This window comes from Streptomyces sp. NPDC054796 (genome assembly GCF_053611545.1).
The window spans coordinates 1-40,653 of sequence record NZ_JBSHAO010000070.1 but is presented as its reverse complement, the minus strand read 5'-3'; the positions used below and the strand labels follow the sequence as shown (position 1 = coordinate 40,653).

Here is a 40,653-nt window from a genome sequence, read left to right as displayed (position 1 = left end):
TTGCCCGGGCTGTGCGCCTGGCCCGACCCGCCCCCCAGGACCAGGGGGTCCCTGTCGCAACTGCTGCCATTGGCGCTGCGGCGCGCGAGGGGGCGGGGCGGGGCGCCGAGCCCCCGGCCCCTCCCCTTTCACCGTCGACGACCCAGGCAGGAGGCGCGGCGCGGTCAGGGCTTGCGGGCCACTCCGCCGAACTCCCACCACTCGTCGGTGAGCTGCCGCGCGGCCAGCTCGGAGTCGGCGCGCCAGTAGTTGATCTCGCCGAGTCCGGGCTCCAGCACCTCCAGACCGTCGAAGTACCGCTCGACCTCGTGCGCCTGACGCACCCTGCCCCAGTTCCCGTGGGTGGTCTCGTCCATGAACTTGGTGACGAAGTCGCGGGTCGCCTTGTCCTCGCTGACGAGCTGGTTGATCACCAGGAAGCTGCCGGAGGGGACCCGCTCGGCCACGCGGCGCACCAGCTCAGCGGGGCCGGGGTCCGGGATGCAGTGCATCACCGAGACGAAGAGGACGGCGACGGGCTCGTCGAAGTCGATGAGCCTGCGCACCTCGGGGTGGCCGAAGATCTCGTCGGTCTCGCGCATGTCCGCCTGGATGACGGCGGTGTTGTCGTTCTCCTGGAGGAGCGCGCGGCCGTGTGCCAGGACGATGGGGTCGTTGTCCACGTAGACCACGCGCGCGTCCGGGTCGACGCGCTGGGCGACCTGGTGGACGTTGTCCTGGGTCGGCAGCCCTGACCCGTGGTCCAGGAACTGCCGCACGCCGTACTCCCGCGCCAGCACGCGCACGACGCGCTGGAGGAAGCGGCGGTTGTTGATGGCCAGCGGCCGTGTGCTGGGCACGACCTTGTCCAGCTCCGCGACGGCCGCGCGGTCGACCTCGTAGTTGTCCTTGCCGCCGAGGTAGTAGTCGTACATCCGGGCCACGCTCGGGATGTTGACATCCACCCCGAGCCCCGCCGCGACCTCGTCTTCCCGCATGCGCGCCTCACCACATTCGCTGCGTGTACGTCTCGTCGCGCCGAAGCATCCCACGCACCGTGCCCGTGTGACCACGCCAAGTGCGTTGTTGGTGAGGGTGGGACGGGAAATAACGGGGCGGAGCCTCCGGCGCGCGCCGGGGGGCGTACCGCCTGCCCTCGGGAAGGGGCGTGCCGCACCTCGCGTCGCGCCTACACGCCTACAGCGCGAAGAGGCTCAGCTCGGCCCACACGACGCGGCCGAGGTGCGGGCCGCCGCCCAGGACGCCCCACTTCTCGGCGACGGCGCTGACGAGCTGGAGCCCGCGCCCGTTCACGTCTTCCGCTGCGGCCTCGCGGGGTGCGACGTGGCCGCCGCCCTCGTCGCGGACCTCTATGCGCAGCCGCTCCTGGCAGACCTGGAGGTGGCAGCGGACCCGGCCGCTGTCGGTGTGCAGGACGGCGTTGGTGAAGAACTCGGAGATGACGAGCTGGGCCATGTCCCCCAGGTCTTCGGGGAGCCCCCAGTGGCGGAGCTGTCCGCAGACCTTCTCGCGGGCCTGTGCGACCGCGGAGGCGTGCGCCGGCAGATCGAAGCCTTCGCGACGCACGCCGCCCTCGTCGCCGACCGGAGCGGTGTCGGACAGCGGCGCGGTGGGGCGATGGAGAGCCACGGGCATTCGCCTTCCATCTACCTGTCGAGGGCGGGGACGGTGCGCGGGGGAACGGGCACGCGCGGCCTCATGAGCTGAGTCACAAGGCTCACTATGCTCGCCGCAGGTCACAGATGGCAAGGGTAGATCTGCAATTTGCAGAATCAGATTGGCACTGTGGCCGAAGCACTCCGAACATGGCACACTGCTGAGCGCGACAAACCACAGTTGAGGAGGCATCCGTGGCGGAAGGCGGCAGGTCCGCGCCGACCGTGGGGCAGATAGTCCTCGGGCTGCGCCTCCGGGACCTTCGGGAGAAGGCCGGATGCTCCTTCAACGACGCTGCGAAAGCGCTCAGTGTCAACACGACCACCGTCCGTCGCATGGAGAAGGCCGAGGTCGGCCTCAAGCCCCCGTACGTGGAGAAGCTCCTCAAGACGTACGCGGTCCCCGAGCCCGAGATCGCGGGCTTCCTCGCCCTCGTGGACGAGGCCAACAGGCCCGGCTGGTGGCACCGCTTCCGTGACGTGCTGCCGCCCTGGTTCAGCCTCTACGTCAGCCTGGAGGGCGAGGCCAGCCTGATACGGGCCTACGAGCCGCACTGCGTCCCCGGACTGCTCCAGACAGAGGACTACGCGCGGGCGCTCCTGCGCACCGGCTTCCCCACCGCGAGCGACCGCGAGCTGGACCGCCGCGTCGCCCTGCGCATGGAGCGGCAGGAGCTGCTGCGCGGGCCCGGCGCGCCGCGCCTGTGGGCCGTCCTGGACGAGCAGGTGCTGCGGCGCCACGTCGGGGAGCCCGCCGTGATGCGCGGGCAGATCGACCGGCTCATCGAGGCCGTCGCGCTGCCGCACGTCACCTTGCAGATCCTCCCGTTCACGGCGGGGGCGCACCCCGGCATGTTCGGGCCCTTCCAGCTCTTCCGGTTCGACATTCCCGAGATCCCGGACATCGTCTATTCGGAGAGCCTGACGGGCGCCGCCTATCTCGACGAGCGCCCCGACACGGCCGCCTATCTGGAGGTCCTGGACCGCATGGGTGCGCAAGCCGCACCGGCACAACGCACCGAGGCCCTCCTCGGTGAGATCCGCGAGGAGTTCTGAGCACATGGGTCACATCTACAACGGCATGCCCGCCACGGACCTGGGCACCGAGGGCTGGCACAAGCCCTGGAGCGGCCCCAACGGCGGGAGCTGCGTCGAGGCGATGCGCCTCAGCGACGGCCGGGTGGCCCTGCGCCAGTCCACGGACCCGGACGGGCCCGCGCTGATCTACGACCCCGCCGAGATCGAGACCTTCATCCTCGGCACCAAGCGCGGAGAGGCCGACTTCCTCCTCGCCTGACCCCCACGATCCGCTCAGCGGCCCCGCATCCCACAGGGGCGCGGGGCCGCCGGAATTTGGGCGGGAGGAGCGGGACGACGCGATCTCAGTCGGGAAAAATCACCGAAATCGCGCATTGACAGGATCTTGCTGTGCTGCGACTTTCCAGGCACGGAAGCTCTGAGAAGTTCTCCTGGCCGGCCAGGTGCCCGGCGGCGCGTTCTGTCCGTGCCGTCACCGAATCACGCATTCAGGTGAGCGGAGGACCCTCCATCATGTCGTCAGCCATCGAAGATCCCACAGCAGGCGCCAGCGACATATCCGAAGCACCCGTGACCTCCGGCGAGCCCGGCGGCATCCTCCCCGAGCAGGTCAGGACGGCGGAGACCGGCGAGAGCGGTCACGGCGCCCGCAGGGGCGAGGAGTCCACCGAGGCGGGCACCGCGCGGGACGGCGCCCTCACCGGCTCGCCCGACATCGAGCGCGGGCACTTCCCCGGCGCCGCCGAGTCGGCCGCGGCCTACCACCTGAACCGGGGCCGGTACCGCAGCGGAGGCGGCGGCTATCAGCTGGAGCTGCGCGTCGACGTCGACGGCCGGCGCCCGCTCGGCAAGGTCAGCGGCGACTTCTTCAGCGTGAGCGGCAGCACCACCAGCTACTACGGCTCGTTCGTGGTCCAGACGGTCGCCGTCAGCACCACGGCCACGCAGACCACCCTCCGGGGCACGGGCACCTTCACCTGGTCGGCCAGCTATCCGATCGTCGAGGTCGTCATCCCGCGCCGTGCCACGACCCAGCCCCACGCCTCTGCGACGGTGACGTTCTACCGCTCGGCGACCCAGAAGGGCGCGAGCTACGTCTGCCCGTTCACCTCCTCGTACTTCCGCACGGTGACGTGGGAGCAGGACTCGGTGACGGGCAAGGTCCCGTTCGTCTCGTACAACACCGGCTCGCTGCCGCAGCCTCCCGGCAGCGCGGCACGGGTGCTGACCGTGCCGAGCGCCTACGCCGAGTGCGGGCTCGAACTGCTGGTGTCCGGCGCGACCAACGTGCTGGCCGACAACGCCAACGGCTGGACGGACAGCGAGCTGCACGGCGCCATGCAGACCAACTTCAGCCTGTGGCGCAACATCCCGCAGTGGAAGGTCTGGCTCCTGGTCGCCAGCAAGTACGAGGGTCTTGCCGGGGTGCGGGGCATCATGTTCGACTCGGCCGACTCCTACCAGCGGCAGGGCTGCGCCGTCTTCTACGACCTGATCAGCGGCGCTGATGCCACACGTCAGCGCGCGGCGCTGCGCACATACGTGCACGAGCTGGGGCACGCCTTCAACCTGCTGCACTCCTGGCAGAAGAACCTGGCCACTCCCCCGTCGTCGCTCGGCCCCAACCAGGGCTTCGGCGACCTCTCGTGGATGAACTACCCGCAGAACTACAACCCGGGCGGCGGCGGTGCCTCGGGCGAGACGGCCTACTGGGCGAACTTCCCGTTCCAGTTCACCAACAACGAGCTGCTGCACCTGCGGCACGGCTACTACAAGAACGTCATCATGGGCGCGAGCGCCTTCGGCACCGGAGCCGCCGAGATCGAGCCGCAGGCGTTCGACGAGCCGATCGAGGACCGCTCCGGGCTGCGTCTCGAACTGCGCGGCAAGCGGGCCTACGAGTTCGGCGAGCCGCCCGTCGTCGAACTGAAGCTGGAGACCACGGACCTGCGCGGCACGGAGACGCACGGCTACCTCCACCCGAACAACGACCTGGTCAGCATCGCGATCCGGCAGCCCTCGGGGCGCGTGGTCCTGTTCCGTCCGCTGGTGCGGCGGTGCGTGGACGAGGAGCGGACGGTCCGGCTGCACTCGGGCAGGCCCGCGGTCTACAGCAGCGCGTACATCGGCTACGGGAAGGAAGGCCACTACTTCCAGCAGCCCGGCGTCTACGAACTGCGTGCCATGTACCTCGCCTCGGACGGCTCCCGCGTGGTCTCGCCCGTGCTGCGCACCACGGTCAGGCATCCGATGAGCCGCACGGACGAGCAGGTGGCCGAGCTGATGCTGGGCGAGGACCAGGGCAAGCTGTTCGCGCTGCTGGGCTCGGACTCGCCCTCCTTGAAGGCGGGCAACGAGGCGCTCCAGCAGGTCATCGACCAGCACGGCAAGCACCCGCTCGCGGTGTTCCCTCGCATGGTCAGGGGCCTGAACGCGGAGCACGAGTTCAAGAGCCTGGCCCCGCGCAAGGAGGGCCTCACGGTGCGTCCCGCTGACACCAAGGAGAGCATCCAGCAGCTCCAGCCGGTGGTCGAGGCGTCGCTCCAGGGGACGGGCGTCGACAACGTCACGCTCAACATGGTGATGCGCAGGCTCGCGCGCGCCGAGGCCAAGCAGGGCGACCTGGAGCAGGCCACCTCGGTCCTGGACCGGATGACCGAGCACTTCGCCGGGCAGCATCTGAGCCAACCGGTCGTGGACACCATCCGCGACCAGGCGGAGGAGACGAAGGCGCACCTGGTCGCCGAGTACGGCAGGTGAGCAGGCCGGAAGTTGCCGAGTGAACCAGTCAGCACCCGGACCGGCGCATGACCGCTCCCGGGCGGTGGCGCCCGGAACGACCGAGCCGGAACGACCGAGAGGCGGCGGGGACGTGTTGGAGATCGCGCTGCACGGCCCCGCCCGTCCGCACCCCGTGGGCCGGCAGGTCCCCGTCACGGTGACGGTACGCAACACCTCGCGGGACGTGGTGTGGGCCGCCGGGGTGCTGGACGGTTCCGAGGACGGGGTGCGCTATCCGCGCTACCTGCCCTCGGTGCTGCGGGACGGACGGCCCGTCGCCGGTCCCCCGGCGCCCGAGGACCCGCTGGTCGGCCCGCTGCGCCCGGGGGACTTCCGGCGGCTGGCGCCGGGCGAGTCGTTCGACCCGACGGGGCACGGCTTCCTGCCCCTGACGACGTTCACCACGTACGCGCCCGACCTGCCGGGGCGCTATCTGTACGGGCTGAGCCTGTCCACCGAGAGCGACGCGCCCGAGCAGTGGCTCGGCCGCTTCGGGCAGGGCGAGGAGCGGGCCGCCGTGCTGGAGCTGGTCAAGCGCGTGCCGAGGCTGACGGTGACATCAGTGCCGCTGGAGGTCGTCGTCGAGTAGCGGCACCGAGTGGGCGACGGGCGGACGGGGGCCGCCCACCGCCCGCCTCACTCCTCGGCGCTGTCCCGCAGCTCCCTGCGCAGCACCTTCCCGAGCAGGTTGCGCGGCAGCGGCGTCGTCCTGAACTCGACGATCCTGGGCACCTTGTAGGCCGTGAGGTGCCGCGCGGCGTGTGCCCGCAGCGCCGTGGCGGTCAGCGAGCGGCCCTCGCGCACGACGACGCACGCCTTGACGGTCTCCCCCCGGTACGGGTCGGGCGCCGCGACCACGGCCGCCTCGGCGACTGCGGGGTGTGCCATCAGCACGTCCTCGACCTCGGAGGGGAAGACCGAGAAGCCGCTGGCGTTGATGACGTCGCGCTTGCGGTCGATGACGGTGACATAGCCGTCCGGGCTCATCACGGCGATGTCGCCCGTGAGCAGCCAGCCGTCGCGCAGCACCCGGGCCGTGTCCTCGGGGTCCCGCCAGTAGCCGCCGAAGACCTGCGGGCCTCGCACCACCAGCTCCCCCGCCTCCCCGTACCCCAGCACACGGGTGTCGTCGCCCTCGTCGACGACGCGCACCTCGGTGCCGGGCAGCGGGACGCCGACGGTGCCGGGGCGGGCGTTGGCGTTGAGCGGGTTGGCGAGCACGACGGGCGCCGCCTCGGTCAGCCCGTACCCCTCGACGAGGTCGCAGCCCGTGGCCGCGCGGAAGCGGTCGACGGTCTCGGGCGGCAGCCGCATCGCCCCTGACAGGCAGCTCCGCAGGGTGCCCAGCGCCTCCAGCTCCTCCGGGGACCTGGCGAGCAACTGGTCGTAGAGGGGCGGGACTCCGGGCATCATCGTCGGCTTCCAGCGGCGTGCGGCGCGCAGCAGCAGCCCGGCGTCGAAGAGGGGCAACAGCACCAGCCGCGCGCCCGCGAGCAGGCCGACGTTGAGGCCGAGGGTGAGCCCGTAGATGTGGAAGAGCGGCAGCACGCTGATGCCGGTCTCGCGGCCGTCGCGCGCCGCCGGGTACCAGCTTCTGAGCTGGTACGCGTTGGCCACGAGGTTGCGGTGGCTGAGCATCGCGCCCTTGGGGGTGCCGGTGGTGCCCCCGGTGTACTGGAGCACGGCGGTGCTGCCGGGGCGCACGGGCGGATAAGGGGCCTTGCGCGGCGGGTGCGAGGAGAGCAGTTCGCCGTACGTCATCGCGCGGGCCGCTCCCTCCCCCTCCCCCACCTCCGGCAGCCCCGGGTCCACCCGTGCCCGCGTCTCCCGCGCCCTGGCCAGCGGCAGGCGCAGCAACAGCCGCAGCCACCACGGGAGTTCGCGGAACAGCGAGGCGGTGACCACGTGGCGCAGCGCGGTCCCGGCCCGTACGGCGTCGACGGCCGGGAAGGCGCCGTCGTGCACGACGGCGGCGACGGCGCCGGAGTCGGCGAGCTGGTGGCGCAGTTCGCTCCGCGTGTAGAGCGGGTTGACGGGCACGGCCACCGCGCCGATCCGCAGCGTGCCGTAGAACGCCACCACGAACTGGGGGCAGTTGGGCAGCACCAGCGCCACCCGGTCGCCGTGCCGCACCCCGAGCCCCTGGAGCCCGGCGGCGCAGCGGTCGACGGCCCTGCGCAGCGCGCGGTAGCGGGTCCTGCGGCCGAAGAAGACGAGGGCTGTGCGGCGGGGCAGGCGCGCGGCGCTCCCGTCGAGCAGCGTGGTGAGGGGCTCGTCGGGCACGGCCACGTCCCGCGGGACCCCCGGCGCGTAGAAGCGGTGCCAGGGGCGCTCGCGTTCCGGTGCCGGGGTCCCTGTCCGTGTCCGTGTCCGCACAGTCCGCTCGCCTCCGCAGGTCTCGGCTCCTGCTTCGTACGGTGGAGGACCGCGGGCGCCTCGTCTTGTCCCCACAGAACAGGCGGACTGTACGACGGTGACAAGGGGCAGTAACTTAACTCGTCGGTAATGAAGGGGAAACCCCTCGCCCCCGGCGGTATGTTCCCGGCAGCAGCAGACCTCCCCCGTACCGGAAGGAGCGTCAACACCGGTGAGCAGAAGCCACGTTCCCCACGATCCGTTCGGTGACTTCCCCCCCGAGCTCCCCGACCAGCTCAGGCCGTACCTCGGCGCGCTCATCGACGATGTCGTCGAGGAGATCCAGCAGGGCATCCCGGAGTACGCGCGGCCTGACGACGACATGTACACCCGCACCATCCGCACGGGCGCCGAGCAGGCGCTGATGCTTCTCCTGGACCGCATGGCCAAGCCTCAGGGCGGCTGGGAGACCGTCGCGGCGACGTACCACCACATCGGCCGGGGCGAGGCGAACGAGGGCCGCAGCCTGGACTCCTTCCAGCAGGCGATGCGGATGGGAGCGCGGGTCGCCTGGCGCCGCATCAGCGTGCTCTGCGACGAGGACGTGCTGCCGCGCACCGTGCTCGTCTCGCTGGGCGAGGCGATGCTCGTGCACCTCGACGAGATCATCGAGGCGACCGCGGCAGGCTACGCGGAGGCGCGGCTGCGCTCGGCCGGTGAGCTCCAGCGCAGGCGCGACCGGCTGCTCGACCTCCTGGTGGCCGACCCGCCCGCCTCCTGCGAGGCGATCTCGGACCTCGCGCGCGCCGCGCAGTGGACGGTGCCCAGGCGGCTGGCCGTCGTGCTGGTGGACAGCCGCGAGGGCGAGGACGGCGGGGAGCCCGAGCGGCCGATCACCCCGCCCGAGGTGCTGGTGCGCACGGACCGGCGCCCGGTGTGCATGGTCGTGCCCGACCCGGACGGCCCTGGCCGCGCCCGTACCGTCTCGCTGGCGCTCCGGGGCCAGCGCGCGGTGATCGGGCCGACGGTCGGGGTGGCCGACGGCAGCCGCTCGGCGCGGCTCGCCGCCGAGGCGCTGGACCTGGCACAGCGGGGGATCATCCCGCGTCAGGACGTGATCCGCTGCGAGGACCACCTCTCGACGCTGCTGCTGTTCCGCGACGAGACCCTGCTCGCCGTGCTGGCCGACCAGCACATGGGCCCGCTGGAACAGGTGCGGGCGCCGCACCGGCACCGGCTCGCGGAGACGTTACTGGCCTGGCTGCGGTGCGGGCACAACACGATCGAGGTGGCGAAGCGGCTGGCGATCCACCCGCAGACCGTCAGATACCGGCTGCGGCAGCTCGACGACCTGCTCGGCGACCGGCTCCAGGACCCGGAGACCCTGTTCGAGATGGAGCTGGTGCTGCGCGCCCAGCAGCTCCGCCTGGCAGCGGCCGGGCACGATCCTGGCGGCGCGGAGCGCGGCGGAAGCTGGCCGCCGCAGGGGCGCGGGCTGGGCGGCGGGGGTGGCGTCGGCGGCGCGTACCACGCGTCCTCGGCCAGTGCGACGGGGCCATGGGGGGCGACGGGGGCCTGACCAGGGCGCGGTGGCGATGGCCGGGCGGGGCCGGGTGTGCGACCGGGCGGGCGCGGGTGCGCGGCGCGGTGCCGGGCGAGCCGTGGCGCGCGGGGAACGGGCCCGCGCGCCGTTCCACCGTTGACAGGCACGGCGGGCGCGACCCAGGATAAGCAAGCGCTTAGACGTGCACGCGGAGCCCTCGCGCGCCCGCACGCCGCAGCGCGCCCAGCGCCCGCCGCCGCCGAACGGGATCGGAAAACCGCCATGGCCACACCCTCGCTCCTCCTCTCCCGCCGGGATCTCGACTTCCTGCTGTACGACTGGCTGGACACCGAGCACCTGGTGCGGCGCCCCCGCTACGCCGAGCACTCCCGCGAGACCTTCGACGCGGTGCTCGACCTCGGCGAACAGCTCGCCACCCACCACTTCGCGCCGCACAACAAGAAGAACGACCAGGAGGAGCCCCGCTTCGACGGGGAGCGGGTGCACACCATCCCCGAGGTCAAGGAGGCGCTCGAAGCCTTCGCCAAGTCCGACCTCCTCTCCGCGCCCATGGACGAGGAGTTCGGCGGCGCGCAACTGCCCCAGGTGGTGGCGACGGCCTGCTTCAGCTTCTTCCAGGCGGCCAACGTCGGCACCTCCGCCTACCCCTTCCTCACCCTCGGCAACGCCAGGCTGCTGTGCGCCCACGGCTCCCGCGAGCAGGTGGACACCTTCGTACGGCCCATGCTCGCCGGGCGGTTCTTCGGGACGATGTGCCTGTCAGAGCCGCAGGCGGGCTCCTCGCTCGCCGACGTGGCGACGAAGGCGGAGGCCAGGGACGACGGCACGTACCGGCTCACCGGCAGCAAGATGTGGATCTCGGGCGGCGACCACGAACTGGCCGAGAACATCGTCCACCTCGTCCTCGCCCGCATCCCCGGCGGACCGCCCGGGGTGAAGGGCCTGTCCCTGTTCATCGTGCCCAAGTACCTGGTGCACGCCGACGGCTCGCTCGGCGAGCGCAACGACGTCGTACCGGCCGGGCTCAACCACAAGATGGGCTACCGCGGCACGACGAACGCGCTGCTCAACTTCGGCGAGGGGCAGCACCGTCCGGGCGGCGAGGCGGGCGCGGTCGGCTACCTCGTCGGAGAGCCGCACCGCGGGCTGGCCTACATGTTCCACATGATGAACGGCGCCCGCATCGGCGTCGGCGCGGGCGCGATGGCCCTCGGCTACACCGGCTACCTCAAGTCACTCGACTACGCGCGCGAGCGCCCCCAGGGCCGCCCCCTCGCCGCGAAGGACCCGTCGGCGCCGCAGGTCCCCATCGTCGAGCACACCGACGTGCGGCGGATGCTGCTCGCGCAGAAGTCCTACGTGGAGGGCGCGCTGGCCCTGCTCCTTTACTGCTCCCGGCTCGTCGACGAGCAGCAGACAGCCGAGTCCGAGGAGGCGCGCGCCCGCGCCGGGCTGCTGCTCGACGTGCTGACCCCGATCGCCAAGAGCTGGCCCTCGCAGTGGTGCCTGGAGGCCAACAGCCTCGCCATCCAGGTGCACGGCGGCTACGGCTACACCCGCGAGTACGACGTCGAGCAGCACTACCGCGACAACCGGCTCAACCCCATCCACGAGGGCACCCACGGCATCCAGGCCCTCGACCTGCTCGGGCGCAAGGCCGTCATGAACGGCGGAGCCGGGCTGGCGGCGCTCGGCGAGGCCATCGGGGAGACCCTGGAGCGCGCCCGCGAGGCGGGCGGCGAGGCCGCCGTGCTGGGGGACGCGCTGCGCGCCGCCTGGGAGCGGGCGACCACGGTCACGGCGGAGCTGTGGGCCACCGGCGACCCGAAGACGGCGCTCGCCAACGCCTCGGTCTATCTGGAGGCGGTCGGCCACACCGTCGTCGCGTGGATCTGGCTCGGCCAGCTCCTGGCCACGGATGACGGGGACGACGCCTTCCACCAGGGCAAGCGGCAGGCGGCACGCTACTTCTTCCGGCACGAACTGCCCAGGACGGGTCCGCAGTTCGACCTCCTCGCCAGTCTGGACCGGACCACCCTGGAGACCGACCCGGCCTGGCTGTGAGGGCCGACGGGCGCCGCGTCGGGCGGGCCCGTCACGTGTACGGTCCGCCGCGCGCCGCCGGGAGGGGAACGGCGCGCGGCGGAGACCGGTCCGGGACCGGGACCGGAGCCCGGGGTCACCCCCGGCCCGTGTCCTTCCCCGTGTCCTCCTGGGCCCCTCCGCAGCCGAGGCGGTCGCCGGTGACGGGGGCGCCCTCGACGCTGCTGCGGTCGAAGACGACCGGGGCGACCTCGGCGCCCTCCGTGCCCACGCGCACGGTCGGCTCGGGCGCGTGTCCCCGCTCGGCGTGGAGGACGGCGCCGGGCAGCGCGGCGGCCAGGGCCTGGGCGTCGCGCTCCCGGTGGGGTTCATGGACGATCCGCGTCGGGCCGCGCGTACCGGAGCCCTCCCCTTGACCGCCCTGGCCGTCTTGGCCGCCCTGGCCGCCCTGGCCGCCTTGGACGCCGAGCACGCGGAAGCCGTTGTCGCGCAGGCCCCGAGCCACGCGCGCCGCCGCGTCGCCGTCGCCCTCGACCCGCACCCGGACCTTCCCCGGCTCCACCGCGATGGGGCGCACCCCGTCCTTCGGCGAGGTCAGCGGGTTGCCGGTCAGCGGACGGTCGGCGCGCAGGTCGGCGAAGAGTGCCCTGGCGCGCGGCCCGTCCCACAGCAGCGTGGAGCCCCACACGGGCACCCGGTGGTCGAACTCCGACATGGGCACGGTCGCGAACTCGGTGCGCCGCGCGGTGAGTCCGCGCAACTGCCGGCCCAGTGCCATCAGCTTCGCCGCCGTCAGGCCCTCGTCGGCGCGCACGGAGCGGCGCAGTGCGAGCGCGGTGCGCGCGAGGGCCGCCGGGTCGTCCGCCGTCGCGCGTGTCAGCGCCGTCAGCATCCGCCCCAGCAGGTGCTGCTGACGGCGCACCCTGCCCAGGTCGCCGGGCGGGGAGACGTGGCGGGCGCGGACGTAGCGCAGGGCCTGGCGCCCGTCGAGCCAGTGGGAGCCCGCCGCCAGCTTGAGCCCCGCGTTCTTGTCCCGCATCGGCTTGTCCGCGCACACCCCGGCGCCGCCGAGGTCGTCGACGGCCTCCACGAAACCGGCGAAGTCGGTGAGCGCCCAGTGGTCGACGCGTACCCCCGTGGCCCGCTCGACGGTGCGCGCCACGAGGCGGGGGCCGCCGTGCGCGAAGGCGCTGTTGATCTTGCCGGGGTGGCGGGTGGCGGCGGGCCGTCCGTCCGTCTCGCGCGCCTTCTCCCCGCCGTAAGCGCCTGCGGCGCCGGCGAGCAGCGCGGTGTCGTCGTGCCGCGCGAAGCCCACGTACGAGTCGCGCGGGATGCTCACCACGCGCACATGCCGACGGTCCTCGGAGATGTGCATCAGCATCATCACATCGGTGCAGTCGCACTCCTTCCCGTTGACGTGCAGCGCGTCCTTGGTGTCCGGGGAGAGGCCGCGGCGCCGGTCGATGCCCATGAGGAGGACATTCAGCCCGGGTCCTCGCGCGGGCCTGGACTCCTCGCCGGGCGCCGCCGCGGACGCGGCAGCGGCAGAGGCGGGGGCCCCGGCGCGGGAGGGGTCCACGCCGGGGCCCGTACCGCCCGCGTCCGTCGCCGCGCCGCACGTGAGCGCCGCGCAGAGTGCCGCCGCGAGGACGAACCGGCGGGGACGCGCGGCGCGGGCGCCGGTGAGGGGGACGCGCGGGTGGACGCGGGAGAGGGGGGTCACGGGCAAGAGCACCTCCGCGGAACGGTCGTGCCGCATGCTAGGCACGCCCGCGCTCCCGGCCGCGGTTCATCGGGGCCCCTGGCCCGCCCGGCTCACCCGGGCAGGTCAACGGCCGATCGGTCATTCGTATTCTTCACGCGGGCAGGCGCATCCCGCGCGACGCGGTCACCCGCGCGGTCACCCGTACCGTCACTCGTACTCCTCGCGCCGCTCCAGCGGCCGGGTGGCGGGCCCCTGGATGACCTCGCCCTCGATGCCGAAGCGCGACCCGTGGCAGGGGCACTCCCACGCGCACTCGGCGTCGTTGAAGCGCACCAGACAGCCCAGGTGGGTGCAGCGCGGCGACAGCGCGCGCACCTCGCCCTCCGGGGTGCGGTGCACGGCGCAGCGCCGCCCCTGGATGCGCACGATGGCGCCGGTGCCGGGCGCGATGTCCTCGACGGAGTCGACGTAGGAAGAGCGCAGCCGGTCGCCCACGAAGCGCCGCGCGACGGCCGACTGCATGCGCAGCATCGCGGGCGCCTCGCGCGGCCTGAGCCTGCACGGGTCGTACAGCCGCGCCCACGGCGGGGGCTCGTCCCCGGTGATGAGCGCGGTCAGCAGTTGGCCCGACAGCACGCCGCCGGCCATGCCCCAGCCGCCGAACCCGGCGGCGACCCAGGCGTGCTGGGAGGCGGGGTGGAAGCCGCCGATGTAGGGCACGCGGTCGGCCGTCTCGTTGTCCTGCGTCGCCCAGCGGTGCATGAGGCGCGCCTCGGGGAAGCGCTCGTACGTCCAGGCGGCGAGCCGTTCGTAGCCCGCGCTCACCGAGCCGATGCCGGGCATGCCGGGGGCGAACTTCTCGCCGGTGACGATGAGCAGCCGGTGCCCGTCGCGGAACGGGTAGGGCGCGGTGCGCACCGAGCGGGTGCCGCGCTCGGGCGTCAGATAGCAGCCGCCGGGGTCCCGCTCCTCGGGGAGCATCGCGGAGACGACCAGTTCGCGGCGCGGGGCCAGCCGGGAGAACATCAGCGCGCGGTCGAAGACGGGGTAGTGGGTGGCGACGACGACATCGCGGGCGACCACCTCGGCGCCGTTCTCCGCCGTGACCCGGCAGGGTGTGCCCTCGTCGAGCCCGGTGACGCGGGTACGCTCGTGGATGCGCCCGCCGCGGCGCACCAGGTCCTCGGCGAGCGCCAGCAGGTACTTGCGGGGGTGGAACTGGGCCTGGTCCGCCACGCGCACGGCGGCGTGTACGGGGAACGGCAGCCCCGTGTCGGTCACATAGGTGGCGGGCAGCCCGGCCTCGGCCGCCGCCTCGGCCTCGGCGCGGATCTCGTCCTCGTGGTACGGGGAGTCGACGTAGGTGTAGGCGGGGACGCGCTCCAGCTCGCACTCGACGCCCAACTCCCGCGCCACGTCCGCCAGATGCTCGACGGCCTGCTGCTGCGAGCGCGCGTACAGCTCCGCGCCCTCCTCGCCCTTGGTGGCGCGCAGGTGGGCGTAGATCAGGCCGTGCAGCGCGGAGACCTTGGCCGTGGTGTGGCCCGTGACCCCGGCGGCCACGCGGTCGGACTCCAGGACGATCACGCGCTGCCCCGCCCTCGTCAGCTCCCACGCGACCGAGAGCCCCGCGATCCCGCCGCCGACGACGACGGTGTCGGCCTCGGTCACGCTGTCCGGGGCGAGCGGCGGGTGGGGTGCGCCCGCGGCGGAGAGCATCCAGTACGACTCGTAGCCGACGGGCAGCGTCGTCATGGCCGCGCTCCCTTCTGGGCCGCTCTGTCGACCACTCGTGAACCGTTCTGTTGTTCGTATCCACTCTGTGGTTCCCGTTTATCCGCGAGTCATCCACAAAGAAGGGCACCGTGTCACCTCGCACTTACACGCCCGACGGGCCGCGCCCCGGCCCTTTCCGGCAGGTCGGCGCCCCAACAGGCCCGCACATACCGGTTCTTCCGCGTTCCGGAAACCCTCGTTTCCGCCCCCGTTCCGCTGCCGCGGCGCTACGGTGTGTGCCCGCGGGGAACAGTCGGTTGCTGCACACCGGGAGGGATCCGCGATGGGCGAGGGAACAGAGCTGATGGCGCCTGCCCTGCATCTGGACGGGCTGCTGACGCGCGCCCTGAATCCGTTCGACGTCTCCGACAGCGCGCTGGCGCGGCTCGGGGACGCGGTCCTGTGCCAGGTCGAGCTGAACGGCTGGCGCCACCGCAACACCCCGCCGCCGACGCTGCGTTGCAGCAGCTTCCGGCACATCTTCCTGCTCTCCGACGGCAGCAGCGAGCTGCTGTGGGAGCTGCGGTACGACAGCGAGGACGGCGACGGGCGGCGGCTGTACGAGGTCTACGAGACCGAGGAGTCGCTGCGGCTGGCCGAGCGCCGCGTCCACCGGCTGATGGGCGACGGCTTCCCGGGCGCGGGCGGCGGGCACGCGGCCGGGGACGGCGAGGACTTCACGGACGACGGCGATGTCCCGGGCGGCCACCACGACCGCCACGGCCGCCACGGCCACGAGGGTCATGAGGGTCATGAGGGTCATGAGGCATACGAAGCGCACGAGGCGCACGAGGGCCGGGACGCGTGGGACGACGGCGATGAGGAGCCGGGCGCCCGCCACCGTTCCGGCGGCGGTCCGGGCCGCGTCTCGTTCGACTTCCTGACCGGGACCGCGCGGGGCCCGCACCGCCGCCGCGCCTACGGCGAGGGCGACTCCCCCGAACACGCCCGCCGCCTCCTGCGCCGCGCGGAGAACGCGGACCGGCCGGGCGACGAAGTGCTGCGGCTGCTCGCCACGGCCAGGGGCCACGAGATCCTGCACGTGCCCCAGCCGCACGCACCGGCACACGCCTGGCACGTGTGGTGCTCCGTGTACGAGCACGCCTTCCTCCTCGCCGACGGCAGCGAGATCAGCCTGTACGAGCTGGAGCACAACATGTCGGGCTCCGGACACCTGGTGTGCGAGGTCTATCTGGAGGAGTCCGTGGCCGGTCAGGCGGCGCACCGGCGGGCACGCGACCGCGGCTTCGAGCTTTGACGGGCGCGCCGCGCCCCGCCGCCGAAGCCCCGCACGCCAACGCCGCGAACGCCAAAGCCCCGCACGTTATCGTCGTCCTCACCGACCAGCAGCGCTGGGACACCACGGGCGTGCACGGCAACCCCGCCGACGTCACCCCGGAGTTCGACCGCATGGCCCGCGCGGGCACCCACGTCGAGCACGCCATCACGCCGCAGCCGGTGTGCGCGCCCGCGCGGGCCGCGCTCCAGACGGGGCGCTGGCCGACAGCCACGGGCGTCTTCCGCAACGGGCTCGCGCCGGACCGCGAACTGCCCACGCTGGCCTCGTCGTTCGCCGCCGCCGGATACACCACCGGCTACCTCGGCAAGTGGCATCTGGCCGCCGAGGCGGGCGGCGACGGGCCCGTACCCGCCGCGTACCGCATGGGGTACACGCACTGGCTCGCCAGCGAGCTGCTGGAGTTCACCTCGGACGCGTACCGCACGGTGCTCCACGACGAGGACGGCGCGCCCGTCCGGCTGCCCGGCTACCGCTCCGACGCGCTCTTCGACGCCGCCATCCGCTTCGTCGCCGACCACGGCGAGGACGAGCGGCCCTTCCTGCTGTTCGTCTCCCTCCTCGAACCGCACCACCAGAACGCCACCGGCGACCACCCGGCACCCGAGGGCTACGCCGAGCGCTACGCGGGCACCTGGCTGCCGCCCGACCTGGCCGCGCTCGCGCACGGCGCGTCGGACGGCGGCCCGCACCGCCACCTCGGCGGCTACCTCGGCCAGGTCAAACGGCTCGACGAGGGCCTCGGGCGGCTGCGGGACGCGCTGCGCAGCATGGGCCTGGAGGACCGCACGGTGCTCGCGTGGACCTCGGACCACGGCTCGCACTTCCGGACCCGCAACGACGAGTTCAAACGCTCGGCGCACGAGGCGTCCGTCCGCGTGCCCCTCGCGCTGACAGGGCCCGGCTTCACGGGCGGCGGGCGGATACGGCGCCCGGTGAGCACCCTCGACCTCGTGCCGACGCTGATGGAGGCAGCAGGGGTGCCGGTGCCCGCGAGCGTGCAGGGGCGCTCGCTGCTGCCGCTGGTCGGGGGCGGCGACGATCCGGGGCGCCCCGAGGAGGTGTTCATCCAGATCAGCGAGTCCCACGTGGGCCGCGCCGTGCGCACCGCCCGCTGGAAGTACGCGGTACGCGCCCCGGAAGCCGACCCCTGGAACGAGCCGGGCGCCGACCGCTACACGGAGTCCGAGCTGTACGACCTGGACGCCGACCCGTACGAGCTGACGAACCTCGCGGGCCGCACCTCGCACCGGCAGATCGCCGAAGCGCTGCGCGAGGCGCTGCTGCGCCGCATGGAGCACGCCGGGGAGAAGCGGCCCGTCGTCGAGCCCGCGCCGGAGCGCGCCGGCGCCGCGCGTGGCACCGACCCCGAGGTACGCGCACTGCCGTGGGAGGGCGTGCGGTTCGGGCACCACGGGCGCACCACGTAACCCGCCAGGGGGCGCGTCACGGAGTGGGAGTGCGGGACTCCGGTACCCCGCTGTGAGCCCTTGTGACCTTCTTCGGGGCGCCTCTATCGTGGGCGCGCCCGGCACGCCCATCACTGCGCGCCACTTGACCGGAGGTTCCGGCTATGACCGCTCGGGGACGCCACCGCCGCCACAGGCCCAGCTCCGTCACACGCGCCTCGATGAGGGTCACCGCGGGGGGCGCGGGCCTCGCCATCCCCCTTGTGGGGGCCCACTTCGCGCAGGCCGCGCCCGTCGAGACGTGGGACAAGGTGGCGGCCTGCGAGAGCGGCAACAAGTGGGACATCAACACGGGCAACGGCTACTACGGCGGGCTCCAGTTCTCGCAGAGCACGTGGCGCGCGTACGGCGGCACGGCCTACGCGGCGCGCGCCGACCTCGCCACGAAGAGCGAGCAGATAGCCGTCGCCGAGAAGGTGTTAGAAGGCCAGGGCCCCGGCGCCTGGCCCACCTGCGGCCCCCGGGCCGGGCTCAGCCGCGACAGCGCCGAGCCGGGCGGCGAGCCGAAGGGCGGGAAGGCCGCGTCCGAGTCGAAGTCCAAGCCCGAGTCCAAGCCGGAGCCGGACTCCGCTTCGAAGTCCGCGAAGGCCAGGGCCCAGGAGGAGAAGGCCGAGGAGCGGGCCCGTACGGACGAGAAGGCACGCGCGGAACGGGCCAGGCAGGCGAAGGCGGACCGCGCGAAGCAGCCGACGACGTACGAGGTCGTCAGCGGCGACAGCCTCTCCGGCATCGCGGAGGCCCGCTCGGTGGAGGGCGGCTGGCAGGGGCTCTACGAGCGCAACCGCTCGACCGTCGGCGACGACCCCGATCTGATCCTCCCCGGCCAGGACCTGCGCCTGACCGGCGCGGCGGAGAAGGCCCCGAAGGCGTCGGGGTCCTCCTCGGGCCCGGCCAAGAAGCCGGAGAAGGCCGAGAAGTCCGGGAAGGCCGACAAAGCCGAGAAGGCGGCGAAGCCGAAGAGCGAGCCCAAGAGCGCTTCCAAGTCCGCTTCCAAGGCGCAGGACAGGAAGGCGGGTTCGTCCTCTTCCGCGACGGCGCCGGTCAGCGGGGTCTCCCCGAGCACGCCGTACCGCGCCTCGGGCAGTAGCTGGTCGTCCGGCTACCACACGGGCGTCGACTTCCCCGTCCCCACCGGCACGACGGTGAAGGCCGTCACCAGCGGCAAGGTCGTCTCCGCCGGGTGGGCCGACTCGTACGGCTACCAGGTGGTGCTGCGCCACGCCGACGGCAAGTACAGCCAGTACGCGCACCTGTCGGCGATCTCCGTACGCGCGGGCCAGTCCGTCGACACAGGGCAGCGCGTCGGGCGCTCGGGCTCGACGGGGAACTCCACGGGCCCGCACCTGCATTTCGAGGTGCGTACGGGCCCCGGCTACGGCACCGACATCGACCCCCTCGCGTATCTGCGGGGCAAGGGCGTCAAGATCTGACGCGGTCTCCCCCGGCGCCGTCCGCTTCGTCCGCTTCCCCGTTCCGCCGCTCGCGTCGGCGCCGCACCAGGACGACCACGAGGTCCACGAGCGCGAACAGCGCGAGCGCGGCGGAGATCAGCGTCAGGGTGCGCAGCGAGCCGCTGGAGGGCACGTCGTGCGGGCCGCTGTGCGCCGTCCAGTACCAGAACACCGCCGTGCCCGCGAGGAAGACCGGCGTGAACAGCGACGCCAGCAGCAGGCGCAGCCGCAGCGCGCTGCGCGCGGTCACGGGCTCGGTGCCGCTGCGCCGTGCGGCGCGGCCCTGTGCGCGGCCCGGATCGGGACGAGGACCGGTCATGCCGTCCGCCTCCTCTCCTCGCTCCCCCGCTGCTGCCGGGCCCGCTGCCGTCAGGCCCCTCTCCCTCCAGTGTCGCTCGCCCGCGCGGCGTGCGGGGCGTGCGGGCTGTGCGGGGTGTGCGCGGCGGCGGACAGCGCGGCGTGCTCGACCGTACGGTCGCACCAGCGCTCCAGCAGGGTCCGGTCGTGCCCGACGGCGAGCAGCGCGGCACCGCTCTCCCTCCGGTACTCCTCGACGACCGCGACCAGCGCCGCCGTCGTCGAGGCGTCGAGCATGGCGGTCATCTCGTCGCAGACCAGCAGCCGTGGCCGCAGCACGAGGGCGCGGGCGAGGCAGGCGCGCTGGAGCTGTCCGTCGCTGACCTCGTGCGGGCGCCGGGACAGCAGGTCGCCGCCGAGCCCCACGGACTCGGCCAGCCCGCCGACGCGCGAGGGCGTCCCGGCGGAGGGGGCGCCCGTGGCGCGCAGCGGCTCGGCGATCAGGTCGGCGAGGGTGAGGCGTGGGTCGGCCGCCATGCGGGGCTGCTGGAAGACGACGCCGACGGCGGTGCGCTGGGCGCGCGGCGCCCGGTGCCGCCAGCCCCTGGCGGGCTCGCCGCCGAGGCGTACGGTGCCCGCGTAGGGGCGGTGGAGCAGCGCCGCGACCCTCGCGAGCGTGGACTTGCCGCACCCGCTGGGCCCGAGAAGGCCCACGGAGCCCCCGTCGGGGACGGTCAGGGAGACCTCGCGCAGCACGGGGGCGCGGCGGTCGTATCCGGCGGTGATGTCGCGCAGTTCAAGCATGGGTGGCGTCCACATCGGCTTCGTGCGGGGCGGTGTCCCAACGAGCGGTCTCGTGCGGGGCGGTCTCGTGAAGGACGGCCTCCGACGCGGAACCGGGACCGGAGCCGGGACCGGAGCCCGGCGCCGTGTCCACGTCCAGCGCATGGTGGCAGGCCACGCCCCCGGTGAGCGCGGGGACGGCGGCGCAGACGTCCGAGGCCCGCGCGCAGCGGGGCGCGAAGGCGCAGCCTGCGGGGAGGTCGCCGAGTTCGGGCGGCATGCCGGGGATCGGCCGGAAGGCGCGCTGGGGCAGCGCGTCGAGCAGGCCCCGCGCGTACGGGTGCCGTGGTCCGGGCGCCCCGAAGAAGGGCCGCGCCTCCCCGAGTTCGACGACGCGGCCCGCGTACATCACGGCGACCCGGTCGGCGATGCGCTCGGCCGCCGACAGGTCGTGCGTGATGATCAGCAGGCCCCGCCCCTCGTCGGCGTGCCCGCGCAGCTCGTCCGCCGTGCGCTCCACCAGATCGCGGTCCAGGCCCGTGGTCGGCTCGTCGGCGACGAGCAGCGGCGCGTCCCCGACCAGCGCCAGTGCCGTCGCGGCGCGCTGGGCGAGGCCGCCGGAGAGCTGGTGCGGGTAGCGGTCGAGGTGGTCGGCGGGGAAGGCGGCCCGCTCGGCCGCCGCCTCGGCCGCGCGCGCCAGCTCGGCGCGACGGGCGCCGGTCAGCTCCCGGACGGTCTCCTCCAGTTGGGCCCGTACCGTCCGCACGGGCGTGAGGTGCCCGGCGGGGCTCTGCGGTACGAGCCCCACGCGACGGCCCCGTGCCGTACGGGCGAGGGTGCGCTCGTCGGCGGTGAGCAGGTCGATGGCGCCGGGGCCGCGCGAGGCGCCGTCGGCCGTACCCGCGTCGTCGGCCGTACCGGTCGTCAGCAGCGCCGCGCCACGGGTCTCCGCGTTGCCGGGGAGCAGCCCCAGCAGCGCGGAGGCCAGCACGGACTTGCCGCAGCCGCTCTCGCCGACCAGCGCGAGGCACTCGCCGGGCGCCAGGTCGAAGGAGACGCCGGAGACGGCCGCGACGTGTCCGCCGCCGCGCATCCGGAAGCGCACGGACAGGTCCCGTACGGACAGCAACGGGAGGTCGGCACTCACGGCATCGGCACTCACAGCACCAGCACTCACAACATCAGCTCCGATCGGCGGCGCGGGTCGATCCGCTCGCGCCAGGCGCCCGCGAGCGCCGCTATGGCGAGCGTGGGCACGATGATGAAGAGACCGGGGAAGAGGGTCGGCCACCAGTCGCCCGCGAGCAACGTGCCGCGCGCGTCCTGGATCATGTTGCCGAGGCTGGCCCGGTGCGTGGGCAGCCCGAGCCCGAGGAAGGACAGCGCCGACTCGTGCCAGATGGCGTGCGGCACCATCAGCACGGCGGCGAGCCCGGCCTGCGGCAGCACCCCCGGCAGCAGATGGCGCACCGCGACGCGCAGTCGCGAGGCGCCGCCCGAGACGGCCGCGTCGATGTAGGGGCGCGACCGCAGCGACAGCACCTCGGCCCGTACGATCCGCGCAGTGGACAGCCAGTGCGTGAGCGCCACCGAGACCACCACGGGCCAGACGCCGGGCCGGAACATGGCCACGATGAAGATGCCCAGCAGCAGGTGCGGCACGGAGGAGAAGACGTCCACGACACGCATCACCAGCCGGTCGGCCCTGCCGCCCAGCGCCCCGGCCAGCGAGCCGACGGCGGTGCCGATGACCGTCGCGACAAGCGCGGCGACCACGCCGACGAGCAGCGAGACCCGCAACCCGTACACGCAGCGCAGCAGCACATCCCGGCCGTTGTCGTCGGTGCCGAAGGGGTGGGTCCAGGACGGTGGCCGCAGCTTCGCCGCGAGGTCGACGGCCTGCTCGTCCAGCGGGAAGAGCGGGGGCACGAGGAGGACGGCGAGGACGATGGCGGCGACGAGCAGCGCGGACCCGCGCAGCCGGGCCGCGCCCGTGCCCGTGCCGGGGCCGAGGCCGGTTCCGGAGGCGTCACGGGACACCTGCCGGAAGCCGCGGCCACGCGCGGCACTCCGCCACGGGCCCGGCGCCTCCCCGGCACCGGCATCCCCGCTCGCGCCCACGTCCGTCATCGCCTTCTCCGTACGCACTCGCCCCGTCACAGCTCCTCCAGCGCCACGCGGGGGTCGGCCAGCCCGTACAGCAGGTCGGAGAGCAGGTTCCCGGCGAGCACCGCGACCGTGGCGAGCGTCGTGAGGGCCGCGAGCAGGGGGAAGTCCGTCGACGTGGCGGCCTCGACGGTCGCCGAGGCGATGCCGGGCCAGCTGAACACCGTCTCGACGAGCAGCGCCCCCGTGATCAGCTCGGGCACCCGCGACCCGATCAGGGTCAGCACCGGCAGCAGCCCCGAGCGCAGCGCGTGCCCCAGCAGTACGGTGCGCTCGCGCAGCCCTCTCGCCCGCGCGCCGCGCACCGGGTCCTCCTCCAACGCGTCCACGACGCCCTGCCGCACGTACAGCAGGAACCACGGGAGCTGGGAGACCGCCAGCACGGCGGCGGGCAGCGCGAGGTGCCGGACGAGGGCGCCCGCCGTGACCGTGTCGCTCCCGGTGTCGGTGAGGCCGCCCGCCGGAAGCACGCCCAGCTGGAGCGCGAACAGCCAGATGCCCAGCAGTCCGAGCCAGAACGGGGGCGCGGCCTCCAGCGTGTAGGCGGCGGAGGTGACCGTACGGTCGAGGAGACCGCCGCGTCGGCGGGCTGCCGCGACCCCGAGCAGGGTGCCGACGAGCACCGCCAGCGCGAAGCCGACCGCGCACAGCAGCACGGACCAGCCCAGCCTTTCGCCGATGACCTGGGCCACCGGCTGGCGCAGCGCCGTCGAGTCGCCCAGGTCGCCGTGGAGCGCGGAGGTGACCCAGTGCCACCAGCGCTCGGTGAAGGGGCCGTCGACGCCGAGGTTGCGCCGCAACTGGTCGAGGGTCTCCTGCGAGGCGTTGAGCCCGGCTGAGCCCGCGTACTGCTGCACGGGGTCGAACGGGGAGGCCGCCGCGACGGCGAAGACGCCGAAGGTGACGGCGGCCAGTACCGGCACGGCCGCGAGCAGGCGCCGTCCCACGAGCCGGGCCGCCGGGCCCTTGAGCGAGCGGCGGCCACCCGGGGCGCGCCGGGCCACCGCCGCCTCCCGTACCGTCCCCTCCCGTACCGCTGCCGTCACTTCTCGCGCTGCCAGTCCTCGACGTTCCACCAGGGACCGGCGCCGAGGCCGTGGTCGTGCGGCTCGACCTGCGTGGTGAGGTTCTGCCAGCCGTCGCCGACGACGTAGACGTGATCGATGTGGTCCAGGAAGGTGTAGCCGGGGTTCTTCGCCAGCTCCTTCTGCACCGTGTCGTACGCCTTGGCGCGAGTGTCCTCGTCGCGGCTGCGGCGGGCCTTGTCCAGGGCCTCGTCGACGGTCTTGTCGTCGTAGTACGCCATGTTGTTCCAGCCGTCGCCGGCCTGCGAGGAGTGCAGCGTCGGGTAGAGGTCGAAGTCCGGGTCGGCGGGGAAGCCGTTGCCCGCGAGCATCGCGTCGTGCTTCAGCTTGGGCTGGATGACCTCGCGGCTGCCCGCCTGCACCTTGACGTCGATGCCCGCCTTCTTGGCATCGGAGGCGTAGGCGAGGGCGTGGTCCTGGCGGAGCTTGTCGCCGGAGAAGTACCAGAGGGTGAACGCGGCACGCTCGCCGTCCTTCTCGCGGATGCCGTCCTCGCCCGGCTTCCAGCCCGCCTTGTCGAGGAGCTTCTTCGCGGCGGCGAGGTCGTGCGCGCGCTCGGTGCCCTTGGCGAACCAGGGGCTGTCGGTGGGCAGCGGCCCGTAGGCGGGCTTGCCCGCGCCGTTGAGGATGGACTTGACCATGGCCTCGCGGTCGACGGCGAGGTCGAGGGCGCGGCGGATGTCGGTGTCGCCCGTCACCTTGTTGCCCGTGGGGAGGGTGACGGCCCGGTAGTCGGCGGTCTTCGCGTTCAGGGTGCGCTTGCCGCTGTCGCCCTTGAAGGACTTGGCGAGGTTGGGCGGCAGGATCGCGCCGTCGAGATCTCCGGAGCGCAGGCGGGTGGCGCGCACATCGTCGTCCTCGATGACGGCGACGGTGAACCGCTTCACCTTCGGCGCGCCGCCCCAGTAGCGGGGGTTGGCCTTGAAGCTGAGCTTCTCGCCCTTGCGCCAGCCGGTGAGCACGTACGGGCCCGTGCCGACCGGCTTGGTGTTGTACGGGCCCGAGTTGACGTCCTGGCCGCTCGCCGCCTTCTTGGACGCGATGGGGAGGACGGTGCGCTCGGCGAAGGCCGCGTAGGGGTACTTCAGCCGGAAGACGACCTTGTGGTCGCCGTCGGCCTTGACGCTGTCGAGGGCGTCCAGCTCGCTCTTGGAGGCGTTGTTGGTCTTCTTGTCGAGGATGGTCTCGTACGTGAAGACCACGTCATCGGCGGTGAAGGGGGTGCCGTCGCTGAACTTCACGCCCTCGCGGAGGGTGTACGTGTACGTCCTGCCGCCGTCGCCGACCTCGGGCAGGCCGGTGGCCAGGGCCGGCTTGAGCTTCATGTCGGCGTCGTGGGTGAGCAGCCCGTCGAAGATCTTCGAGTTGCCCTCCTTGCCGTAGCCGAGCAGCGGGCTGAGGGTCTCGGGCTCCTGGGCCACGCCGACGGTCACCGCGTCCCCGGCGCCCGCGCTCCCGCCCGCGCCGTCGCCGCCCGGCGCCGAGCACGCCCCGGCGCCCGCCAGCACCACCGCTGCCGTCGCGCTCGCGGCGACTGTCCGTACCGTCCGGGCCGTCATGCGTCACACATCCCTGCTGATGATCACCTGTTATTGCGAATGCCTCGCAATTAAACATCATGCGGGTCCCCTGCGCGGGGGGCGGTAGGAAACGGGGGGTTGCCGCTTCACGGGGGTGTTGCGCGGGACGGTTGGCCGGTGTGGGGGTTGCCGTAGGGTCCCGCGCTGATCTTTGTGCCGCGGCACGTGGTGCGGGTCCCCTTCGCGGGGGCGGTTCGCCGTTTCCGGGTGCGGGCCGGTGGCTTCGGCGCGGCGTGTGGTGACGGTGCGACGCGGCTGGCGCCGCGTGATTCTTGGCTGGCGCCGGTGGTTGTGGGGTTGCTGTGTGGTGGGGGTCGGCGCCGCGGTGGGGTGTCTCCTCGGCGTGAAGGTCTCGTTGTCGGCTTTCCGCCGGTCTTCGTCTCGACCTGCGGGGACACCCCACCACGTCCCCTCCCACCCGGTGGCCGACAGCACGCCGTGGCCGGTGCGTCCATCGCGCAGCAGGCCGTGCCGTGATGCTCGGATTTGCCCACGCACAAGGCGCAGAACACCTCGTGGCCTCGACCCGTATGCCGGGTATCCGGTGGAATACCGGCATGAACAGGAGTACAGCGCGGTCGGGTCAGCGGTTAGCGCGACTCAGGAACCAGGCGGGGCGGCAGGCTCCTCTGGGGCCTCGTCAGCCGGGACAGCGCAGGGGCGCACCTCAACGGACTGTTCGTGGCGGCTCGGCTGCTCCGGCGGATGACGCCTCGCCCCCGAGAGATGAAGCCTCGTCCCCGAGAACGGAGCAGTGGCCGCGGACGATCGAAGTCCTTGCCGTGGTGATGGCATCGATCGCGGCGCTGGCCACCGTGTACGTCACCCGGGAGCAGTCACTCGGGGAGACCCGTGTCATGCGCGAAGGGCAGATCACCGACCGGTACACCTCCGCCGTCGACAACCTTGGTGACCAGGGGGCCGAGGTGCGGCTCGGCGGCATCTACGCGCTGCAGCGCATCATGAACGATTCCCCGCGCGACCAGCCCTCCGTCATCGACGTTCTCTCCGCCTACATCCGCACCCACGCCCGAGGAGGGAAGGGGGCGTCGGACCGACCGGCTTCCGACGTGCAAGCAGCCTTCGAAGTGCTGGCCCTGCGCGACCCGGAAGAGGACGAGCGCGCCACGATCGACCTGCGTGAGGCGCACCTGGCCAACGCCGGCGTCCGTGGTGCGAACCGCACAAAGGAAGGGCAGGGCGGCTCCGGCCCTGGCACCAGCCGTGCGCTCCTGCCCCACGCCAACTTCAGCGGAGCGGTCCTGGAGAGCGCCAGCCTGCCCCGAGCGGAGCTCAGAGGCAGCTTCTTCGTCGGAACACGCCTGAAGGAGGCCAACCTGCAAGAAGCCGACCTGCGCTCCTCCTGGCTGGTCGGCGCCCACCTGGACAAAGCCCAGCTCAACGATGCGGACCTGCACGGAGCACGCCCCATCGACGCCTCCTTCCGCGATGCCGACCTGCGAGGAGCGGATCTCAGCGACGCCGACCTGCGCGGCGTCGACCTGACCGGGGCAGATCTCCATGGAGCCGACCTGCGCGGCGCCTATCTGCGCTCGGAGCGCACACGCTTCTCTCACGGCAAGCGTCTTCCGTGGGAATCACACCGCGCCACGACCGTGACCGCCCGCCAGCTCATGACAGCGAAGCTGAACAAAAGCACCAAGCTCCCGCCCGAACTCGCCCGCGAGATCGGATCACGCTGAACGCCTCCTGAAGGACTCCGACCTGACGGAGCCGCTGTCGCTGTCGGGCCGCACCGGCGTGGCCGCGCCCCCTGCGCTCGGCGCCGTACTTCCACAGCTTCCGCCGCGGTAACGGCGCCCCGTGAAGGTGGGCCGCACACGGAACCCACACATCGCACCGTCCCGCACCCCTCCCGTGCGCGCCCACGCGCACGGGCCCCGCATGGGCGCGTCCCGGCGCGCGCTCTGTGACAGTCACCGCAACCCCATGGCGAGCCGCCCCTGCGTGGTTTACGCTTCAACCGCCGCCCGTTCCATTCCACTTGGCCGGAGTCCGCGCCTTCCGGACCGTCTGGCGGACCGCACTGGCGGGTAATAAGCCTCCGAGGAACGGGCGCGGGGCCGGGAGTCATCACGGCGATGACGAAGCCGGGGCGCTATGCCCCGGTAACTCCCGCACGAGCTGACAAGATCCAGCCGTAGAGTTCCCGTTTCCTTCCAACCACAGTGTCAGGGTCAGTAGCCTCATGACCCGACGGGAAGCCGCGGAGAGCTGAACGAGCTGGAGACCCCTAGATGGAACGTCCCGCCTGGGCCCCACAGGGCATAGACCTGAACAAGCCGAGCGTGTCCCGCATGTACGACTACTACCTGGGCGGATCGCACAACTTCGAGGTGGACCGCACCGCCGCCGAGCGCGCCATCGCCGCGTGGCCGGGGCTTCCCAAGATCATGCAGGCGAATCGTGCCTTCATGCGCCGCGCGATCCGCCACGCCATCGGCGAGGGCGTCACCCAGTTCCTGGACATCGGCTCCGGCATCCCCACCTTCGGCAATGTCCACGAGGTGGCCCAGACCACCGATCCGGACGCCCGCGTGGTCTACGTCGACAACGACCCGGTCGCCGTCGCGCACAGCCGCGCCGTGCTGAACGGGAACGAGGGCGCCGGCATCGTCTCCGCCGACTTCCGTTCGCCGCAGGACATCCTCGACAGCCCCGAGTTGGAGCGGCTGATCGACCTCGACCGCCCCGTGGCGCTGATGCTCGTCGCGCTGCTCCACTTCATCGAGGACCGCGACGACCCGTGGAAGACCGTCGCCAGACTGGGCGACGCGCTCGCACCCGGCAGCCTGCTCGTCGTCACCCACGCCTCGCCCGGCGCGAGCCCGAGAAACGACGGCGGCACGGGCATCCAGGAGGTCTACCGCAAGGCCAGCTCCCCGCTCGTCATGCGCTCCCACGAGGAGATCGCGCGCTTCTTCGACGGCTTCGCGATGGTCGATCCCGGACTGGTGACCCTCCCCCACTGGCGACCGGACAGCCCGCCCGAGCTGGAGGACAGCGTCGTCCTCAGCGGGTTCGCGGGCGTGGGCCGCAAGGCGGGAATCGACGGGTGAATTCCGGGCCGCACGAGCGCCACGGGCTCGACGAGAAAGAGACAGACACACAGCCGCACGACGGCCTCCGCAGGTTCGCGACGATCTGGAGCCGCGCCATCTATCCGGCGACCCAGACCTCCATGACCCGCGCCGAGTTCGCCGACTACCTCTACCCGCTGGCGCGGAAGCTGGCCGAGGCCCTGCACGCGCAGCCGTTCTCGCCCGCCGTGGGGCGCGAGGTCGGCAAGGCGCTGGTGGAGGGGCACTGCACCAGCCCGGACGCGCTGCCGCACGCCCTCGGCGTCGTCGAGTCGTACCTCGCGCTGTACGCCGCCGACCCGGAGGCCGCGCCCGTCCTGCCCGCCGACGAGGCGGGCGCGCGCTGCGCGCGCCTCCAGCACGCCATCGCGGCGGGCTTCTCGCAGACCCTGCGCGACCGCACGCTCGGCGAGCAGGAGTCGCTCTCGCGCGCCGCGCTGGCCGCGCAGACCGCCGTCGAAGAGGCGCTGCACGCCAGCGAGACGCGGTTCCGCGCGGTGTTCAAGGACACCACCATCGGCATCAGCATCGCCGACATGGACGGCCGCATCCGCGACGCCAACGGCGCGCTGGCCCGCATGTTCGGGCGCTCCGAGGAGGAGATGCGCAGGCGGAACGTCAACGAGTGGGTACACCCGGACGACGCCCCCGAGGTGTGGCGGCTCCACCGCGAGCTGGTGCGCGGCGAGCGCGACCACTTCCGCGTCGAGAAGCCGTACCAGCGCCCCGACGGCACCGTCCTGTGGACCAACCTCACCGTCTCCCTGCTGCGCGACGCCGACGGCGAACCCCGCTATCAGCTCGCCCTGATGGAGGACATCACCGAGCGCAGGCTGCTCCATCTGCGGCTGCGCTACGAGGCCACGCACGACGAACTGACCGGGCTGCCCAACCGCACCCTGTTCTCCGAGCGCCTGGACCGCATCCTCTCCTCGTCCAGCGGGGTCAAGCGCTTCGGACTGTGCTATCTCGACATCGACGGCTTCAAGGCGGTCAACGACAGCCTCGGCCACGCGGTCGGCGACCAGTTGCTGATCTCCGTCGCCGAACGGCTCCAGTCCTGTACGGCGGCGCCAGGGCACCTCGTGGCGCGCATCGGCGGCGACGAGTTCGTGGCCCTGATCACCGACCCGGCGGGCCGCGAGGACGTCACCGAACTGGCCCGTCAGGCGCTGGCCGCGCTGGCGACCCCGATCACCATCGACGGGCGCGATCTGTCCGTACGGGCGAGCATCGGCATCGTCGAGGGGCCCAGCGGCGAACTGCGCCCCGAGGAGGTCCTGCGCAGCGCGGACATCACCATGTACCGGGCGAAGGACGCGGGCGGCAACCGCTACGAGCTGGCCGACCCGGACTCGGACGCGCGCGCCATAGACCGCCACAGCCTCACCAACCATCTGCCGGGCGCGCTGGAGCGGGACGAGTTCTTCCTGGAGTACCAGCCGCTGATAAGGATGAGCGACGGGCGGGTCGACGGCGCCGAGGCGCTGGTCCGCTGGAAGCACCCGGTCCACGGCAGGCTGGGCCCGGACCGCTTCATCCCCCTCGCCGAGCACACCGGGCTCATCGTGCCGCTCGGGCGCTGGGTGCTGGAGCAGGCCGTGCGCCAGGCGTGCTCGTGGCAGGAGCGGTACGGGAGCACGCGGGCCCGGCAGGACCGGCCGCTGCGGGTGAACGTCAACCTGTCGCCGCGCCAACTGCACCACCCCGACCTGGTGCAGGACACCATCAGCGTCCTGGAGGCGGCCGGGGTCGCCCCCTCCTCCCTCTGCCTGGAGGTCACCGAGAGCGCGCTGATCGGGGCCGACGAGGACGAGCTGAAACCGCTGCGCCAACTTGCCGAACTGGGCGTGGACATCGCGCTGGACGACTTCGGCACCGGCTACTCGAACCTCGCCAACCTGCGGCGGCTGCCCGCGACCACGCTGAAACTGGACCGCTCCTTCACCCAGGGGCTCCAGCGCCACCCGGCCGACCCGGTGGACGTCACCTTCGTGGAGGGCATCGTCTCGCTGGCACACGCGCTGGGGCTGGCCGTGACGGTGGAGGGCGTGGAGACGGAGCACCAGGCGGACCAGTTGCGCGAACTGGGCTGCGACACGGCACAGGGCTGGTTCTACGCGCGGCCCGCCTCTGCCGACGAGTTCGCCCACGACTGGGCGGCCTCGGCCTGACGGGGCGGCCGACGCTGACGCGTCCGAAGGGCACGGCGGCCGGACGCGTCAGCACCGTCAGAGGTCAGCACCGTCGCACGTCAGCACCGTCGCACGTCAGCACCGTCGGACCGCTCCGGCGCTCCTGCGCGCGTCGGACGGCCGAGCCGCGTCAGACGTGCTTGTCCAGCCACGCCAGCAGGTCGGCCTGGACCTCGTCCCTGTTGGTCTCGTTGAGGATCTCGTGCCGCGCGCCCGCGTAGCCGCGCCAGGTCAGATCGCGCAGCCCTCGGTAGCGGAAGTCCTCCAGGAGTTCGTAGACCAGCGTCATCCCCTGGTTGCAGGGGTCCTGGTCGCCCACCGCGATGTGCACCGGCAGTTCGCGGGGGACGCGGCCGAGCTGCTCCGGGTCGTTGATCTTGCGTGAGCCGCGCACCCAGTCCAGGGCGAGCCCGGCGCTGAAGGGGAAGCCGCAGCGCGCGTCGACGGCGTAGACGTCCACCTCCTCCTCGTCGCGCGAGAGCCACTCGAAGCCGGTGCGGTGGGGGTACGGGTCGTTGAAGGAGCCGAAGAGTTCGGGGACGAAGTCCGAGGCCGTGTCCCTTCCGCCCTGCTCGATCTCCCGCTCCAGCCGCCGGATGTCGGTCTCCGCCTCGCTGCCCGGCAGCGAGCGGAACGTCCCCGACAGGACGAGCCCGGCCAGCTCCTGCCCGTACTCCTGCGCGTAGTCCCTGGCCAACTGCGAGCCCATGCTGTGCCCGAGGAAGACGAAGGGGAGGCCCCCGGGCAGCTCGCCCCGCACGCGATCGCCGACCGCCTTCAGGTCCTCGACCGTCGCGCGCCAGCCGCTCTCCCCCACCACGCCGTAGCCGCCGGTGTGCTGGGCCGTGCCGCCGTGGCCGCGGTGGTCGGACGCGGCCACGGCGTAGCCGTGCGCGGTCAGGTAGCGGGCGAAGCGGTCGTAGCGCTGGGCGTGTTCGGCAGCGCCGTGCGCGATCTGCACCAGGGCGCGTGGCGTGCCCTGCGGCAGCCAGGTGTACGTGGCGACGGGTGTGCCGTCCGCCATCGTCGTGAAGTCCCGCCGCGCCTCGTCCACTGCCACGTCGCCCGCCTTCCGTCGTCCCGCCGGTCGCGTCAGACCGCTCACAGGCGGTAACCGTAGTGGCAGGTGCGGTCGGCGGGAAGAAGACGGCGCGCAGCATCGTCTCCACAGTCACCGCCCGCCCGTGCGCCGACAGGAAACCGACGCATCGAACTCGTGGGGGATTTAAGGCGGCGCGGGCTTCTCGTATCCGGTCCAGGGGTATTCGATATCCAGACGGACGGGCTCGCGACAGCCCTCGGTCGTCTCGGTCTTCTTGCCCGACGGCACCGGGATACGGTCCCAGGCACTGCCGTCGTAGCCGGGACGATGAAATTCCTCCGGACGCCTGTCGGGGTTCTCCGACCACCGGAAGCGCCATTTCGTGTTCAACGAACGGCAGTACGGCGAGTCGTCGCGGTTCCCCGGAGTGCGGTCCGGTGCCGCGATACGGCACCAGCGCCGTGCGCGCCGGTTCACGGTTGACCGTGAAGAGTGTCGGGTTCCCGTCCCACTCCCCGCGCCGCGCGGCGCCTGATCATCAACGGCTTCGCACAGTTTCTCTCACCTCGCCTATAACACCCTCATTCGGCGGCGCATCGGAACACGCCAACGTCACGGGGAATAGGGCTATGCCAATGGGTAATGCTCGGGGGGTACTGAACACACCGTCAGATCGCGAACAACTCCCACTCCCCGCCCCGAACGGTCCGGCTCGGTCAGAAAAGGAAAAACCTCCGGCCTCAGCCGTCACCAGCCCATGCGTTTCCCGGTGCCGTGCACGGGACATCCGCCGGACTCGTCGGGGACGGGACCGCTGCCGATGAAGACCCTCCGTCTGTCACCCCGGCGGAGGCACACCGCGGAGGAGGGCTCGTCATGGATCGATACTTCACGGACCACCGTCACCAGCAGTTGCGCGCTGCGGTACGGGAGTTCGCGGAGCGGGAGGTCAGGCCCCGGATACCGGCGATGGAGGCGGACCGCACGGCGTCCCGGCCCCTCTCCCGGCGCATAGCCCGGCAGGGGTGGATAGGGGCCACCGTCCCCAGCGCGTACGGGGGCATGGGTGCCGGCCACCTCGCCAAGACGGTCATCATCGAGGAGCTGTCCCGGGTCAGCGGCGCGATGGGCGCGATGGTCCAGGCGTCCCAGCTCGGCGCCGCGAAAATCATTCACTTCGGCAACGAGGAGCAGAAGAAGACCTGGCTGCCCGCGATCGCCTCCGGCGACTGCCTGCCCACCATCGCCGTGACCGAGCACGGATCCGGAGGCCATGTGCTCGGCATGACCAGCTCCGCGGTGCGCGACGGCGACGAGTGGGTGCTCAACGGCGGCAAGGTCTACGTCGGCAACAGCCACGTCGGCGATCTGCACGGTGTGGTCATGCGCACGGGACCCGGCTCCAAGGGGCTGACGGCCTTCCTCGTCGAGTCGGACCGCCCCGGCTGCGTCCTCGCGCGCCAGCGCGAGACCATGGGCCTGCACGGTTTCAGCTTCGGGGAGCTGCGCTTCGAGAACTGCCGCGTCCCCGCCGCCAACGTCCTCGGCGAGGAGGGCGACGGACTCTCCGTCGCGTACTCCTCCAGCGTCCTGTACGGGCGGGCCAACCTCACGGCCGTCTCGCTGGGCATCCACCAGGCGATCCTGGACGAGACCACGGCCTTCTGCGCGCACCGGCAGCGCTACGGCTCCGCGCTGGCCGACCTCGGCGCCATCAAGCTCAAACTGGGCCAGATGCAGTCCCGGCTCATGCTCGCGCGGCTCGCCGCCTACCACGCCGTGCATCTGCTGGACCAGGGCAGCTCGTGCGACGCGGAGCTGATGAACGCCAAGCTGGTGAACGTCGAGTACGCGCTGGACTCGGCCCGCAACGCCATGGAGATCCATGCCGCCTGCGGCCTGTTCACCGACCGCCCCGTGGAGCGCTATCTGCGCGACGCGCACCACATCTTCGCGCCCGCCGGTACCTCCGACATCCAGCGGCTGCGGCTGGGCGAGGTGGCCATGGGCACCGCGAAGGGCTCCTGGTCGGACCGGCTCGCCGACGTGGTGCGGAAGGATCCGAGCCCGGCGTTGCCCTGACACCCCGGCCCTCCTGCCCTCCTGCCCTCTTGCCCTCCTGTGCCGCCCCGCCCGTCCCTCGTCCGCGTGCCCGGGGGAAGGGCGGGGCACGGGGGGTCAGACGGCCCCCAGTTCCCTCCGGCGGATCTGTTCCACCAGTTCGGCGGCCATCGACTTGATGGTCTCCAGCCCCTGGCGCCCCCACGGCCGGGGCTCCTGGGCGACGACGCAGACCGTGCCGAGCGCCATGCCGGTGCGGTCCATCAGGGGGGCGCCGAGGTAGGAGCGGATGCCGATCTCGTCGACCACGGGGTTGCCCGCGAAGCGCGGGTAGTCGCACACGTCCTCCAGCACCAGCGCCTTGCGCCGCACGATCACGTGCGGGCAGTAGCCGTGGTCGCGGGCCATGACACGCCCTGGCTGCGCGGAAGTGGAACCGGAGGGCTCCAGCTCGACGGCCTGGTCGACGGCGGGCGTGTAGAGCCCGGCGAAGTACTGCCTGTGCTCGTCGATGAAATTCACCATCGCGTACGGAGCACTGGTCACCCGGGCCAGGTTGCGGGCGAAGTCGTCGAACTCGGGTACGGGTGCGTCGCCGATCCCCAGCTCCCTCAGCCGCACGACCCTGCGGGGCGCCTCGGCGTCCTCCGGGGTGAGCAGGAGGTGGCTGGTCGGGTCATACGACATCGGGGCCATGCGCGCTCCTTGAATCGATCAGATGTTGGACGAGGGACACCAGCACCTGGGTGCCGGAGCTGGCCTGCCGGGCGTCGCAGAGCACCACAGGCACGTCGGGTTTGAGGTCTATGGCGGCGCGCACCTCCTCCGGGTCGTACCGGAAGGAGCCGTCGAACTCGTTGACGGCGATGATGAAGCCGATCCGCCGCCGCTCGAAGAAGTCCACGGCCGCGAAGCAGTGTTCGAGCCTGCGGGTATCGGCGAGCACCACGGCGCCCAGCGCCCCGGCGGACAGTTCGTCCCACATGAACCAGAAGCGCTCCTGGCCGGGGGTGCCGAAGAGGTAGAGGACGTGGTCAGCGCCGAGCGTGATGCGCCCGAAGTCCATGGCGACGGTCGTCGTGGACTTGTTCTCCACGCCTTCCAGGCTGTCCGTCGCCGCGCTGATCTGGGTCAGCAGTTCCTCCGTGCTCAACGGCTCGATCTCGCTCACCGCGCCGACGAGGGTGGTCTTGCCGACCCCGAACCCGCCCGCGACCAGGATCTTCAGCGCGGTCGGGAACGGATCGGCGCCGCTCGCCTCAGAGTCGTTTACGGAGCCCATCCAGCACCGCCTCCAGCAGATCTCGGTCGGTCGGGTCGGCCCCCCGCGCCGTGTGCGTGGGGGCTCGCGCGGTGATGGCGCCGCAGTCCACGAGGTCGGACAACAGCACCTTGGTCACCACCGCGGGCTGCCGTATCTGCGCGGCGAGTTCGGCGACCGAGACGGGCCCGCCGCACAGCCCCAGCACATGGCTGTGGTCCGGGCCCAGATAGCTCTGGGGGCGCGACCCCGTGGCCATCACCAGGGTCATCAGGTCGAAGTGTGCCGAGGGCTTGGTCCTGCCGTCGCAGACCGTGTACGGGCGGATCAGCCGGCCGGCCTCGTCGTCCAGCCAGGGCCCGCCCCCCACGGGGTCCACGGGGTCGCCTCGCATGTCGCGGCTCAGTGTCCGGCCGGCTGCCTGGCCGGGGTCGCCAGGTAGGGCCGGACGCTCTTGACCAGCATCGCCATCTCGTAGCCCAGCACGGCGGCGTCGGCGTCCCGGTCGGCGAGCACGGCCAGGCACGCCCCCTGCCCCGCTGTGGAGACAAAGAGGAGCGAGTTCTCCAGCTCGACCACGACCTGTCGCACCTCACCGCCCTCGCCCAGGCGCACCCCCGCGCTGCGCGCCAGGGAGTAGAGGCCGGAGGCGAGGGCCGCCATGTGGTCCGCCGTATCGGGCTCCAGGCCGTGCGCGGACTTCACCAGGCCGTCCGAGGACAGCAGGAGGGCACTGTGCGAGTGCGGCACGCGCTGGACGAGTCCGGTCAGCAGCCAGGAGAGATCTGTCGGCTGGCCGATGGGCGCTTCGCTCACCATGATCGCGTTCTTCTCCTTGGGGCGGATGGCCCGCGCTCAACGGGCGGTACGGGGGGAGTCCCCACCCGGGGCCGGGAGGGGGAGGCTCCCTCCGGCGGCGGGGGGAGGGGCGCCGGGGGCTTCGGCGCCCTCGGAGGCTTCGGCGAGGCTGGTGCCCCTGCGGAAGGCGGCCATCAGACCGGGGTCGTGCCCCTGGTCGGCGTCGCCGTCCGTGCGGCCGCGCGCCTTGGGGGGATCGCGCAGCTCGGGCACGAGGTGTTCCTGGCGCCTGCGCCGGGGCAGTCGGGGGCGCGGCCCTTCCGCGTCGCCAAGGCCGTGGGGGGCGGGGTACGGGGCGGGCGCGGGTGCGGTGGCCGCTTCGCCGTGCCCGTTCGGGGCGTGGTGCGGCTCGCCCGGCACGGGGGGCGGGGACGGCTCGACGTGGGGGGCGTGGGGCGGGTGCGGGGCCGCCGACGCGTACGGCTCCGGCACCTCCGGCGCGTACTGCGGCTCCGGCACCGGCGGTACGGGCGGCTCGTACGGTGCGCCCACGGCGGTCCGCGCCGGGGGCCGCTCCCCGTTCCCGTTCCCGTGGTGCCCGCTGCTCCCGTTCCTCCCGGAGGGGGCGGCCCGCTCGGGCAGACCCTGCCGCTCGGGCGGGCGCGGGCCCGGACCCGGGCCCGCGCCCGGAGCGGCCTCCGGCAGGGAGGGCCGGGCGGCCTGCCCGGGTATCGCCCGGCCGGTCCCCCGCTCGGGCTCGCCCGCGTACTCGGCACGGGCGCGCGCGGCGCGCGCCGTCGCGGTGGCCGCCGTCGGGGAGGCGCCGTCCTCCGGGGACCCGTCGTGCTTGCCCACGCTCTCCGTGTTGTCGCCGAGGAGGACGCGGGGCAGGACCAGCACGGCCTGGACGCCGCCGTAGATGTTGCTCTGGAGCTGTACGACGATGCCGTGCCGCCGTGCGAGGGCCGAGACGACGAACAGGCCGATCCTGCCGTCCTGGAGCAGCTCCGCCACGTCGATGGGCTCGGGGTCCGAGAGCACCGCGTTCATGCGGTTCTGCTCGGCCGCCGTCATGCCCAGGCCGCGGTCCTCGACCTCGACGGCGAGCCCCGCCGTGACGTGCTGGGCCCGCAGGAGGACCTGCGTCTGGGGCGCGGAGTAGACGGTGGCGTTCTCCACCAGTTCGGCCAGCAGGTGGATGATGTCGGCGACCGCGTGCCCGCGCAGCGTGCCCTCGATCGGGGGCACGAGCTTGACCCGCGGATATTGCTCCACCTCGGCGATGGACGAGCGGAGCACCTCGGTCATCGTGACGGGCCTGCTCCACTGGCGGCGGGAGACCGCGCCGCCGAGGACGGCGAGGTTCTCGGCGTGGCGCCGGATGCGGGTGGCGAGGTGGTCGACGTGGAAGAGGCCCTTGAGGAGGTCCGGGTCCTCGACCTCGTTCTCCAGCTCGTCCAGCAGCTCGATCTCGCGGTGGACGAGCGACTGGAGCCTGCGGGCGAGGTTGACGAAGACCTCGACCTTCTCGTCGCTGCCGTTGGAGCTGCTGCGCACGAGCGCGGCGGCATCGGTGACGGCGGCCTCCGCCGCGCGCTGGGCGCGGCCGAGTTCGTGGGCGAGGAGGTCGAGCGCGTCGGCGTCACCGGGGAGTTCGGGCAGCGGCGGCTGGCTGCGCGGCCTGGGGCGCTCGCCCTGTTCTAAACGCTGGAGCAGGGCGCGGACCTCGGCATGGCTGCGTACGGTGGAGCGGCGCAGCGCGGCGTAGCGTTCGGCGGTGCCCCTGGCCTCGGAGGAGGCGAGGAGGGCGCCTCCTGCGACGGCCGCGCAGACCAGCAGGAGGGCGAGCGCGAGGACGCTCCACAGCACGGTGCCGTGGGTATCGTCGGTGGGGGCTCCGGTCGCGTCGAGTCCGCCCTCGGCCGTCATCACGTAGGCGACGACGGCTGACGCGGTCACCGCGACGATTCCGGCGGGGAGCACGGCCATGCGCACCATGCGCCGGCGCGCGGCGGCGTCCTTGGCGGTCTCGGGCGCGGGGGTCTTGCCGTGGCGGCCCCGCGAACCGTGTGCTCCGGGTGTTCCGTGTGTGCCGGGTGTGGTGGAGGGGCCCTGCTGAGGGCCCGGAGCGGCCGGAACATAACCGGGACCGGACGTTCCCCTTCCTGTCTGCACCGCGTAACTCAGAGGTTCGGGCATCGGAATCCTCGGTGAAGTCGAGATCTGGTGACGGGCTCGCTCAGGGGCACGACGGCTCTCACAGCGCCGTTGCCACGCTAGCTGTCACAACAACTCCGCAAGGAAGCGGATGACATATTCGCCACCCTTCGCCAGCCCCGTGAGAGTGAAAATCTCGGGCATTCGTTTGAATGGAATATCCGATCACAACTCCCTTGCGGAATGCGGAAGTTACCTCATTCCCCGAGGGCCCTCACGGTGACGTTCACCCGCCCGCGCAGCCCCAGGCCAGGCGGGCCGGAACCGGGTTCCGTACGGGGAACGCCGTGGTAGGCGAGGCGGCTCGGGCCGCCGAAGACAAAGGCGTCGCCGCTGCGCAGCCGCACATCCGCCCATGGTCGCCCACGGCTTTCCGCGTTTCCGAACCGGAATACGCAGGCGTCCCCGAGGCTGAAGGAAACGACGGGAGCGGCGCAGTGTTCGTCGCTGTCGCGGTGCATCCCCATGCGCGCTTCATCGTCGTAAAAATTGATGAGCGCAATGTCGTACGCCGCCGCGCACGACTCTTCCCCGTACGCCCTCTGCACTGCCTGACGTGCCCACTCCCCCAGCCAGCCGGGAAAGGGCTTCACCGGCGAGCCGTCGCCGTCGGTCACCGTGCGCGCGTAGCCGTACGGATACCAGTGCCACCCCAGGCTCACCTGGCGCACCGACATACGCGCGCCGCCGGGCATGCGCACCGTGCGCAGCCCGGCGGGCGGCATCGCCCACTCGCGGCACGCCGCGAGCAGCTCGCGCTGGGCCTCCGCGTCCAGCCGGCCCGGCAGGTGCACGGCCCCCGGCGCGACCTCGGCCGCCGGGAGCGGGAACAGCTCGTCGCTCACCCCGCCAGGGTAGGCGGGCCGCGCGCGCCCTCGCGGGAGGCCGCCCGCGGCCCTGCGAGAGCACACGTCGAGACCCCTCCCGCTGTGTAGGGTGACGGCGTGGCAAGGGTCCGGTTAAGCGTGGCGGAGCGGCGCGAGGAACTGCTGGGCGCGGCGGTCCGGCAGATCGAGGAGCGCGGGGTCGCGGCACTGCGCATCGCGGACGTCGCCAAGGAGCTGGGCATCAGCAACGCGCTCGTCCTCTACCACTTCGACACCAAAGAGAAGCTGGTCTCCGCCGCCTTCGCGCACGCGGCCGAGGGCGATCTCGACCAGCTGACCACCCTCCTGTCACGGCGCGGCTCGGCGCTGCGGCGGCTGCGTGCCGCGGTGCGCTGGTACGCGCCGACGGGGCGGGCCAAGGGCTGGAAGCTGTGGATCGAAGGCTGGGCCGCCTCGCTGCGCGAGCCGGAGCTGCGGGCCGTCGGCGAGAACCTGGACAAGCGGTGGAAGTGCGCGCTGGCCGAGGTGATCGCGGAGGGCACGGAGGCCGGTGAGTTCACCTGCGGGGACCCGCACGGCGCCGCCTGGCGGCTGACCGCGCTGCTGGACGGGCTCGCCGTCCGGACGACCGCGTATCCGCGTGCGCTCGCCCGTCGCCGCATGGAGGTCTGGGTCGACGAGGCGCTGGCCCGCGAGCTGGGTCTGGAGCCCGGGGCGCTGTCGCGGGAGTCACGCGCACGGCACTGATTGCCCACGGCACCCATGTCGTATCGTCGGCAGGGTCGGCCCTCAGAGACGAGACGACCGGCCACCCCAGAGACGAGGAGCGCCCGTGACCCAGCAGTCCGCCGAGACCAGCCTCACCGGAGTGCGGAACTTCCGCGACGTCGGCGGGCTGCCGACCGAGGACGGGCGCCGGGTACGGCATGGTGTGCTCTTCCGCAGCGGCCACCTCGCGCACGCGACGGACGAGGACGCGGCGTTCCTGGGCGGGCTCGGGCTCCACACCGTCTTCGACTTCCGCAACTCCGCCGACCAGGCGCTGGAGGGCCCGGACATCGAACTGCCCGGCGTGCGCAACGTGAACATCCCGCTGACGGACCCCGCCGACGGCGCGGAGTTCTGGCGGATGGTGCGCGAGGGCGAGCTGGACCAGTTGCGCGCGGTGCTCTCCGACGACCAGGGCGCGGAGCGGATGATCGGCTCGTACCGCACCATGATCAGGCGGCGTACCGAGGAGCACAGCAGGGTGCTGCACTCCCTCGCCGAGGACAGCGTGCCCGCGCTGATGCACTGCGCGGCGGGCAAGGACCGCGCGGGCCTGTCCATCGCGGTGACGCTGCTGGCACTCGGCGTGGAGCGCGAGGCCATCGAGGCCGACTACCTGAAGTCCAACTCCCCGCACCGGCGCTACAAGGTGCACCGCAGCCCCAGCTCCCGCGCGGGCATGTCGCCCGAGGTGATGGAGCTGCTGTCCCCGCTGTTCGACGCGCGCCCCACCTACCTCGCCGCCGCCTTCGAGGCGATGGACGAGAAGTGGGGCGGGGCAGAGGCGTATCTGACCGAGGGGCTGAAGCTCTCCCCCGCCACGCTGGAGCGGCTGCGGGACCGGCTGCTGGAGGGCTGAGCCGCCGGGCGCCCCCACGTCGTCGGCGTCCTCGCCGTCGCGGGGCCCCGCGCGAGGCCCCGCGACGGGATCGGACAGTGACGGGGTCAGACGGTGAGGACGAGCTTGCCCTGGAGGTGGCCGCCGTCGAGCAGCCGGTGTGCGTCGGCCACCCGCTCGAACGGGAACGTCTCCCCCACGTGCACCCGGAGCCTGCCCTGCTCGACGAGTCCGACGAGACCGCGCAGGGCGACCGGATCGGGATCGACCGCGATGCCGCTGAAGCGCATGCCGGCCGCCTCGTACGTGGCGGCAAGCCGCGTGTCGCCCATGGCGACCGCCGTCACCAGGTGGCCACCTGGGCGGAGCACTTCGAGCGACCGCGCGGCGGCCTCGCCGCCGAGCGTGTCGAGCACGACGTCGATGTCGCGGACCGCCCCGGTGAAGTCGGCCGCCGTGTAGTCGATCACCTCGTCGGCGCCGAAACCCTCGACGAACCT

34 protein-coding genes are annotated in these 40,653 nt (G+C 72.6%); 15 read left to right on the top strand and 19 right to left on the bottom strand.

The features are described from left to right. Positions 1-164: 164 nt before the first annotated feature. A complete protein-coding gene (locus ACWGJ2_RS35745) occupies positions 165-977 on the bottom strand; it encodes an SAM-dependent methyltransferase (RefSeq protein WP_453350522.1) in 813 nt (270 codons plus the stop codon). A gap of 199 nt (positions 978-1,176) precedes the next feature. Further along, the gene (locus ACWGJ2_RS35740; protein WP_453350521.1) at positions 1,177-1,629 is read right to left on the bottom strand and encodes an ATP-binding protein; all 453 of its coding nucleotides are present in this window, start codon (positions 1,627-1,629) and stop codon (positions 1,177-1,179) included. 221 nt (positions 1,630-1,850) lie between these two features. On the opposite strand from ACWGJ2_RS35740, the gene ACWGJ2_RS35735 reads away from it, so the two are divergent. From ACWGJ2_RS35735 to ACWGJ2_RS35720, 4 genes are all read left to right on the top strand, one after another. Next, positions 1,851-2,711: a helix-turn-helix domain-containing protein gene (locus ACWGJ2_RS35735; protein ID WP_453350520.1), complete on the top strand. Its 861-nt coding sequence runs from the start codon at positions 1,851-1,853 to the stop codon at positions 2,709-2,711. A gap of 4 nt (positions 2,712-2,715) precedes the next feature. Continuing rightward, positions 2,716-2,952: a DUF397 domain-containing protein gene (locus tag ACWGJ2_RS35730; RefSeq protein ID WP_453350519.1), complete on the top strand. Its 237-nt coding sequence runs from the start codon at positions 2,716-2,718 to the stop codon at positions 2,950-2,952. Positions 2,953-3,206: 254 nt separating this feature from the next. Beyond that, on the top strand, positions 3,207-5,453 hold the full coding sequence (locus ACWGJ2_RS35725; protein WP_453350518.1) for a hypothetical protein: 2,247 nt from the start codon (positions 3,207-3,209) through the stop codon (positions 5,451-5,453). A gap of 112 nt (positions 5,454-5,565) precedes the next feature. Beyond that, on the top strand, positions 5,566-6,063 hold the full coding sequence (locus ACWGJ2_RS35720; RefSeq protein WP_453350517.1) for a hypothetical protein: 498 nt from the start codon (positions 5,566-5,568) through the stop codon (positions 6,061-6,063). 47 nt (positions 6,064-6,110) lie between these two features. On the opposite strand, the gene ACWGJ2_RS35715 is transcribed toward ACWGJ2_RS35720, so the two are convergent. Then, the gene (locus ACWGJ2_RS35715; RefSeq protein ID WP_453350516.1) at positions 6,111-7,757 is read right to left on the bottom strand and encodes an AMP-binding protein; all 1,647 of its coding nucleotides are present in this window, start codon (positions 7,755-7,757) and stop codon (positions 6,111-6,113) included. Positions 7,758-8,061: 304 nt separating this feature from the next. On the opposite strand from ACWGJ2_RS35715, the gene ACWGJ2_RS35710 reads away from it, so the two are divergent. Both ACWGJ2_RS35710 and ACWGJ2_RS35705 read left to right on the top strand, forming a co-directional pair. Then, positions 8,062-9,408, top strand: coding sequence for a PucR family transcriptional regulator (locus ACWGJ2_RS35710; protein ID WP_453350515.1), 1,347 nt, complete (start codon positions 8,062-8,064; stop codon positions 9,406-9,408). 246 nt (positions 9,409-9,654) lie between these two features. Continuing rightward, a complete protein-coding gene (locus ACWGJ2_RS35705; protein WP_453350514.1) occupies positions 9,655-11,457 on the top strand; it encodes an acyl-CoA dehydrogenase in 1,803 nt (600 codons plus the stop codon). Positions 11,458-11,572: 115 nt separating this feature from the next. Here ACWGJ2_RS35705 and ACWGJ2_RS35700 read toward each other — a convergent pair whose 3' ends face one another. Further along, complete coding sequence (locus ACWGJ2_RS35700) at positions 11,573-13,159, bottom strand: LCP family protein (RefSeq protein ID WP_453350513.1); 1,587 nt, start codon at positions 13,157-13,159, stop codon at positions 11,573-11,575. Positions 13,160-13,348: 189 nt separating this feature from the next. Further along, positions 13,349-14,896: an FAD-dependent oxidoreductase gene (locus tag ACWGJ2_RS35695; RefSeq protein ID WP_453350512.1), complete on the bottom strand. Its 1,548-nt coding sequence runs from the start codon at positions 14,894-14,896 to the stop codon at positions 13,349-13,351. A 304-nt stretch (positions 14,897-15,200) separates the two neighbouring features. On the opposite strand from ACWGJ2_RS35695, the gene ACWGJ2_RS35690 reads away from it, so the two are divergent. From ACWGJ2_RS35690 to ACWGJ2_RS35680, 3 genes are all read left to right on the top strand, one after another. Next, positions 15,201-16,175, top strand: a complete 975-nt coding sequence (locus ACWGJ2_RS35690; protein WP_453350511.1) for a DUF6227 family protein — start codon at positions 15,201-15,203, stop codon at positions 16,173-16,175. After that, positions 16,172-17,644 carry a sulfatase-like hydrolase/transferase gene (locus ACWGJ2_RS35685; RefSeq protein WP_453350510.1) on the top strand — a complete coding sequence of 491 codons (1,473 nt, stop codon included), beginning with the start codon at positions 16,172-16,174 and terminating at the stop codon, positions 17,642-17,644. Before ACWGJ2_RS35690 ends, ACWGJ2_RS35685 begins: the two co-directional genes overlap by 4 nt. A 143-nt stretch (positions 17,645-17,787) precedes the next feature. Further along, positions 17,788-19,113 (top strand): transglycosylase family protein, encoded by a 1,326-nt coding sequence (locus ACWGJ2_RS35680; protein WP_453350509.1) that lies wholly within the window; start codon positions 17,788-17,790, stop codon positions 19,111-19,113. Here ACWGJ2_RS35680 and ACWGJ2_RS35675 read toward each other — a convergent pair. Genes ACWGJ2_RS35675 through ACWGJ2_RS35650 form a run of 6 tightly spaced genes read right to left on the bottom strand, consistent with a single transcriptional unit; the run spans position 19,103 to position 25,024 of the window. Next, the gene (locus ACWGJ2_RS35675) at positions 19,103-19,453 is read right to left on the bottom strand and encodes a DUF6343 family protein (RefSeq protein WP_453350508.1); all 351 of its coding nucleotides are present in this window, start codon (positions 19,451-19,453) and stop codon (positions 19,103-19,105) included. The genes ACWGJ2_RS35680 and ACWGJ2_RS35675 overlap by 11 nt on opposite strands. Positions 19,454-19,503: 50 nt before the next feature. Continuing rightward, the gene (locus ACWGJ2_RS35670; RefSeq protein ID WP_453350507.1) at positions 19,504-20,235 is read right to left on the bottom strand and encodes an ABC transporter ATP-binding protein; all 732 of its coding nucleotides are present in this window, start codon (positions 20,233-20,235) and stop codon (positions 19,504-19,506) included. Beyond that, on the bottom strand, positions 20,228-21,376 hold the full coding sequence (locus ACWGJ2_RS35665) for an ABC transporter ATP-binding protein (protein WP_453350506.1): 1,149 nt from the start codon (positions 21,374-21,376) through the stop codon (positions 20,228-20,230). The genes ACWGJ2_RS35670 and ACWGJ2_RS35665 overlap by 8 nt, the downstream gene beginning before the upstream one ends. Before the next feature lie 11 nt (positions 21,377-21,387). Beyond that, positions 21,388-22,344 carry an ABC transporter permease gene (locus ACWGJ2_RS35660; protein ID WP_453350527.1) on the bottom strand — a complete coding sequence of 319 codons (957 nt, stop codon included), beginning with the start codon at positions 22,342-22,344 and terminating at the stop codon, positions 21,388-21,390. A gap of 26 nt (positions 22,345-22,370) precedes the next feature. After that, a complete protein-coding gene (locus ACWGJ2_RS35655) occupies positions 22,371-23,384 on the bottom strand; it encodes an ABC transporter permease (RefSeq protein WP_453350526.1) in 1,014 nt (337 codons plus the stop codon). A 38-nt stretch (positions 23,385-23,422) separates the two neighbouring features. Beyond that, positions 23,423-25,024, bottom strand: a complete 1,602-nt coding sequence (locus ACWGJ2_RS35650; RefSeq protein ID WP_453350505.1) for an ABC transporter substrate-binding protein — start codon at positions 25,022-25,024, stop codon at positions 23,423-23,425. Between the two features lie 809 nt (positions 25,025-25,833). On the opposite strand from ACWGJ2_RS35650, the gene ACWGJ2_RS35645 reads away from it, so the two are divergent. From ACWGJ2_RS35645 to ACWGJ2_RS35635, 3 genes are all read left to right on the top strand, one after another. Further along, positions 25,834-26,748, top strand: coding sequence for a pentapeptide repeat-containing protein (locus ACWGJ2_RS35645; protein WP_453350525.1), 915 nt, complete (start codon positions 25,834-25,836; stop codon positions 26,746-26,748). A 555-nt stretch (positions 26,749-27,303) separates the two neighbouring features. Beyond that, positions 27,304-28,125 (top strand): SAM-dependent methyltransferase, encoded by an 822-nt coding sequence (locus ACWGJ2_RS35640; RefSeq protein WP_453350504.1) that lies wholly within the window; start codon positions 27,304-27,306, stop codon positions 28,123-28,125. After that, positions 28,122-30,320: a putative bifunctional diguanylate cyclase/phosphodiesterase gene (locus tag ACWGJ2_RS35635; protein WP_453350503.1), complete on the top strand. Its 2,199-nt coding sequence runs from the start codon at positions 28,122-28,124 to the stop codon at positions 30,318-30,320. The genes ACWGJ2_RS35640 and ACWGJ2_RS35635 overlap by 4 nt, the downstream gene beginning before the upstream one ends. 151 nt (positions 30,321-30,471) lie before the next feature. On the opposite strand, the gene ACWGJ2_RS35630 is transcribed toward ACWGJ2_RS35635, so the two are convergent. Next, positions 30,472-31,365 (bottom strand): alpha/beta fold hydrolase, encoded by an 894-nt coding sequence (locus ACWGJ2_RS35630; RefSeq protein ID WP_453350524.1) that lies wholly within the window; start codon positions 31,363-31,365, stop codon positions 30,472-30,474. Positions 31,366-32,259: 894 nt separating this feature from the next. On the opposite strand from ACWGJ2_RS35630, the gene ACWGJ2_RS35625 reads away from it, so the two are divergent. Further along, a complete protein-coding gene (locus tag ACWGJ2_RS35625; RefSeq protein ID WP_453350502.1) occupies positions 32,260-33,465 on the top strand; it encodes an acyl-CoA dehydrogenase family protein in 1,206 nt (401 codons plus the stop codon). 96 nt (positions 33,466-33,561) lie between these two features. Here the strand turns inward: ACWGJ2_RS35625 and ACWGJ2_RS35620 are convergent, their stop codons facing one another. The 6 genes from ACWGJ2_RS35620 to ACWGJ2_RS35595 form a co-directional block, all read right to left on the bottom strand. Further along, on the bottom strand, positions 33,562-34,131 hold the full coding sequence (locus tag ACWGJ2_RS35620) for a GAF domain-containing protein (protein ID WP_453350523.1): 570 nt from the start codon (positions 34,129-34,131) through the stop codon (positions 33,562-33,564). Then, entirely contained in the window at positions 34,121-34,726 is a 606-nt protein-coding gene (locus ACWGJ2_RS35615; protein ID WP_453350501.1) for a GTP-binding protein, read from the bottom strand. Before ACWGJ2_RS35615 ends, ACWGJ2_RS35620 begins: the two co-directional genes overlap by 11 nt. Then, the gene (locus tag ACWGJ2_RS35610) at positions 34,704-35,099 is read right to left on the bottom strand and encodes a DUF742 domain-containing protein (protein ID WP_453350500.1); all 396 of its coding nucleotides are present in this window, start codon (positions 35,097-35,099) and stop codon (positions 34,704-34,706) included. Before ACWGJ2_RS35610 ends, ACWGJ2_RS35615 begins: the two co-directional genes overlap by 23 nt. An 8-nt stretch (positions 35,100-35,107) precedes the next feature. Beyond that, positions 35,108-35,524, bottom strand: a complete 417-nt coding sequence (locus tag ACWGJ2_RS35605; RefSeq protein WP_453350499.1) for a roadblock/LC7 domain-containing protein — start codon at positions 35,522-35,524, stop codon at positions 35,108-35,110. A gap of 36 nt (positions 35,525-35,560) precedes the next feature. After that, positions 35,561-37,702 carry a sensor histidine kinase gene (locus ACWGJ2_RS35600; RefSeq protein ID WP_453350498.1) on the bottom strand — a complete coding sequence of 714 codons (2,142 nt, stop codon included), beginning with the start codon at positions 37,700-37,702 and terminating at the stop codon, positions 35,561-35,563. Between the two features lie 215 nt (positions 37,703-37,917). After that, on the bottom strand, positions 37,918-38,565 hold the full coding sequence (locus tag ACWGJ2_RS35595; protein ID WP_453350497.1) for an alpha-ketoglutarate-dependent dioxygenase AlkB family protein: 648 nt from the start codon (positions 38,563-38,565) through the stop codon (positions 37,918-37,920). Between the two features lie 99 nt (positions 38,566-38,664). Here ACWGJ2_RS35595 and ACWGJ2_RS35590 point away from each other — a divergent pair, with 99 nt between their 5' ends. Then, the gene (locus ACWGJ2_RS35590; RefSeq protein WP_453350496.1) at positions 38,665-39,294 is read left to right on the top strand and encodes a TetR/AcrR family transcriptional regulator; all 630 of its coding nucleotides are present in this window, start codon (positions 38,665-38,667) and stop codon (positions 39,292-39,294) included. 85 nt (positions 39,295-39,379) lie between these two features. Then, on the top strand, positions 39,380-40,174 hold the full coding sequence (locus tag ACWGJ2_RS35585) for a tyrosine-protein phosphatase (RefSeq protein WP_453350495.1): 795 nt from the start codon (positions 39,380-39,382) through the stop codon (positions 40,172-40,174). An 86-nt stretch (positions 40,175-40,260) separates the two neighbouring features. Here the strand turns inward: ACWGJ2_RS35585 and ACWGJ2_RS35580 are convergent. Beyond that, on the bottom strand, positions 40,261-40,653 hold a 393-nt coding region (locus ACWGJ2_RS35580; protein ID WP_453350494.1), incomplete at its 5' end, for a zinc-binding dehydrogenase.

What these genes read in the sequence shown, in the direction of transcription:
- ACWGJ2_RS35745 (WP_453350522.1), bottom strand. Translation starts at nt 977, where the DNA reads ATGCGGGAAGACGAGGTCGCGGCGGGGCTCGGGGTGGATGTCAACATC.
- ACWGJ2_RS35730 (WP_453350519.1), top strand. Translation starts at nt 2,716, where the DNA reads ATGGGTCACATCTACAACGGCATGCCCGCCACGGACCTGGGCACCGAG.
- ACWGJ2_RS35725 (WP_453350518.1), top strand. Translation starts at nt 3,207, where the DNA reads ATGTCGTCAGCCATCGAAGATCCCACAGCAGGCGCCAGCGACATATCC.
- ACWGJ2_RS35705 (WP_453350514.1), top strand. Translation starts at nt 9,655, where the DNA reads ATGGCCACACCCTCGCTCCTCCTCTCCCGCCGGGATCTCGACTTCCTG.
- ACWGJ2_RS35695 (WP_453350512.1), bottom strand. Translation starts at nt 14,896, where the DNA reads ATGACGACGCTGCCCGTCGGCTACGAGTCGTACTGGATGCTCTCCGCC.
- ACWGJ2_RS35690 (WP_453350511.1), top strand. Translation starts at nt 15,201, where the DNA reads ATGGGCGAGGGAACAGAGCTGATGGCGCCTGCCCTGCATCTGGACGGG.
- ACWGJ2_RS35680 (WP_453350509.1), top strand. Translation starts at nt 17,788, where the DNA reads ATGACCGCTCGGGGACGCCACCGCCGCCACAGGCCCAGCTCCGTCACA.
- ACWGJ2_RS35675 (WP_453350508.1), bottom strand. Translation starts at nt 19,453, where the DNA reads ATGACCGGTCCTCGTCCCGATCCGGGCCGCGCACAGGGCCGCGCCGCA.
- ACWGJ2_RS35670 (WP_453350507.1), bottom strand. Translation starts at nt 20,235, where the DNA reads ATGCTTGAACTGCGCGACATCACCGCCGGATACGACCGCCGCGCCCCC.
- ACWGJ2_RS35660 (WP_453350527.1), bottom strand. Translation starts at nt 22,344, where the DNA reads ATGACGGACGTGGGCGCGAGCGGGGATGCCGGTGCCGGGGAGGCGCCG.
- ACWGJ2_RS35650 (WP_453350505.1), bottom strand. Translation starts at nt 25,024, where the DNA reads ATGACGGCCCGGACGGTACGGACAGTCGCCGCGAGCGCGACGGCAGCG.
- ACWGJ2_RS35645 (WP_453350525.1), top strand. Translation starts at nt 25,834, where the DNA reads ATGGCATCGATCGCGGCGCTGGCCACCGTGTACGTCACCCGGGAGCAG.
- ACWGJ2_RS35640 (WP_453350504.1), top strand. Translation starts at nt 27,304, where the DNA reads ATGGAACGTCCCGCCTGGGCCCCACAGGGCATAGACCTGAACAAGCCG.
- ACWGJ2_RS35630 (WP_453350524.1), bottom strand. Translation starts at nt 31,365, where the DNA reads ATGGCGGACGGCACACCCGTCGCCACGTACACCTGGCTGCCGCAGGGC.
- ACWGJ2_RS35625 (WP_453350502.1), top strand. Translation starts at nt 32,260, where the DNA reads ATGGATCGATACTTCACGGACCACCGTCACCAGCAGTTGCGCGCTGCG.
- ACWGJ2_RS35620 (WP_453350523.1), bottom strand. Translation starts at nt 34,131, where the DNA reads ATGTCGTATGACCCGACCAGCCACCTCCTGCTCACCCCGGAGGACGCC.
- ACWGJ2_RS35615 (WP_453350501.1), bottom strand. Translation starts at nt 34,726, where the DNA reads ATGGGCTCCGTAAACGACTCTGAGGCGAGCGGCGCCGATCCGTTCCCG.
- ACWGJ2_RS35610 (WP_453350500.1), bottom strand. Translation starts at nt 35,099, where the DNA reads ATGCGAGGCGACCCCGTGGACCCCGTGGGGGGCGGGCCCTGGCTGGAC.
- ACWGJ2_RS35605 (WP_453350499.1), bottom strand. Translation starts at nt 35,524, where the DNA reads ATGGTGAGCGAAGCGCCCATCGGCCAGCCGACAGATCTCTCCTGGCTG.
- ACWGJ2_RS35600 (WP_453350498.1), bottom strand. Translation starts at nt 37,702, where the DNA reads ATGCCCGAACCTCTGAGTTACGCGGTGCAGACAGGAAGGGGAACGTCC.